Annotated in this window: 42 protein-coding genes and 3 tRNA genes (2 of these 45 cut by a window edge); 21 read left to right on the top strand and 24 right to left on the bottom strand. The window is 33.8% G+C overall.

Features of this window, described 5'->3' with window-relative positions; translation table 11 throughout:
• Positions 1-3076, bottom strand: the 5' end (the start) of a protein-coding gene (locus tag C8C83_RS15050; protein ID WP_121329255.1) for a T9SS type B sorting domain-containing protein. 4181 nt of this gene lie to the left of the window's left edge; 3076 of the gene's 7257 nt are visible here — the first part of the coding sequence; its start codon is at positions 3074-3076; its stop codon lies off the left edge, out of view.
• 164 nt (positions 3077-3240) lie between these two features.
• On the opposite strand from C8C83_RS15050, the gene C8C83_RS15055 reads away from it, so the two are divergent.
• Positions 3241-5475: a B12-binding domain-containing radical SAM protein gene (locus tag C8C83_RS15055; RefSeq protein ID WP_132011800.1), complete on the top strand. Its 2235-nt coding sequence runs from the start codon at positions 3241-3243 to the stop codon at positions 5473-5475.
• Between the two features lie 15 nt (positions 5476-5490).
• On the opposite strand, the gene C8C83_RS15060 is transcribed toward C8C83_RS15055, so the two are convergent.
• From C8C83_RS15060 to C8C83_RS15075, 4 genes are all read right to left on the bottom strand, one after another.
• A complete protein-coding gene (locus C8C83_RS15060) occupies positions 5491-6018 on the bottom strand; it encodes a hypothetical protein (protein WP_121329256.1) in 528 nt (175 codons plus the stop codon).
• An 82-nt stretch (positions 6019-6100) separates the two neighbouring features.
• On the bottom strand, positions 6101-6865 hold the full coding sequence (locus C8C83_RS15065) for an MBL fold metallo-hydrolase (RefSeq protein ID WP_121329257.1): 765 nt from the start codon (positions 6863-6865) through the stop codon (positions 6101-6103).
• 56 nt (positions 6866-6921) lie between these two features.
• Positions 6922-7605: a response regulator transcription factor gene (locus C8C83_RS15070; protein WP_121329258.1), complete on the bottom strand. Its 684-nt coding sequence runs from the start codon at positions 7603-7605 to the stop codon at positions 6922-6924.
• Positions 7602-8864, bottom strand: a complete 1263-nt coding sequence (locus C8C83_RS15075) for a HAMP domain-containing sensor histidine kinase (RefSeq protein WP_121329259.1) — start codon at positions 8862-8864, stop codon at positions 7602-7604. The genes C8C83_RS15070 and C8C83_RS15075 overlap by 4 nt, the downstream gene beginning before the upstream one ends.
• A 165-nt stretch (positions 8865-9029) precedes the next feature.
• Between C8C83_RS15075 and C8C83_RS15080 the strand changes: the two genes are divergently transcribed.
• Together C8C83_RS15080 and C8C83_RS15085 are read left to right on the top strand one after the other, a co-directional pair.
• Positions 9030-9446 (top strand): DUF1573 domain-containing protein, encoded by a 417-nt coding sequence (locus C8C83_RS15080; RefSeq protein WP_121329260.1) that lies wholly within the window; start codon positions 9030-9032, stop codon positions 9444-9446.
• Positions 9447-9633: 187 nt separating this feature from the next.
• Positions 9634-11214, top strand: coding sequence for a L,D-transpeptidase family protein (locus C8C83_RS15085; RefSeq protein WP_121329261.1), 1581 nt, complete (start codon positions 9634-9636; stop codon positions 11212-11214).
• Between the two features lie 99 nt (positions 11215-11313).
• On the opposite strand, the gene C8C83_RS15090 is transcribed toward C8C83_RS15085, so the two are convergent.
• Positions 11314-11823 carry a C40 family peptidase gene (locus C8C83_RS15090; protein ID WP_121329262.1) on the bottom strand — a complete coding sequence of 170 codons (510 nt, stop codon included), beginning with the start codon at positions 11821-11823 and terminating at the stop codon, positions 11314-11316.
• 218 nt (positions 11824-12041) lie between these two features.
• Between C8C83_RS15090 and C8C83_RS15095 the strand changes: the two genes are divergently transcribed.
• From C8C83_RS15095 to bglX, 3 genes are all read left to right on the top strand, one after another.
• Positions 12042-13130: an SGNH/GDSL hydrolase family protein gene (locus C8C83_RS15095; RefSeq protein ID WP_121329263.1), complete on the top strand. Its 1089-nt coding sequence runs from the start codon at positions 12042-12044 to the stop codon at positions 13128-13130.
• Entirely contained in the window at positions 13120-14499 is a 1380-nt protein-coding gene (locus tag C8C83_RS15100) for a sialate O-acetylesterase (RefSeq protein WP_121329264.1), read from the top strand. The genes C8C83_RS15095 and C8C83_RS15100 overlap by 11 nt, the downstream gene beginning before the upstream one ends.
• A gap of 469 nt (positions 14500-14968) precedes the next feature.
• Positions 14969-17266 (top strand): beta-glucosidase BglX, encoded by a 2298-nt coding sequence (gene bglX, locus C8C83_RS15105; RefSeq protein WP_121329265.1) that lies wholly within the window; start codon positions 14969-14971, stop codon positions 17264-17266.
• Positions 17267-17557: 291 nt separating this feature from the next.
• Here the strand turns inward: bglX and C8C83_RS15110 are convergent, their stop codons facing one another.
• Complete coding sequence (locus tag C8C83_RS15110) at positions 17558-17896, bottom strand: DUF5615 family PIN-like protein (protein WP_121329266.1); 339 nt, start codon at positions 17894-17896, stop codon at positions 17558-17560.
• Positions 17896-18126, bottom strand: coding sequence for a DUF433 domain-containing protein (locus C8C83_RS15115; protein ID WP_121329267.1), 231 nt, complete (start codon positions 18124-18126; stop codon positions 17896-17898). The genes C8C83_RS15110 and C8C83_RS15115 overlap by 1 nt, the downstream gene beginning before the upstream one ends.
• Before the next feature lie 113 nt (positions 18127-18239).
• On the opposite strand from C8C83_RS15115, the gene mgrA reads away from it, so the two are divergent.
• Positions 18240-19196 (top strand): L-glyceraldehyde 3-phosphate reductase, encoded by a 957-nt coding sequence (gene mgrA, locus C8C83_RS15120; protein ID WP_121329268.1) that lies wholly within the window; start codon positions 18240-18242, stop codon positions 19194-19196.
• A 176-nt stretch (positions 19197-19372) separates the two neighbouring features.
• Here the strand turns inward: mgrA and C8C83_RS15125 are convergent, their stop codons facing one another.
• The 7 genes from C8C83_RS15125 to C8C83_RS15155 all read right to left on the bottom strand — a co-directional run bounded on the left by C8C83_RS15125 (position 19373) and on the right by C8C83_RS15155 (position 28439).
• Positions 19373-20656: a cellulase family glycosylhydrolase gene (locus C8C83_RS15125; protein ID WP_121330063.1), complete on the bottom strand. Its 1284-nt coding sequence runs from the start codon at positions 20654-20656 to the stop codon at positions 19373-19375.
• Between the two features lie 298 nt (positions 20657-20954).
• Positions 20955-22202 (bottom strand): glycosyl hydrolase, encoded by a 1248-nt coding sequence (locus tag C8C83_RS15130; protein ID WP_132011801.1) that lies wholly within the window; start codon positions 22200-22202, stop codon positions 20955-20957.
• Positions 22203-22210: 8 nt separating this feature from the next.
• Entirely contained in the window at positions 22211-23236 is a 1026-nt protein-coding gene (locus C8C83_RS15135) for a carbohydrate binding domain-containing protein (protein ID WP_158598157.1), read from the bottom strand.
• 50 nt (positions 23237-23286) lie between these two features.
• On the bottom strand, positions 23287-24477 hold the full coding sequence (locus tag C8C83_RS15140) for an AGE family epimerase/isomerase (RefSeq protein WP_121329270.1): 1191 nt from the start codon (positions 24475-24477) through the stop codon (positions 23287-23289).
• 6 nt (positions 24478-24483) lie between these two features.
• Positions 24484-25674, bottom strand: a complete 1191-nt coding sequence (locus C8C83_RS15145) for a glycosidase (protein WP_121329271.1) — start codon at positions 25672-25674, stop codon at positions 24484-24486.
• A gap of 28 nt (positions 25675-25702) precedes the next feature.
• The gene (locus C8C83_RS15150) at positions 25703-27094 is read right to left on the bottom strand and encodes an MFS transporter (protein ID WP_121329272.1); all 1392 of its coding nucleotides are present in this window, start codon (positions 27092-27094) and stop codon (positions 25703-25705) included.
• Positions 27095-27302: 208 nt separating this feature from the next.
• Positions 27303-28439 (bottom strand): glycosyl hydrolase, encoded by a 1137-nt coding sequence (locus tag C8C83_RS15155; protein ID WP_121329273.1) that lies wholly within the window; start codon positions 28437-28439, stop codon positions 27303-27305.
• Positions 28440-28743: 304 nt separating this feature from the next.
• Between C8C83_RS15155 and C8C83_RS15160 the strand changes: the two genes are divergently transcribed.
• The 8 genes from C8C83_RS15160 to C8C83_RS15195 all read left to right on the top strand — a co-directional run bounded on the left by C8C83_RS15160 (position 28744) and on the right by C8C83_RS15195 (position 41095).
• A complete protein-coding gene (locus tag C8C83_RS15160) occupies positions 28744-29622 on the top strand; it encodes an AraC family transcriptional regulator (RefSeq protein WP_121329274.1) in 879 nt (292 codons plus the stop codon).
• Positions 29623-29937: 315 nt separating this feature from the next.
• The gene (locus tag C8C83_RS15165; RefSeq protein WP_121329275.1) at positions 29938-33135 is read left to right on the top strand and encodes a TonB-dependent receptor; all 3198 of its coding nucleotides are present in this window, start codon (positions 29938-29940) and stop codon (positions 33133-33135) included.
• An 11-nt stretch (positions 33136-33146) separates the two neighbouring features.
• Positions 33147-34745, top strand: coding sequence for a RagB/SusD family nutrient uptake outer membrane protein (locus tag C8C83_RS15170; RefSeq protein WP_132011802.1), 1599 nt, complete (start codon positions 33147-33149; stop codon positions 34743-34745).
• A gap of 18 nt (positions 34746-34763) precedes the next feature.
• A complete protein-coding gene (locus C8C83_RS15175; protein ID WP_121329278.1) occupies positions 34764-35852 on the top strand; it encodes a hypothetical protein in 1089 nt (362 codons plus the stop codon).
• A gap of 205 nt (positions 35853-36057) precedes the next feature.
• The gene (locus tag C8C83_RS15180) at positions 36058-37032 is read left to right on the top strand and encodes a T9SS type A sorting domain-containing protein (RefSeq protein ID WP_121329279.1); all 975 of its coding nucleotides are present in this window, start codon (positions 36058-36060) and stop codon (positions 37030-37032) included.
• 139 nt (positions 37033-37171) lie between these two features.
• Complete coding sequence (locus tag C8C83_RS15185; RefSeq protein WP_121329280.1) at positions 37172-38410, top strand: glycoside hydrolase family 27 protein; 1239 nt, start codon at positions 37172-37174, stop codon at positions 38408-38410.
• Positions 38411-38421: 11 nt separating this feature from the next.
• On the top strand, positions 38422-39387 hold the full coding sequence (locus tag C8C83_RS15190; RefSeq protein WP_121329281.1) for a glycoside hydrolase family 5 protein: 966 nt from the start codon (positions 38422-38424) through the stop codon (positions 39385-39387).
• A 613-nt stretch (positions 39388-40000) separates the two neighbouring features.
• The gene (locus tag C8C83_RS15195) at positions 40001-41095 is read left to right on the top strand and encodes an outer membrane beta-barrel protein (protein WP_121329282.1); all 1095 of its coding nucleotides are present in this window, start codon (positions 40001-40003) and stop codon (positions 41093-41095) included.
• A gap of 578 nt (positions 41096-41673) precedes the next feature.
• Here the strand turns inward: C8C83_RS15195 and C8C83_RS15200 are convergent.
• The 5 genes from C8C83_RS15200 to C8C83_RS15220 all read right to left on the bottom strand — a co-directional run bounded on the left by C8C83_RS15200 (position 41674) and on the right by C8C83_RS15220 (position 47369).
• Complete coding sequence (locus C8C83_RS15200) at positions 41674-42579, bottom strand: N-acetylmuramoyl-L-alanine amidase (RefSeq protein WP_121329283.1); 906 nt, start codon at positions 42577-42579, stop codon at positions 41674-41676.
• Between the two features lie 36 nt (positions 42580-42615).
• A complete protein-coding gene (locus tag C8C83_RS15205; RefSeq protein WP_121329284.1) occupies positions 42616-43179 on the bottom strand; it encodes a hypothetical protein in 564 nt (187 codons plus the stop codon).
• A gap of 42 nt (positions 43180-43221) precedes the next feature.
• Positions 43222-44535, bottom strand: a complete 1314-nt coding sequence (gene rimO, locus C8C83_RS15210; protein WP_099709094.1) for a 30S ribosomal protein S12 methylthiotransferase RimO — start codon at positions 44533-44535, stop codon at positions 43222-43224.
• A gap of 213 nt (positions 44536-44748) precedes the next feature.
• Positions 44749-46311, bottom strand: coding sequence for an outer membrane protein transport protein (locus C8C83_RS15215; protein WP_121329285.1), 1563 nt, complete (start codon positions 46309-46311; stop codon positions 44749-44751).
• 53 nt (positions 46312-46364) lie between these two features.
• Positions 46365-47369, bottom strand: coding sequence for a hypothetical protein (locus tag C8C83_RS15220; RefSeq protein WP_121329286.1), 1005 nt, complete (start codon positions 47367-47369; stop codon positions 46365-46367).
• A 101-nt stretch (positions 47370-47470) separates the two neighbouring features.
• Here C8C83_RS15220 and proS point away from each other — a divergent pair, with 101 nt between their 5' ends.
• The 5 genes from proS (at position 47471) to rpsT (ending at position 49735) form a co-directional block, all read left to right on the top strand.
• The gene (gene proS / locus C8C83_RS15225) at positions 47471-48949 is read left to right on the top strand and encodes a proline--tRNA ligase (protein WP_121329287.1); all 1479 of its coding nucleotides are present in this window, start codon (positions 47471-47473) and stop codon (positions 48947-48949) included.
• Positions 48950-49026: 77 nt separating this feature from the next.
• Positions 49027-49098, top strand: a tRNA-Glu gene (locus C8C83_RS15230).
• A gap of 43 nt (positions 49099-49141) precedes the next feature.
• Positions 49142-49213, top strand: a tRNA-Glu gene (locus tag C8C83_RS15235).
• 44 nt (positions 49214-49257) lie between these two features.
• Positions 49258-49329: transfer RNA gene (locus C8C83_RS15240), tRNA-Glu, on the top strand.
• 154 nt (positions 49330-49483) lie between these two features.
• Complete coding sequence (gene rpsT, locus C8C83_RS15245) at positions 49484-49735, top strand: 30S ribosomal protein S20 (protein WP_017495211.1); 252 nt, start codon at positions 49484-49486, stop codon at positions 49733-49735.
• Positions 49736-49943: 208 nt separating this feature from the next.
• On the opposite strand, the gene C8C83_RS15250 is transcribed toward rpsT, so the two are convergent.
• The 3 genes from C8C83_RS15250 to C8C83_RS15260 form a co-directional block, all read right to left on the bottom strand.
• Positions 49944-50792 carry an FkbM family methyltransferase gene (locus C8C83_RS15250; protein WP_121329288.1) on the bottom strand — a complete coding sequence of 283 codons (849 nt, stop codon included), beginning with the start codon at positions 50790-50792 and terminating at the stop codon, positions 49944-49946.
• 588 nt (positions 50793-51380) lie between these two features.
• Complete coding sequence (locus tag C8C83_RS15255; RefSeq protein WP_099709090.1) at positions 51381-51797, bottom strand: response regulator; 417 nt, start codon at positions 51795-51797, stop codon at positions 51381-51383.
• A gap of 4 nt (positions 51798-51801) precedes the next feature.
• Positions 51802-53511 (bottom strand): PAS domain-containing sensor histidine kinase, encoded by a 1710-nt coding sequence (locus C8C83_RS15260; RefSeq protein ID WP_121329289.1) that lies wholly within the window; start codon positions 53509-53511, stop codon positions 51802-51804.
• A 168-nt stretch (positions 53512-53679) separates the two neighbouring features.
• On the opposite strand from C8C83_RS15260, the gene typA reads away from it, so the two are divergent.
• Positions 53680-55476 carry a translational GTPase TypA gene (gene typA / locus C8C83_RS15265; RefSeq protein WP_121329290.1) on the top strand — a complete coding sequence of 599 codons (1797 nt, stop codon included), beginning with the start codon at positions 53680-53682 and terminating at the stop codon, positions 55474-55476.
• A gap of 111 nt (positions 55477-55587) precedes the next feature.
• Here typA and C8C83_RS15270 read toward each other — a convergent pair whose 3' ends face one another.
• Positions 55588-57671, bottom strand: the 3' portion of a protein-coding gene (locus C8C83_RS15270) for a choice-of-anchor L domain-containing protein (RefSeq protein WP_121329291.1). Its footprint extends 250 nt past the window's final position; only the last 2084 of its 2334 coding nucleotides appear in the window; its start codon lies off the right edge, out of view; it ends in the stop codon at positions 55588-55590.

Consider the following 57671-nt stretch of genomic DNA (forward strand, 5'->3'; position numbering starts at 1 on the left):
CTGCAATGTTGTAATATGCATAAGAATTAAGATTTGATAAGGAAGGAGAGGTTCCCCAAGTATAGCCTCCATCAAAAGTATAGAAGCTGGCAATTGTATTTATTGTAATACTGCCCGAGGATGTACAAGTGGGTTGAACAACAGTATAATCGGGTAGATCTATATTTGGATTATTTAAATAAACACTATTTGGATAAGAGGTACAGCCAAGATTATTTTTTATAAGTATGTTATAATAACCAGGAGGTAATGATTTAGAATTAAGAGTGGTCCAGGTTGCACCATTGTCAAAACTATAAAAATCGGATAATGAGTTAATAGTGATTTTTCCGTTTACACCACAAGTCGGTTGTTCCTGGGTGATAATTGGCGTATTCAAGTAAGGCTGATATAAAGAAGCATAATTACCACCACTGATACATCCCGCCTTATTTTTTATTTTTATTTGATAAGTTCCGAAAGGTAAGATTTTAACATTATTACTTGTCCATGTTGCTCCATTGTCAAAACTATACGAATCTCCTACTGTAGTAATAGTAATACTGCCATCTGTTCCGCAAACAGGTTGTTCAGTTGTATATTCAGGATAAGAATTTTCAAAATCATTTAAATAGGCATAAGTGTAATTAGAAGTACAGCCTAAAGCATTTTTAATTCCTAAAACATAACTTCCTGCATTTAAATTACTCATTATGTTGTTTGTAACCCATGTAGTTCCTCCATCGAAAGTGTAAAAATCCGAAAGAGTATTGATCGTAATACTTCCTTTTACAGTACAAGCAGGTGATTCGATTGTATAAGTAGGAGTTTCAAGCGTATTACTGCTGATGAGTACATTGTTTGCCGACGAAAGACAACCTTGTAAATCTTTGGTACGGATTTTATAATTTGCAGGTGAAAGATTGTTAGCAGTAGGATTATTTACCCAAGTTACACCATCATCAAAGCTATAGTATGCAGCTGGAGTTGTAATCGTAATACTGCCTTTATCTCCGCAAAATAAAGGATTGGTATAACTGTAATTTGGATACAAAGTAGAAGCAGCTGTAATAGTTACACTTTGAGAATAGGAGGTACAGCCATTTACGGTCTTTATTTTTACTAGATAAGTTCCGGGATATAAATTACTCTTTGTGTCGCTTGTTTGCCAAGTTGCGCCATCATCAAAACTATATTGTGATGCCGCAGAAGTTACTTTTATCGTTCCTGTGTCAACAAAACAAGAGGGTTGCGTAATCTGCAAGGTCGGAGAAACGGCAGTTTGGCTTGGTTCGATAGTAACACTTGCATTGCTGGTGCATCCAAAAGAATCTGTGACAGTAACAGAATAATTTCCTAACGAAGTGACCTTAATGCTTTGTGTAGTAGCTCCATTATTCCATAAATAAGAAGACCCTGGCGAAGAAGTTAATACAGTGCTTCCAGAGCAAACATTTAGGACACCTGTAATATTTGCTGTGGGATTTCTTACCTCTAAATTGGCAGAAATTATTTTGAAGCAAGTTGCATCCTTGCTCACTCTAACAAAAATAGAAGCACTTGAACTTGGATAACTTTTAAAATTGGTGATCGCATTCAGGTTGGATTGTGCCTCGTTGTAATTTTTGAAATAACTAAAATTTAAACCCGCGATAGAAGGAACAACTAAAGGATTTAAGGTAGATAAATCAAAATTTTCACTTCCGTCATGGTTTGCATCACATTCGGATATTTTCGCAGTAGTTACATTAATAGTACAACTTGAAGAGCAATTCAAAAAAGAAATATCCCAACCTGGATTTGCGTCAGAATCTGTGGCAGAATTAAATGTGGTTCCCGCGCAAGAAGTTCCGGAAATGTCATAATCTATTTGTACGCCCACATTATAATTTGCACTTGTAATATTTGGAAAATCACCGGTTTTTAATGTAAAACAAAATTTTTTATTTGTTGTGTCTAAGCTTGAGGTAGTTGATGTACTATAAACTGACACATTATTGCTGTTGTAAACATTTAAAGTAATTTTGTTTACTGACGCAGAAATTCCTCCAGAATTAGGAATAGTATAACTACCGCAAACTGAAACAGGTAAAGTTGGACAAACTTTATTCAAAGGATCAAGTTCTATAGAACCTTGCAAGTTTTCGGTGGAGTGTAACATACAAACATCATCAATGTACATATACCCGAAATGCCCACCCAATCCACATCTTGAAGCCATAAATTCAACGGTAAATTCTTCATTATTGGGGATTGATGAAATGTCCAATATTCCGGATTGCCAATTGGTAGTATATAAAGTAACAAAATCAGAAGACTGACTAGGAACCTTGCTGAAAATGCAATTTTTTTCATCTCCAACTAAACAAAATTCACTGACAACGGTCTTGTTTTTATCTAAAATCCGTGCTTTTACAAAAGCTTGATTATCAGTGTGACTATTGTCGTACACACTTTGTAATACCGCTTTGTAGTTAAATTTTAGATAATTTTCATTATTTGTTTTAAATCTTTTTCCCTGAACAATAGAACCATAAGTAGAGGAGTTCTCATAATTAATTTTAAGAGCATATTGATCAAATGCTTTAATGTCTCCTATATATGGGTCAATCAAATTGGAAGAAACACCAGTTGCCATAATGTCCATATTATTAGGATTATAGCGATTGATATATGAATCGGCAGTATTGGTAATCGATCGGCATTGCGTTGGTCCGGGAGGGTCACCTATTGTGCAAAGAAAGTTTTTTAGATAACTGTTCCCGTTTATAGTTTCATATTGCTCAAAACCTCCGTTAGTACACATTTCTACTGCTTGAAGAGTAGCTGTTGTTTTTGAAGTCAAATTTCCATCTTTTGAATTTAAAATTACTTTTTTTAAATTCAGGACTTCTGCTTTCATCTTTTCTTCCCTAATTTTCAAAAATTGTTTTTGTTGTTCCAAATTTTGAATGAGATGACCGTTTTTATCTTCGACTAAGATGTTTTTATTTAAAGTATATTTGGATATACTGTCTTTATTTACTTCTTGTTTTGTTTGTTGGGCGAATAATGGAGTAATAAATATTACAAAAAATATAAGTAAAGTATGTTTCATAGATAAAATTAATGGCAGCCAAAAGTAATTAAAATTCTGTTAAATTGGCTGAAAATAAAACCTGATGGAAAGTATTTAATATAGATTTAAAATTGAGAATGAGCAATCCAAATCTTTTCATAAAAAGTCCCTAAATATGCCTTATTTTTGCAAAAACATTTCTTTTGAAAACCAAACTCTTCGTCGTTACGCCTCCTTTTACGCAATTGAATACACCTTATCCAGCGACAGCGTATATAAAAGGATTTCTAAACACTAAAAATATCGAATCGGTTCAGGCTGATTTAGGTATCGATGTGATATTGGAATTGTTTTCGAAGAAAGGATTGATTGATTTGTTTCTTTATTCTGAGAAACTTTTTGATAATTTGTCATCCAGAGCGGAGTCGAAGGATGACGTTTCAGATAACTCCAAACGTATTTTTGCTTTACAAGACGAATACATCAAAACTATTGACGCTGTAATTCAGTTTTTGCAAGGAAAAAATCCAACGTTGGCATTACAAATTTGTCAGGAAGATTTTCTGCCCGAAGCTTCACGATTTGCACAATTAGAAGAACTGGATTGGGCTTTTGGAACAATGGGAACGCAAGACAAAGCCAAACACTTGGCGACTTTGTATCTCGAAGATATTTCGGATTTTATTGTAGAATGTGTAGATGAAAATTTTGGCTTTAGCCGATATGCCGAACGTTTAGGACGAAGCGCCAATTCGTTTGATGAATTATACGAAGCTTTACAACAAAAACCGACTTATATCGATTCGATTTTAATTTCGATTTTAAAAGCAAAAATTGAAGCCGTAAAACCGACGTTTTTTTTAATTTCAGTTCCCTTTCCGGGGAATTTATATAGCGCTTTTCGTTGCGCACAATGGATAAAACAAAACCATCCTGAAATTAAAATTTCAATGGGTGGAGGTTTTCCAAATACCGAATTACGCTCGCTTTCTGATGCACGTGTTTTCGAATTTTTCGATTTCATCACTTTGGATGACGGAGAAGTTCCGATAGAAGAACTTGTTGAAAATTTGTCATCCCGAGCGGAGTCGAGGGACGAGAAGCGTTACAAAAGAACTTTTCTTTTAGAAGACGGAAAAGTTGTTTACAAAAACAATTCCTTAAAGCACGATTATAAACAAGCTTACGTAGGAACGCCGGATTACTCCGATTTGCCTTTGGATAAATATATTTCGGTAATCGAAATTGTCAATCCAATGCACAGAATGTGGAGTGACGGTCGATGGAATAAGCTCACAATGGCGCACGGTTGTTATTGGGGAAAATGTACTTTTTGTGATATTTCATTAGATTATATAAAAGTTTACGAACCTGTTGCTGCCAATTTATTGTGTGATCGAATGGAAGACATGATGCAGCAAACCGGTCAAAATGGTTTTCATTTTGTAGACGAAGCTGCGCCACCTGCTTTAATGCGAGCTTTGGCTTTGGAAATTTTACGCCGAAAACTTGCTGTAACGTGGTGGACAAACATTCGATTTGAAAAAAGTTTCTCCAAAGATTTATGTCTTTTATTGAAAGCTTCTGGTTGTATTGCCGTTTCCGGAGGTTTAGAAGTAGCTTCTGATCGTTTATTAAAATTAATAGACAAAGGCGTAACCGTTGAACAAGTAGCAAAAGTTACCCGAAATTTCACCGAAGCAGGAATCATGGTTCATGCGTATTTGATGTACGGATATCCAACACAAACGATTCAGGAAACCGTTGATAGTCTCGAAATGGTGCGTCAATTGTTTGAAGCCGGAATTTTGCAATCAGGTTTCTGGCATCAATTTGCGATGACCGCGCATAGTCCGGTTGGTTTATATCCGGAGAAATTTGGAGTGACGAAAAAAACCGAAGCAATTGGAACTTTTGCAAACAATGATATTGATTATACAGATTCTACAGGAATCAATCACGATAAATTCAGCTTTGGATTAAAGAAATCACTCTTCAATTTCATGCACGGAATTTGTTTTGATTATGAATTGCAAGATTGGTTCGACTTTAAAATTCCAAAAACAAAAATTGATCCCGATTTTATTTTTAATGCACTTGATGAAGGAAATGATTTTAATACAAAACCAAACGCAAAAGTCGTTTGGTTAGGCGGAAAACCTTCTGTAGAACATTTTACAAAATCTAAAAAAGGAAGAACATGGGAAATGATGACTTTTACTTTTCATGATAAAAAGGAAAGTTTTAACATTCAAACCAACAAAGAAGAAGGCGAATGGCTTGTAGATATTTTGGCTAAAATCACAATTTCGAATGCTAAAAACTATACTTTTCAAGAAGTAAAAACTGATTTTGAAACCAGCTTAGAGGATTTTGAATTGTTCTGGTATTCAAAACCTATTAATACATTGCGAGAATTTGGATTGTTGGTTTTGTAAAGTTTTAAAAATAAATTAATTTTTTGTTACCCAATAATGAAAATCTCTTTCTAAATCATAAGCCATTTTATTTACAATTCTTCTTATTATAAAATAAGGAGCTCCTATCATTAGTGACATATGAACTAAAAGAAATGGAGCGATAAAGAATGGAATTGTATTTTCACTATTAAAAACCATGCTTATAAAAAAAAGCGAATAAAAAAGTAGTATGCCAACTAGAAATAGAATCATTCTTTTTCTAAAACAAGAAATTTCAGCATTTATGATTAATTGATCATTTTCCTGAGTTAATTCTCCGGTTACTTTCGCAAAAGGGTAATTCATGTCAAATAATTTTCTTCTCTTTTTTAATTCAAAATAATTGTTTTCAATATAGCCTTTATATTCATTTGTACTAGATTGAAAAACTTCGAATGGTTCATAACTTAAATTAGATTCATCTACATTAATTCTGAATTTTTCAATAAAATCTATTTTAGAAACGGGTAATTGTATGACAATGTCTTTGATGAAATTTATTTTTCTTAGAAAATCATTCATGTATTTTGGTTTGAATTGAAAACCAAATTTAATATTAAAATAGAAATTGAATAATAATTTTATTCTTTAGCATAAAATAAAATCAATACTCTACATAAGTTCCATCATTAGGAATAGCAGTTTTAGACAAAAGATCATTTTCAGCCAAAGCCGCTTTTAGTTGTTCTCGGGTTGTTGGACAATGATTTAAAGCTTCCAGATGATTCGCAAAAACTTTCCCCGGAGCAAGAGCCGCAAATTTCAAAATATCATTCATTCTCATTAATAAAGGCTGACCAATATCTAATCTCGCAGTTCCGCAGGCAACTGTTGCAATATCTGGTTTAAATTCGACTAAAACTTTTTCGACGTGTTCTGTAAAAATAGTATCAGAGCTTATATAAATTGATTTTTCATTTGGAAGTTCAAGATGAAAACCCATTACATTTCCCATCAATTTTGCAACAAAACCATATCCATGGATCGCAGGAATTCCGGTAATTTTTCCGTCCAGAAAAGGTTGAGGTTCCCAATAATCTAAAGTTTGAGTAATGTTTAAACCTCTTTTAGCCAGAACTTTTTCATCCTTTGCATTACAAATAACAGAAATGCTTTTACGTCTCAGGAAAACTTCTCCGGCTTTGTCAATATGATCAGGATGCAAATGTGTGATCAAACAATGTGTAACCCGACTCAAAATATCCCGACTGTTTTTTGGTAAAGAAACTAATGGATTTCTCTTTGGTTTATAACGAAAAAAGGTAAATGGCGGAATCGTTTTTCTCTTTCCTAACATAGGATCAACTAAAATTACATGTTGATCAGTTTCAATAACTAAAGTCGCGTTACGTAAATGATGTAATTTCATATCGGGGGTTTTAGATATTAAAAATACAAAAATTTAAATACTAAAGGTCAAAAAAACTACATCGTAAATCTAAAACCAATTCCGTGTAGGTTTTCTATAGAAATTCCTTTTTCATTAGATAAAATTTTACGCAGACGCGAAATAAAAACATCCAGACTTCTTCCCATAAAATAATCATCCGTTCCCCAAAGTGAAGTCAGAATTTGTTCTCTTTTTAAAACCGAATTTTTATTATCAAGAAATAATTTCAGTAACTCAGCTTCACGTTGCGTAAGGCTGATTTTTTCACTTTCATTAAAAAGAATGAAATTATTGGTGTCAAACTGATATTTCCCAATTTCGTATACATTCTTTTCTGTTGGAACATTTTTCTGCGAACGTTTTAAGAAAATCTCAATTTTCAATAGTAATTCTTCGATACTAAAAGGCTTCACCAAATAATCATCGGCGCCAAGACGTAATCCTTTTATACGATCTTCTTTTAAAGTTTTTGCCGAAAGAAAAATAATCGGAATGTCAGTATTGGCTTTTCTAACTTCGGTTGCCAATTCAAAACCATCTTTTTTGGGCATCATTATATCAAAGATACAAATGTCAAAATTTTCTTTTTTAAAGGCTTCCAAACCTAAATTACCATCAGAACAATGTGTAACATGATAGTTGTTTTGTTCTAAATTATCTTTGGTTAAGAACGCCAGAGTTTCGTCGTCTTCGGTATAAAGTATTTTGAATTGTTTCATTTTTTATAAGGAATTGACAAGGTTATTGTTGTGCCATTTTCTAAATTATTTTCGGCTTTGATTTTCCAATTATGCAAGTTGCAAATTTCTTTAACATAATACAAACCAAGTCCAAAACCATTTACTTCATTGCTTTTTTCGTTTTGAGCGCGGTAAAACTTATCAAAGATAAACGAAATGTTTTTAGAAGCAATCCCAATTCCGTTATCAATAAATTGTAGTTTCAAAGTCGAATTTTCTACTGCTATTTTAATGGTGATTTCGGGTTTTTGACTGCAATATTTTACAGCATTATCCAATAAATTATAAACCAGATTGGAGAAATGAAAAACATCTGTTTCTATTGCATATTCATCCGATTGTTTTTCAATTTTAATTGAAGCTTCAGGATATTTTAACTGAATATTTTCAATCACTTCTTCAATAATAGGAACAATTAAAACAGTTTCTTTTTTTAGTTCTAATGGAGTATAATCAGACTTGGCAATGTTTAGAATCTTTTCAATATGATGATTCAGTTTGTTGCTTTGATTGATAATAATGTCAGTATAAGTATAAAGTTTCTTATCATCTTTAATAGGATTCTGTTCAATTAAATATTTCGAAGCAATTAAAATCGAAGACAAAGGAGTTTTAAACTCGTGCGTCATATTATTGATAAAATCGCGTTGCAATTCAGAATATTTCTTTTGCTGTAAAAGCGTAAAAATCGAATAAACATAAATCAATAAAATAAAAATAAGCGCAATAGAAAGCACAAACCAAAAACGCATCGAACTGAATAAATAAGTGGTTTCATTAGGAAAACGAACCGCAAAATAGTAGACTAAATTTTTATGTTTTGGGAACGAAACAGTTCTTTTTGCTTTCTCTTTATCTGTAAAAGAAATATATTTTCCATACACCATTTCGTCACTTTGGCAATTGTACATCGCAAATTCAAAATCAGTTGTAATGTTCATTTTTTTGAATTCGGCTCTCAAATAAAACTCTAAAATATCCGGTTCAAAAGCATTATTGACATTGACAATATAATAATCATTCGAAATTTTCTGAACAGGATTTTGGCAAGAAGATTCATGATCTTTTCCCTCGTATAATTTTCTGGCGACTTCAAGTAAAGCAATATTTGCCTTCTGACTTAGTTTTTTTTGTTCTAAAGTAAAAGCCTCTTTAGTCCATAGCAATTGCGCCACCAATATGCTAATAATGGCGACAAGTCCCAGAAGGATAATACTATTAAGTTTGTTGATTTTCAAGAAAATGGTGTTTTATAAAGTGTAATATTAATCAAAATTATAGTTAAAAATAGCGATTAACAACTCGTTAACAAAGATTTGAAAGCGGTTAACAGCGATTTGATTTTGTCTGAAGTACTTTTGAAATATAAAATTTGAACTATAAACCATTTAAAATAAAGAACTATGAGAATTATTAAAATTTCGATGTTAGCACTAGCTTTAGGACTAATGTCTTTTTCAGCAATTGCACCGGTAAAAGCATTAGTTTGCGAAACTAAAACAACAACTTTTGATGCTTCAACTATTGTTTGGAAAACAGAAACTATTGACGTTGGACAAATTCCACAAGGAACTCCAAAAGCGATTGTTTACGAATTCAAAAACACAGGAAAAACTGCTGTTGTAATTACAAATGTTCAGGGATCTTGTGGTTGTACTGCAACAGATTATACAAAAGAGCCAATTTTACCTGGTAAAACGGCTAAAGTAACAGCAACTTATAATGCTGCAAATAAAGGTGGTTTTACAAAAACAGTTACTGTAACAACAAGTGCTGAAACAGCACCAAAAATCCTTACTTTAAAAGGAACGGTTATTTAAATAATTAAAGGTTGGTTATAAAGCGAAAAACTCCAAATGTGCCATGTTTGGAGTTTTTTTGTACCTTTTAGTTAAAGAAAATCAAAACTGAAATTTGATTATTTTGAATGTTGTAAAGCCAATATTATTTTTTTAGGATATGATTTGTTTTCATTAAAACTTTTCTATTTTTATTAAAAATATTATTATGAAAATTTTGTATTCGCTTGCTGCTGTGACGCTTATTTTTGTTGCTGTTTCTTGTAATTCTAAAGGAGAAAAAAAGGAGGAAGAACTAAAAAAAACGGTAGAAAAAGTAATACCAGAACTAAAAATCTCAATCGATAGTTCCAAAATTGCTGCTTTTTATCAAGCCTATCCTAAATTGGATAAATTTCAGAATGATGTTTTTGCTTTATACAAGAAAAATAAATCTACTCAATTGTGGCTGGACAATAAAGGTATTGTTGAGTTTGCAAGTACTTTATTTAATAAATACAAAGGATTAGACCGAGAAGGATTAAAGGCAAATTTTCCGTATAACGAAAAAATCAATCCTATTTTTGATCATATCGCAGATAATAAATTATCTAAAGCTGATACTGATTTGATGATTACCAATTTGTATTTCTACTATGTTCAGAAAGTATCCGGTGTAGATGAGAAAACCACAAAATCATTAGAATGGCTTTTACCTCGAAAAAAAGTCAATTATCAGGTTTTTTCAGATTCCATTTATAATAAAGCGACTATAAGTGATGACAAAAAGAGCAAAATGTTCAGCCAATATTACAAACTTCGTGATGCACTTCACGAATATAGAGAAATTGAAAAAAAAGGAGGCTGGAAAACAATTGAAGTTGGCGAAGATTTTAAAAGCTTAAAAATCGGAGATTCTGTTCCTGCAATCGGGCAAATTAGAGAAAGGCTTTATATTTCCGGAGATCTTAAAGAAAATACCAAAAGCAATATTTGCGATTCGACTTTAATAGGATCTATTAAAAATTTTGAATCGCATCACGGATTAACTCCAAAAAATATAATCTTACCCGAACATATTGCCGAATTAAATATTCCGGTTTCAGATAGAATCAAAACGATTATTGCCAATATGGAGCGTTGCAGATGGATTGATCCTGCGCTCGAAAAAGGTCAGGAATATATAGAAGTTAATATTCCGGAGTTTAGATTGTATTTAATTCGCGATCATCAAATTGCTTTTGTATCACCGGTTGTAGTTGGAAAAGCAATGACGCAAACCGTTATTTTTAGCGGAATGATGAACAATATTGTTTTTAGTCCGTATTGGAATGTTCCAACGAGCATTATCAATAAAGAGATAAAACCCGGAATGGCAAAAAACAAAAATTATTTGGCTCAGAAAAATCTGGAGTGGAATAATGGTGCCGTTCGCCAGTTGCCTGGAAAAAATAATTCGCTTGGTTTGGTGAAATTTCTGTTCCCGAATTCCAATAATATTTATTTACACGATACACCCGCAAAAAGTTTGTTCGAGAGAGAAAGCAGAGCTTTTAGCCACGGATGTGTACGCGTAGGAAAACCAAGAGATTTAGCGATCGAACTTTTAAAACAAGATCCTTCGTGGACTCCCGCCCGAATTGACAAAGCAATGCACGCCGGAAAAGAAAGCTGGTACACCTTAAAAAAGAAAGTTCCTGTTTATATCGGATATTTTACGGCTTGGGTCGACAGAAAAGGAAATCTGAATTTTTATAAAGACGTTTATCAAAGAGACGAAAGTTTGATAAAACTACTTACAGAAGAATAAAAAGGTTTGCCACGAATTACACGAATTTTCACTAATTTTTTAATGCAGAAAAGCTAAAATATTAATTCGTGAAAATTCGTGCAATTCGTGGCAAAAAATCTATTTAGAAATAACATCAATACATTTATAATAACGTTTGCTATAATGATCAGAATCTAAATCGCTGATCGTTACGCTTCCGGCTTTTCCGGAAGAAGCGTGAATAAATTTTGAATGCATGCCATTTGCTTCACAAATAATCCCAACATGACCAACAATTGTTTTGTTCTTGTAGCCATAAAAAACTAAAATATCTCCCACTTTAAAATCTTCGGGAGATAATTTTGTGCCTAAATTTTTAAAACCACTTGAACTTCTTGGTAAAGTAATATCGTAATTTTTAAAAACATAATTTACAAAACCCGAACAATCGAATCCTTTTTTCGGGTCATTTCCTGCATACAAATAAGGCGTTCCCAGATATTGTTTTGCATAAAGAATAATAGAATCTCTGTCTATTTTATTTTGTGTTACCTTAATAGAACTAGATTCAAACGTAGTTTTTGTCTTTACAGTAAAGGACGAGAATACAAAAATTGCTGCAAATGCAACATATAAGGTTGACTTCATTTTTAAGAGGTAATGTGAAATTTAATTGATGAAGATTATCGCTGCTTTTGAGTGATAAAAGATATCGTTTGCAATGTAGTTTATTAACTAACGATAAAAAGGATAAAATAGTCTTATAAATTGGTGTTTTTTTATTGCTTTTTGATGTTTTAGTATCTTTCTATATACTGCATTTCAAATATATTTGTGAATCGTATTTATATTTTAACAAATAAATTATGTTTCTCAAAAAAATATCCCTTTTAATTTTGTTTTTGCTGATTTCGGCAACTAGTATTTCACAAACTAAAAACAATAATTTTCTTTACGCCGGTCGGGTTGAAAAACTCCAAAATAATACCGTTGTTTTAATTGGAACAGCTTCTTCTGTTTCTTTTAATTTTACAGGAAATGAATGTTCTATTTCACTTCAAAGCGTAGATTCTTATGAACATCATAATTATGCTTCAATAGTTTTAGACGGAAAATTTATTGGAAAATTAAGAATCGAAAAAGGTGCAGCACAATCTTTTCCGATAAAAGTTACCGCAAAGAAAAAAGTACATCTTTTAGAAGTTTATAAAAATACCGAAGCACAAAGCGGGAATATTTTATTTGCAGGAACTACAGCAAAACTGACTACAATTTCGGCAAAAAAGAAAAAGAAAATCGAATTTATTGGAGATTCGATTACTTGTGCAGCAGCGAGTGATTCAGTTGATTGTGATAAAGGCGAATATATGGATCATCATAATGGTTATTATGCTTATGGACCAAGAATTTCAAGAGAAATTGGCGTTGATTATTTAGTAAGTTCTGTTTCCGGAATTGGAATGTACCGCAACTGGAATGACGAAAACAAAGACGAAGCTATAATGCCGGATGTTTACGAGAATTTATATTTGACAAAAGATCCTTCAAAACCTAAATATGATTTTGCTTTTCAGCCAAATATTATCAGTATTGCGTTAGGAACCAATGATTTTTCGGGCGGAGATGGAAAAAAAGAACGTTTGTCTTTTAATCAAGAGAAATACGTTTCGAATTATATCAACTTTATCAAAATGTTATACAAGCACAATCCGAATGCGCAGATTGTAATCACAAATAGTCCAATGGTTGGCGGAGACAGAGCGATTGTTTTTGAAGATTGTCTGAACAAAGTAAAAGCTGCTTTCGCGAATGATAAATCACATAAAGAAATTCTGATTTTCAAGTTTAAATCTATGACGCCAAAAGGTTGTTTAGGACATCCTGATGTTGCAGATCATAAAGTTCTGGCAGATGAATATGCTCCATTTTTAAAAAAGTTACTAAATGAAAAATAATATATTTAAGTTTGTTTTCATTCTGATGATTTCCAGTACTATGATGGCAAACGTTACGCTTCCGAATATTTTTAGCGACAATATGGTTTTGCAACGCAACTCCGAAGTGAAGATTTGGGGTTGGGGAAATCCAAAGGAAGAAATCAAATTGGTTTCGAGTTGGAACAATCAGGAATATAAAGTAGTTGCAAACAATCAGGCGCAATGGGAACTTCATATCAAAACTCCCGAAGCCGGCGGTCCTTATACGATTTCTATAAAAGGATATAATGAAGTCGTTCTAAAAAATATTATGATTGGCGAAGTTTGGGTTTGTTCCGGACAATCTAATATGGAAATGTCTGCAAGCTGGGGAATCGATAATGGCGAAGAAGAAATGAAAAATGCGACGAATCCTAATATTCGGTTTTTCTTAGTTCCGAAATTAACCGCTACAAGTCCACAAAATAATTTACTTGGAAACTGGACAGAATCGACTCCGGAAACGATGAAATACTTTAGCGCAATTGGTTATTTCTTTGCTAAACGCTTACGCGAAGATTTAAAAAATGTACCAATTGGATTAATTTCTTCAAATTGGGGCGGAACTCCGGCTGAAATCTGGATTCCGGAAGAAGTGGTTCAGAATGATGCTGTTTTATTAGAAAATGCCAAAAAACTCAACGAACAAGAATATGGACCTCGCCAACCCGGACGTGCTTATAATGCTATGATTTATCCGTTTGTAGGTTTCAAGATTGCTGGAACGCTTTGGTATCAAGGCGAGTCTAATGTTGGTTCACTGGTTTATGACAAAACATTATCAGCTTTGATTACTTCGTGGAGAAAAGCCTGGCAAGACGAATTTCCTTTTTATTTCGTTCAGATTGCGCCTTATAAAACCGGAAGTAATAATTTTTCTAATGTAACGGTTAGAAACTCTCAAAGAAAAGTCCTGAAAGAAGTTCCAAAAACAGGAATGGTTCTGACAAGTGATATCTCGGATACTATAGATATTCATCCTAAAAATAAAAAGTCGGTTGGAATTCGTTTGGCAAATTTGGCTTTAGCCGATATTTACAAAACGAATAACAATGTGGTAAATGGACCACTTTTTAAAGATCTAAAAATAGAGAAAAACAAAGTAATAGTTTCGTTTGATTATTCAGAAGGGTTGTATTTTAAGAACAAAGTTTCAAATCAATTTGAAGTGGCTGGAACCGATGGAGTTTTCTATCCAACAGAAGCTTCAATAAAAAATAATCAGGTTGTTTTGACGAGTAAAAAAGTTTCAAATCCTGTAAAAGTGAGATTTGCGTGGGGGAATACAACGCAATCAGATTTGTTTAATAAAGTGAATTTGCCAGCTTCTTGTTTTATTTCTGAATAAAATAATTGCCCACGGATTTTACTGGTTTAACGGATTGATGCTGATTTTTTGTTGTTTTTGTCTCATTTTTTGTCAGACTGAGCGAAGTCGAAGTCCCGCAATCAAACTCGACAAAGATTGGAAATTGAGTTCATTTTTGTCATTTCGACCGAAGGGAGAAATCACACTAGAAACTCCGCAATCAAAGTTGCCATTCTTTGTCGAGTTACGTGTGTGATTTCTCCTCCGTCGAAATGACAAGATTATGGAAATTGAAGTTTTTCTTTTGAAAACAAAACCATCTCGCTAACCGTTCGCGTGAGGGATAGAAGAGGAAAGCCCACAGCCTGACGAAGGAAGTGCGAGGACTTGAAATGGATAGCCCGACCCGCTTTTTTCGGCGGGACACGCCCAAAATATTAATCTTAGTAGCTTAGCAACTTAGTACCTCAGAACCTTAAAAAAAAACTATCTGACCATTAAACCATATATGAAAAATAAAAAAATACTAATTATTGGGGTTTTTGCCCTGTTTATTGTTGGAAATATGAATGCACAGAAAAAGCCTTATTTGGATAAAAATAAAACTGTTGAAGAACGTATTGATCTTCTTTTGCCATTGATGACGCTGGAGGAAAAAGTGGGGCAAATGAACCAATATAACGGATTTTGGGATGTTACGGGACCAGCTCCAAAAGGCGGAACGGCTGAGTTGAAATACGAACATTTACGTAAAGGCTGGGTTGGATCGATGCTGACCGTTCGTGGAGTGAAAGAAGTTCGCGCAGTTCAGAAAATTGCGGTTGAAGAAACTCGTTTGGGGATTCCGTTGATTATAGGTTTTGACGTTATTCATGGTTATAAAACGTTGAGTCCAATTCCGCTGGCAGAAGCTGCGAGTTGGGATTTGGAAGCGATTAAAAAATCGGCGGCTATAGCGGCTGATGAAGCTTCGGCATCTGGAATTAACTGGACTTTTGGTCCAAATGTCGATGTTGCAAATGATGCTCGTTGGGGACGCGTGATGGAAGGTGCGGGTGAAGATCCGTATTTGGGAAGTAAAATTGCGATCGCTAGAGTGAAAGGTTTTCAGGGAGAAACAATCGCTGATTTGGCTAAAGTAAATACGATTGCAGCTTGTGCAAAACACTTCGCGGCGTACGGTTATGTTGAGGCCGGATTGGAATATAATATTGTAGATATTAGTAATTCTAAATTGTATAATTCGGTTTTGCCACCTTTTAAAGCGACGGTTGACGCTGGAGTTCGTACGTTTATGAATTCGTTTAATACTTTAAATGGCGTTCCGGCAACGGGAAATGTTTTTTTGCAAAGGGATATTCTAAAAGGAAAATGGAAGTTTGACGGTTTTGTGATTTCAGATTATGCTTCGATTCGCGAAATGATTGCGCACGGTTATGCAAAAGATGAAGACGATGCAACGGCAAAAGCGGTAATTGCAGGTTCTGATATGGATATGGAATCGTATTTGTATGTGGCGAAATTAGCTGCTTTAGTAAGAGAAGGAAAGGTAAAAGAAGCTTTGGTTGATGATGCAGTTCGCAGAATTTTGCGTGTAAAATTTGAATTGGGATTATTTGACAACCCTTATAAAAATTGTGACGAAAAACGTGAAAAAGCGGTTGTTGGAAGTAAAGCCAATAATGATGGAGTTCTGGACATGGCGAAGAAGTCTATTGTATTGTTGAAGAATGACAAAGGTTTACTTCCGCTAAAGAAATCCGGACAAAAGATTGCTTTGATTGGCGCTTTGGCAAACGATAAAAATAGTCCGTTAGGAAGTTGGAGAATTGCTTCGGATAATAATACTGCAGTTTCGGTTTTGGAAGGAATGCAGCAATACAAAGACAATCAATTGACGTTTGAAAAAGGTGCTGATTTGGTTGTTGGAAAAACAAGTTTCTTAGATGAGGTTATTTTTAATACAACTGATAAAAGCGGTTTTGAAGCGGCAAAAACAGTTGCAAAAAATGCCGATGTTGTCGTGATGGTTTTAGGTGAACATGGTTTTCAAAGTGGTGAGGGAAGAAGTAGAACGGATCTTAATTTGCCTGGAGTTCAGCAAGAATTACTGGAAGAAATTTATAAAGTGAATCCAAATGTTGTTTTGGTTTTAAATAATGGTCGTCCGTTGAGTATTCCGTGGGCTGCAGAGCATGTTCCTGCGATTGTTGAAGCTTGGCATTTAGGAACTCAAACAGGAAATGCTGTTGCGCAGGTTTTATACGGAGATTATAATCCAAGTGGAAAATTGCCTATGTCATTCCCTAGAAATGTAGGGCAGGTTCCGATTTATTACAATAAATACAGTACGGGAAGACCAATAGATGTTGACAAAAATGTTTTCTGGTCGCATTATATGGATGTAGAAAAAACACCTCAGTTTCCGTTTGGTTTTGGTTTGAGTTATACCAAATTTGATTATAAAGATCTGAAATTAAATAAAACTGCTTTTGCAAAAGGCGAAAATGTACAAGTAAGCGTTACGGTTACAAACTCTGGAAATTATGACGGAAAAGAAGTCGTACAATTGTATATTCATGATCAATATGCAAGCATTATTCGACCAATAAAAGAGTTAAAAGGGTTTGAATTAGTTGACTTGAAAAAGGGAGAAACTAAAACAGTAACTTTTACTTTGACAGATAAAGAACTTGGTTTTTATGATAATGATGGGAATTATTTAGTAGAACCAGGAACTTTTAAAATCATGGTTGGAGGAAGTTCTGAAAATGGTTTAGAAAGTGGTTTTGAAATAAAAGAGTAAAGTTTTTTAATCTCGCAAAGCCGCGAAGCCGCAAAGTTTTTTTTCGCCACGAATTCACGAATAAATTGTTTTAAATTCGTGAATTCGTGGCGATTTTTTTTGCATAGCCCCTAGTTTTAACTAGGGGAAGATGAATTGGTTTTAATTTTTTTAAGGCTTTAGCCAAATTATTAATGTTTTGGCTAAAGCCCTTTTCTGTACAAATCCTATCCCCTAGTTGAAACTAGGGGCTATGTATGAAAAACTTTGCGTCTCTGCGTCTTTGCGCGATTAAAAAAAAACACAACTTTATTAATAAATTTCTAAAATCATTAGATCTTTATTAGAAATAAAAGATTCAATAATTTCCTTTTTTGAAATTAGAATTTGAGCAATTTCTTTTGTGTTTTTATTAAAAGTTTTTAAAATAATGACTTTTGGAGGAGTTCCTTTTAAAAGTAATAATTTTTCAAAATCGTCATCATGTGTAAGTATGGTAAAGTTGTTTTTTCTTGCAAACTCCCAGATTTCTATATCTTTCGCAGGCTGTTTTATATTAATTATGTCTTTAGCATGTAAGCAGCCTACAAAGGCATTTTCAACAAGCTTTATTGTTCTCCACGAAATATTAGCGTCCAAAAGTAATTTCATTATGCTGCTACTATTTTTGTAATGTTTTCTCTATTAGCAGCAAAAGCCAAAGCAGCAAGAATATGCTCTTTTTTTAATTCAGGAAAATCTTCAATGATTTCGTCAAAAGACATTCCCGTAGAAAGCCAGGAAAGAATATCAGAAACACAAATTCTAGTTCCATTAATGACAGGTTTACCAAATCTAATGTCTGGATTTATCGAAATTAAATTTTGCCAATTATTTTCCATAATTTTATTATTTAAACAAATTTACAAAATTAAAGACTAATTAGATTTTTAAAAATTGAAGTTTGTTTTCTACCTTTAAAATCTATAAAACTACCAACCATTAAAGTAAAACAATGAAATATAACAGATGTGGAAAAAGCGGGTTATTATTGCCGGAAATTTCTTTAGGATTATGGCACAATTTCGGATCCGTTGATAATTTTGATAATGCAGAATCTATTGCTGTAGAAGCTTTTGATAAAGGAATTACTCATTTTGATCTTGCGAATAATTACGGACCAATTCCAGGTTCGGCGGAGACTAATTTTGGAAAAATCCTGTGGCATAATTTTCAGGGAAATTTGCGTGATGAAATTATTATTTCGACCAAAGCAGGTTATACAATGTGGAACGGACCTTATGGAGATTGGGGTTCCCGCAAATATTTACTGTCAAGTTTAGATCAGAGTTTAAAGCGAATGAAAGTCGATTATGTAGATATTTTCTATTCGCATCGTCCTGATCCCGAGACGCCAATTGAAGAAACCATGATGGCGCTCGATTATGCCGTTAGATCCGGAAAAGCGTTGTATGTTGGAATCAGTAATTATTCGGCAGAGCAGACTCGTGTTGCGGTTGATGTTTTGAAACAGTTGGGAACGCCATGTTTGATTCATCAGGCAAAATATTCGATGTTGGAACGTTGGGTAGAAAATGGTTTGCTGGATGTTCTCGAAGAAAAAGGAGTTGGTTGTATAGCATTTTCGCCTTTGGCACAAGGACTTTTAACAGATAAATATCTAAACGGAATTCCGGAAAATTCAAGAGCACATAATCCAAACGGACATTTAAAAGAAAACGAGGTGACGCAGGAACGCATTCAGAAATTAGTTCAACTGAATGAAATTGCTCAAAACCGTAATCAATCTTTGGCACAAATGGCTTTGGCCTGGTTGCAAAAAGACAAAAGAATTACGTCCGTTTTAATTGGCGCAAGTTCCGTGAGACAATTAAATAATAATATTGATTGTTTGCAAAGTCTGGAATTTTCATCAGATGAATTGAATGCGATTGAAAAGATTTTAGCGTAAGATGTGAAATGTGTTTTGTAAAATGTATTCTGTAAAATGTGAATTGTATACGTGTTGATTGTAGAGGCGCAAAATCGTAGAGGCGCACAGCAGTGCGTCTCCGTTATGAATAAATAAACCCGACAGGTTTTAAAATCTGTCGGGTTTGAAATATAAAAGATTCGTTACGATTTAAATTATTTCAATTTTTGATTGTATTTCTTCACAATATCCAAAGTCGATTTATCCGAAGAAAAAACAGAGTTTAATCCTTGAGGTTCTTGTGGCGGATCTGTTGTTAAAGGATCGCCGGGATTCCATTTTCCGGTTGCGTTAACCGCTTTTCCTTCGCCGCCAAATCCCCAGAAATTTGCCGCTTGCAACGGACCATTGTTTTTACGGCTTTCGGCAACTCGGTTAAAAATGTAATTGTAGAAAATATCTCTGCTCGCAACAGTTGAGGTTCCAAGTAAACTTTCGTTTTCTCTTCCCAAACCAAATTCTTCGATAATAATTGGTCGTTTCAAATTATTGGCTACAGCAATATGTTCGTCAATATATTTTCCCGCATTTTCGAGTGTTGTTGGCAAAGTTTTTTCTGCATTATCAGCCTTAAACCAATTCCAGTTTTTGGGCCAAATATGCATTGTCAAATAATCAATATTTGTGTTTTGATGCGTTCGTTCGAAAATTCCCATACTGTCGTTCGAACTATTTTTCCCTTCAGAACCTGTAGAAATCAGATGATTTTTGTCTAAACTGTCAATTAAATCTACAATATTATTCAGCCAAGTTGTGAATTTTGCTTCATTTTCTACCGTAAAAAGTCTTGGTTCGTTCCCAACTTGCCACGCCATAATCGTATTATCTTCCGTATATTTTTTATGCGAATAAGCGTTAGTTCTTCCAATAATAAATTTCACATGATCTTCTAAACCTTTCATACAAGGTTCACAACTATAAAATTGTTGTGTATAAGCCATAAATTGTGGCCACGTATTTGGAGCAATATTCGGAACCGGAATTGGACCTTTTCCATTCCATTCTAAATATTGCGACATTCCGCCGGACCATTCCCAGTTGTTGGTCAAATACAAAACCGCATACATTTTTCGTTTGCTCATTTCGTTAATCAAAAAATCTAAACCATCCAGCAAATCTTCATCATATTTTCCCTGCTCATATTGCAAAGCCGGGCGAACGGTAAAATCATATTTTCCGCCATCGCCGCCAACTAAAATCCTTAAATTGTCGATTCCGTATTTCTGCATTAAATCCAGTTCCCGAAGCAATCTTTTTCGGTCACCCACTTTTTTCGAAGCTAACAAACTTCCGTACCAATAATTCGTGCCAATATAACTGTACGGCTTATCGCCTTTGTAAAATTGCGTTCCCTTCACCGTAATTCTTTCCTGCGACTGACAAGCGATCGTAGAAAAAATTAAAGCTAATCCGAGAGTTTTTAGAAATCTATTTTTCATTTTTTCATTTTTTTTGGAGCTATTTCCTGCTATCCATTTCAATCTTTTTATTTTTAAAGAAAAAATAAAAAGGATTTCCACTTCTATCAGGGCTAGGGCTTTAGGTGTTTATTAGTGACTTTTTTTTCCACAATCTTGTCATTTCGAGGAACGAGAAATCTCACAAGAAACTCCGTTGCTAAAATCTTCAATCTTTGTCGATTCACGAGTGTGATTTCTCCTTGCGTCGAAATGACAAAAAAACCGCGTAAACCTGTTTAAATCTGTTCAAATCCGTGTGCCATTTTAACGATAACCGTTACTTTGGTAATTCATACATCTTAGGCAAAGTATTCAATAATGCCGATTTTGGTTTTGTAGCAAATGTTTTAAAATCTGTCGCATTCGATACAGAACCATTCGGAACAAAATATCCGTCTTTAACATTGTTCCAGAACATTACATAACTAATCGATATCGTCGAATCATATCCTTGAGTATTGCTTATTGCGCCATATAAATAATTCGAAAACCAATCTGTAACGGGAGATTTTGTTGCCGTAACCTGATATCCCGTTTCTGTCAATGCTGCGATTTTTACTTTACTGGCTGCCAGACTTCCAATCATTATTAGTTTTGCATTTGCTTTAGTAGCGCCAGTTTGACCTTGATTATCAAAATCACCATAATTATCCATTCCAAGAACGTCGACATATTTATCTCCGGGATATCTGCTTAAATAATTATCTGCGGTTGTATAAGAGTTGTCAGGCGAAAAAGCATACAAAACGTTATGAACACCTTTTGTGTTTTTTAAATAATCAACCGTAAATTGATACACTTTTTTATAATCATCGGCAGAACAAAAATTAGCGCCCCACCAAAACCAGCTTCCGTCAAACTCATGAAACGGTCTGAAAATTACTGGAATCAATTCGCCATTTGCACCTTTTAAACTTAAGAATACACTTGCAACTTTGTCCAGTTTTTTCTTGTACCATTCGTTGTTTGCTCCACCAGGTAGAATACTTTTAAAAGCTGTTGCTTTTTGGCTGTCAGTCATATCTGATGCATAAAAAGAATCTTCCTTATTAGGTTCTCTTAAATGCCACGAAAAAGTATTGATTATACCTTTCGCGTAAGCACTTTTTACATTACTAATTGTATTTAATTCTTGTTGATAAAACCAATTATCTGCTTGATTATTGTTGTTTTTGTCAGTAATAAATATAAAGTCAGAACCTAAAAGAGCAGGATCAGAACCTGTATTTTTTTTTATATCCGAGTCTCCGCCATTATCCTGATAAAAACCACTAAAAGCATCTTGTTGTCCGATTGCGATTTTAGTTTTTGCCAGTTTTTTTAAGTTATAAAATAAAGCTACAGTTTCTTTGGTAGCACTTGGATCGACCATGTATGTGGTAGCGTTTTGTGTCGTCAACGGATCTGTTTCTGCAGGCGGATTACTGATTACTTCATCTTGTGATCCATTATTATCACTAGAACAACTTGTCAGGGCTAAAACCGAGAGACTTATAAATGCTATTTTGAGAAATGTAGTTTTCATTTTAAATTTTATTTAGAGAGTTTTACCTCAATGTTATCAGCTAATAATGTTCCCGTACAGTTGCTTAATGCAATCATGATTCGGTATTGTAAAGCTCCTTGCGGAATTGTAAATGATTTTTGAAATGATGTCCAGTCTGTAGTTCCTGTTACAGCCGCAATTACTTGGTCTTCTGATGCTTTTTGATTATTATCTTTTTTGAATTCAATAATTAGCATACCGTTATTCCAGCTGTCTTTGCCTTGTTGAATGTCTTTTGCTTTTAGCCAGCCTGAAATTTCAATTGTTTTGTCGTTTGCGTTAATATCAGCAATTTGATCAATAGATTTCCATTCGGCTGTTTTTGATGTTATTTCTGATGCTGCATTTCCTTCTTTTTTATCTGTAGTTGAAATTAACCCGGATCCATTCCATGAAGAAAGGTTATTTTCAAAATTTCCGTTTGAAAATGTTTTTAAACCTGAATCGCTTTTTGGACTTTCAGTACTTACAGCAATTGGATTTTGTTTTAGATATTCTTCTTCAGAAATTGTAATTGCTTTTACATCATCAAAATAAATAGAACCATTTGTTTGTGCTAATGCCAGCATGATTCTGATCTTTTTTGCATCGGCAGGAACTTTAATTGTTTTTTTATAATTTGTCCAGGCTGTAGTTCCTTTAACTTGTGCGATATTTTCGGAGGTAATTTTCTTTTCAGATCCGTCTGTAAATTCGGCAATCATAGCGCCGGCTTTATAAGCTTCTTTTTGATCTTCAATACTTTCTGTTTTTATCCAAACACTAAATTCTACAGCATAGGTATTTTTAGGAAGCGAAACAATTTGATCAAGAGCTTTCCATTCGGCTCCAACGAATTGATTGATTAAGGCACTTTTTTGTCCAAATTTTTTATCATATGGAGAAATTGACGCAATTTCTTCTCCGCGCCAATTTATGAGCTCACTTTCGAATCCGCCATTTTTGATCAGGTTGGTCTGAGCGTTTGTTATTGTAGTTAGAAAAAGTAAACTAAAAAAAAGGAATTGTTTCATAATCATTATTTTTTAATACAATAAATTTACTTTTGAAAACGCGGGAATATTTAGTTTTCTATTCTATGAATGAGCTCTAAACAAGCGCGGCCATTATGATACGGGCATTTCCAGAAACCTGCTTTGTCTTTCTCAAGTCGGGAATTATCAAGATTAATTCCCCAAAACCATTCTCCGTTTTGTTTGTCTAAAATGTGTTTTTGTATGAATTCCCAGTTTTTGTACACAATGTTCAGATACTTTTGATCTCCGGTTAATTGATACGCATTATAAAAACCAATTAAAGCTTCGGCTTGAACCCACCAATGTTTTTCGGCAATTAATTCGTTCTTTTCAGGATCAAGTTCATACCATAATCCGCCATCAGAATCTAAACCTTCCTGTGTAACATTGGCCATTTGAATGGCGTGTTTTTTATAAGTGGCAATTAAATTTCCATCTTCAGATATTTCGGCACATTGTAACAAAAGCCAAGCTGCTTCGATATCATGACCATAAGAGATTACGTCTGGTTTTTCGATCCAGTTTTCATCAAAAAACAATCGTAAATGTCCTGTTTCTGTATTGATGAAATGGTTTTCTATTGTCTCTAATAACTCGATTATATCGCTTTGTAATTTTTTATCTTTCCAGACTTTAAACAAATTTGCATATGCTTCAACAATGTGCAAATGTGTGTTCATTGTCTTTTTTTCGTTGGCATCTTTATCGCTCAAACGTAAATCTTCAATAGGTTGCCAATCGCGGGTTAAAGCTTCAAAATAACCTTTATTTACAGGATCGTAGCTGTGTTTTTGTATTTGTGAATATAAATTTATGGCTATTTCTAAAGCTTTATTGTCTTTAGAAATAGCATAATATTCAGATAAACCATAAATCGCAAAAGCTAAAGCATAGATTTGATTTTTAGTATCTTTTGGTGTTTTATCAGCGTTGATACTCCAAAATAAACCTCCAAATTCAGGATCATAAAAATTATCCGAAAGAAAATCAAAAGCACGTTTGGCGATTGTTTTATGACTTTCATTTTTTGTGACTTTATAACTTGAAGAAAAAGTCCATAAAATTCTGGCATTCAAAACAGAACCTTTTTCAGTATTGGCAATTATATGATCGTTGAAATCAATCTGACCAATAAAACCTCCATTTTGATTGTCTAAAGTATGTTGTGACCAATAGTTCAAAATTGAATCAAGTTCAGTCGATAATTCTGCTTTAAGCTGTTTTAATTTTTGTGACACGATGTATTAAATTGTGTTGTTTTTTTCGATTTGGCTAATGATTGTTTTTACTGATCCTGCAGAAATAAAAGTATCCGAAGGCGCATTTGTAACATAATCAACTAGTTTTTCTACAGATGAAACTGCAACGTGCATTCTGGTGTCAGATGAAGCATAATATACATAAACGGTTCCGTCATTGTCTTCGATCCATCCGTTTGAGAATAAAACATTCGATACATCGCCAACTCTTTCAATTCCTTCAGGACCCATAAAATGTCCTGCCGGAACGTGCGTAACTTTCGAAATATCATTCAAATCTGTCATGAACATATAAAGTGTGTAGCGTAATCCTGCGGCAGTATTTCGAACTCCGTGTGCAAGATGCAACCAGCCTTTTTCGGTTTTAATTGGAGCTGGACCAAGACCATTTTTTAATTCATAAATGGTATGATATTGTTTCCCGAAGATAATTTTTTCGTCTTTTACAACTGGATTTGTCATGTCATCTACATATCCTAAACCAATTCCACCACCGGCTCCAACATCAATAAATCCATCTTGTGGACGCGTGTATAAGGCATATTTTCCGTCTACAAATTCCGGATGCAAAACTACATTGCGTTGTTGTCCTGTATTTGAAATTAAATCCGGTAATCTTTCCCAGTGAATTAAATCTTTAGAACGAACGATTCCGGCATTGGCTACAGCCGAACTTGTATCGCCTTTTGGAGCTTTTGGATCTTTTCTTTCGGTACAAAAAATTCCGTAAACCCAGCCGTCTTCATGGTTGATTAAACGCATGTCATAAACGTTTGTGTCAGGTTCTGAGGTTTGTGGAATCACGCATGGTTTCTCCCAAAACTTGAAATTATCAACACCGTTTGGACTTTCCGCTATAGCGAAAAAAGATTTTCTGTCAATTCCTTCTACACGAACGGCAAGGATATATTTTCCGTTCCATTTCATTGCGCCAGCGTTAAATGCTGCGTTCATTCCGATTCTTTCCTGCAAAAACGGATTTGTTCTTTCGTTGAGATCAAAACGCCAGTTCAAAGGCACGTGAGCTGCTGTAACAACCGGGTTTTTGTAGCGTTCGTAAATGCCGTTTCCAGCTTGATCTTGTGGAGCATTTTTTTGCTCAACCAATGTTCTATGTTCTTTTTCTAATGCTACTTTTCTATCTTGAAATATAGCCGAAGAGGTTATTGTTGTCATATGATTTGATTTCAGTATCTGTATGGGTTTAATTGTTCTGGTCTCGTTTTTCGTCTAAATCTTGTTCGATTATTTGAAGTTTTTCTTCAGATAATGGATAGAATAAGATAAAAACGACTGATATAATTGCTGCAATGGCAGGAAGAATACTTAACATTAATTGAATTCCGTTTTGAGTTACGGCAGTTTGCTCGACATTTGCCTGAAAACCATAATAGCCTAAAAGCCATCCGGTTCCTGCGCCACCAATTGTCCATCCAAATTTTTGTGACATTGACGAAGCTGAGAAAACTAATCCTGTTGCTCTTCGTCCTTGTTTCCATTCTGAATAATCGGCGCTATCTGCATACATTGACCAGATTAATGGGAAAATGCAACCGGCACAAATACTGATTAAAACCTGGAAAATCAGGATTAACATAATATCTTCTTTCCCGAAGAAATAGAAAACCAAACTCAATATTGCGGCTAATGCCATTGCACCAAAAAAGGTTTTCTTTTTTCCGATTCTGTTTGCGATTGGTGTCGCGGCGATAACTCCAATAATATTTGCAGCTTGTCCCAAAACCAAATAAATAGAAGTTGGCGTCATGTGAAAATCTGTTCCAAAAAGCGAAAAATCAAAATTTACGCTACTGCTTACGTAATATTTAAAGTAATAAACGGCTGCACCATCGCGGATTGAATTAAATACTAAAGCGCCAATTCCGGCACCTAATAAAATCCACCATGGTTTATTTTTTAATAAATCTTTTAGATCTTCTTTTAGATTGTTTTTTTCGTCAGAAATTGGTTTTACTCTTTCTTTTGTAAAGAAAAAACAACCCCAGAAAAAAGCTGTTGTAATTACTCCAAAAACGGAAATTGTTGCCAACCAACCTGTTTTAGAATTCAGGCTTCCGCCGAAGTAATTTACTAATGGTTCAATTAACCAAAGTGCCAAAAGACTTCCGCCAAAAGCAAAAACCATTCTATAAGAGGATAATGTGGTTCTTTCTTTTCGGTCAGAAGACATAACGCCTAAAAGTGATGCATACGGTACATTGATTAACGAATAGATCATCATCATCGCAGAATAGGTTACGTAGGCGTATATTATTTTTCCTTTTTCGTCAAAATCTGGTGTGTAAAAAGTCAAAACTCCAATAACGGCAAAAGGTATAGCAACCCATAATAAATAGGGTCTGAATTTTCCCCATTTACTTTTTGTTCGGTCAGCGATGATTCCTACGATTGGGTCAAAACAAGAATCCCAGATTCTGGTAATCAAAAACATGGTTCCAACTATGGCTGGCGCCAAACCGAAAACATCGGTGTAGAAAAATAGAAGATACATGCTGAAAATTTTCCAGAACATAGACGATGCGGCGTCTCCAAGGCCGTAACCTATTTTTTCTTTTAAACTAATTTTGTCGTGCATTAGGTTTTTGTGGTTTTGTTTGGTTAAATATTTTAATGTTTCTGTGTGTTGTTTTTGACGCGGATAAAACGGATTTACTTCGTAAAAACGCGGATAAAAACAGATTTTATTTTTTAATTCTTTTTTAGGCTTAAAATCGATCTCTCTATGTGTTGAATTTTTAGCACGCAGATGACGCGGATTTAAACGGATTTTTAATTTTTAATTCTCAATTTTTAATTTTTTTGATGTCTTTTTCAAATAGCGTTTTATCAAGTTTATAAAAATCAACAAAATCTTTCTCGCTTACCTGACCGGAATATGGAGCATAATAATGCATCTTTTTTTCTTTTTCCTGCCAGCCGTGATTTCTCCATAATAAAACATAAGAAATTTTATAATCTCCAATAGCTTTGTCAAGAGTTCCTGTCCACCATTTTGGGTCTGGAATTGCTTCATAACCTGCTTCGGCTATCGCTATTAATTTATGTTGTTTTGCGCCAAGTTCATTTATGATTTTAAGCTGACTTTGAACTTCTTCGATAAACTTTTTGCCTTCTTTATCATCATTATTCTGATAAGAATCAAAACTTAAAACGTCGGCATAATTATCACCGGGATAATTGGATAAAAAATCTTCTTCTGTTTTGAAACTTCCTGTATTGTATATGTATATTAGGTTGTGAACGCCTTTTTTCTGTAAATAATCAAAGGTGAATTTCCATAATGTTTTAAATTCGTCGGGAGTACAATTTCCTTTTCCCCACCAAAACCAACCTCCGGTAAGTTCGTGATAAGGTCTGAAAAGAACGGGAATATTTTTTCCTTTTTTATCTTTTAAAGACAATAGATAATTGGCCGCTTTGTCTAACCAAACAGTGAATTTTTGATGATTTTCTCCTCCTGGTAAAACCGTTTTCAGCGAATTTGGAACATTATCCCAAGCACTTTTTCCAGTTGCAGGATTATCAAAATGCCAGCTTATAGTTGTGATTCCGCCTCGCTCGTGGCTTTCTTCGATATATTGTTTCATTTTCGAAAAAGGAATTCCATCTATATTATTCGGACTGTCTTTTTCTAAACCTGCCAAATCCCAGCCATAAACGGCAGGATAATCTCCAACGACATCTTTTACGTCGCTGCGACCGTCTTCGTATTTCCAGTTTACACCATATGCAAGATCGTCCTGATGTCCAAACATATATCCTTTTTGGCTCAATTTGACTAGTTTTTTATATAACGAAACAGTCTCAGGTGTTGCTTTTTTATCTGAAAGTGACAAATTAGTATTACTACTAATAGGTTTTGCAGAACAAGAAGTTCCTATAAATACTGCTGTGATTAGTGTTATTATGTTTTTTCTCATTATGAATGTGCTCGTTTTCAGTGCGATAATTATGGTTTTGCGAATTGTTGAAACGGTTTTGAAATGTCGGATTTTTCAATCGAGAATTCAATACTGTTTTTCGACTAAAATTATTAAAACTATAAAAACATATTACATTAAAAATGATTAATGTTTAATATCAATGTTGTTTTTGTAAAATTGATAATTCTATTTTTCAAAGATAATCGGATGTTTATCGCATAATTAATATTATTTTATCAATTATATATCATATTATTGCAAATGAAAAAAATCAAATATCACTTTCTAAATCGTTTTAAAGATGAGTAGTTCTAAAAATTTTTATAGAGAAATCGCTCCGCTATCAAGTGGAGATAGTTTTTTAGTGTTTGATAGAGTAAAAGACAGTTTTGATTTTCCGGTGCATTATCACCCGGAATTTGAGATTAATTTTATTTTAAATGGAAAAGGAGTTAAGCGGGTCGTGGGAGATAATATAGAAGAAATCGACAATGTCGAATTGGTTTTGATTGGGCCAAATTTATACCACGGTTGGGAATTAAATAAATGTACAAGTAAAAAAATCCATGAAATAACAATTCAGTTTCATAATGATTTATTTCATGAATCTTTATTGTCAAGACGAATTATGAATCCGATCAGAGATATGTTTAATCGTTCGATTCACGGTATTTTATTTTCGAAAAAAGTAGCCGATGAATTAACGCCAAGACTTGTAAGGCTCTCTAAACTTGATGGTATGGATTATTTTTTGGAAATCACATCTTTATTATATGATTTAGCAAATTCCAGAAACCAACGTTTGCTTTCGACTTATACAGTAGATTATGATACGTTTGATGATTATGATAAAATGAAGCTGGTTTATGAATACGTGCAGAAACATTTTGCTGAAAAAATCACTTTAGAAGATGTAGCAAATGTTGCGAGTATGTCTATTATTTCTTTTAACCGATTTATTAAAAAGCGTACCGGGAAAACTTTTGTCAATTATATTAATGATATCCGAATTGGATATGCCGCGCGGTGGCTTGTTGAGAAGGATATGAGTGTTTCTGAGGTGGCTTTTAAATCTGGCTTTAATAATATTGCAAACTTTAATCGTAGCTTTAAGGCTATAAAAAATTGTACTCCTAGTCAATATAGAGAAGATTTTTCTGGATTAAAACGTATTTTGTAGTGATACTTTTTTTGCATAAACAAATATTATTTTTAACGAAATCGTTTGATTTTTAAGGAATCGTTAATTTTAATTTATAATTCATAGTAGTTTATAGTATGGTGATTGCGAATAATGTAATTTTTTACTGCTTTTATTTTTATATATGTTTTTTTAAAGCGCTATAGTAAAAATATTATCATTAAATGATATAATACTATCGATTTGATGTTTTCTTGTGTTATAGATTTGTTAAATAATTTGAGAGAATAATTAAATCCTTTTTTATGACTTGAATTATGAATAAAACAAATTTAAACTAACCAAACATTTATTATGAAAAAACTACTGACTAACTTTATTCATTGGAATGCGAACCACAGCGCAGTTCCTTTGATTTTATTTTTGTTGCTGATCAGCAATTCCATTACGGCACAGGTTAAAGTAACTGGAACTGTAGCTGATGATAAAGGATTGTCTATTCCTGGAGCAAATATTACAGTTGTTGGACTAAAAACAACTACTTCTACAGATTTTGACGGAAAGTATACAATTGATGTTCCTGCAAATGCAACTTTAGTATTTACATTTATAGGTTTTAATCCTCAAAAAATAGCTGTCGATGGAAAAAGGATTATTAATGTCGTTTTAAAATCGAATGTTGAGGACTTAAAAGATGTTGTAGTAATTGGATACGGAACTCAAAAAAGGAAAGATGTAAACAGTGCTATTTCTAGTATTGGTGCAAAAGATATCGAGAACTTAAAGGTTGCTTCGTTTGACCAAATGATGCAAGGTAAAGCTGCCGGAGTTGTGGTAAACAGCAATTCTGGTGAGCCAGGAAGTAACGTTTCTGTTAGAATTAGAGGTGTTTCGTCTTTAACAGGTACAAACGAACCTTTGTATGTAATTGATGGTGTGCCAATTTCAGGAGATGCTCGTAACTCGTCTACTTCGGGAAGAAATGCACAGGGAAATAGTAACTTTTCGAATAATGGAAACATTACACAAAGTCCTTTAGCGCTTATTAATCCTAGTGATATTGAGTCTATTGATATTTTAAAAGATGCTTCTGCTACTGCTATTTATGGTTCTCGTGGAGCAAATGGAGTTGTGATTGTTACTACAAAATCAGGTAAAAAAGGAACTGGAAAATTAACTTTCGAAAATTCATATTCGATAAGCAATTTGCCTAAAAAGCTACATTCTATGAATTTGCAGCAATATGCGATTCATCAAAATGCTTTGGCTGATGTTTATGATCCTACATCAAAACGTCCTGAATTTGCTCATCCTGAACTTTTAGGAAAAGGGACAGATTGGCAGGATGCGATTTACCAAACTGGAATTATGAAATCAAACCAGTTATCGTTTTCAGGCGGTAAAGAAGGAATCAATTATTACCTTTCAGGAGGGGTTTTAGACCAGGATGGTATTGTAATTGAATCTGGATTTAAAAGATATAATGTTAGAGCTAACATCGATGCAAGAGTAAATAAATTTATTAAAGTTGGTGTTAATATTAGTGGTGCTCTTACAGATGAAAAATTGACATTAAACGGTCAGTTTAACGGAGTTGTTGCGACTTCTTTATTAGCAACTCCTGACGTTGCGGTAAGAGAATTATCAGGTGCTTTTTCAGGACCGCCATCTGGAGGTAATACTTCATTTGTGAATCCGGTTGCGACTTCTTTATTAGGTTCTAATACTTTGGTAAGAAAAAATTACTCTGGAAATTTCTATACTCAAATAGATTTATTCAAAGGTTTAGAATATCGTTTTGAAGCGGGTGGATATATGTATGACAATTTAGGGCAACGTTTTGATCCTATGTATTCTTTAGGAAATGCGGTTAAAAGTTTTGCTAACTTGTATTACAATCCATCTTCAGGAAATTCATGGAACTTAAAAAACATGCTTACTTACAGAAATACTATTGGTAAACATAATTTTACAATCCTGGCTGTGCAAGAAGCAAACAGAGCACACTGGGAAGGGTATTCGATAACTGCAGAAGGATATAAAGATAATAACGATAAATCTCTTGCAGCATCAGATTTGCCAAAAGCGGTAACAAGTGGTGTATATTCCGGAACTCAAACGCTTGCTTCTTATTTAGGAAGGGTGGTTTATGATTATGGCGATAAGTATAGTGTTTCTGCTGCAGTTAGAACTGATGGATCTTCAAAGTTTTTCTACGGAAATAAATGGGGAGTTTTTAGCTCTGCAAGTGGTTCTTGGAAACTTTCTAACGAGTCTTTCATGGAAGGGACTAAAAAATATGTTGACAATATTAAATTAAGAGTAGGTTGGGGACAAACAGGAAACAATCAAATTGGAAACAATTTATATGATTCAAACCTGCATTTGGTAAACAGTACTATGGGAACGTCTTATTTGCCATCAAATACGCCGAATCAAAAGTTGAAATGGGAAACTCAGGATCAGACGAACTTAGGTCTTGACTTTACAATGTTTAAATCTAAACTTACGGCTTCTGTAGATGTGTATAAAAAAGTTTCTAAAAACTTCTTGTATCAGGTTCCTTTGCCAAACTACCTTTCTGGTGGTGGTGATTATGAAGGTGGAGTGAATCCTCCATACTTTAATCTTGGAAGTATGCATAATAAAGGTATTGAGGTTACGCTTGGTTACACAGAGAAATTCTCAGATAATTTTTCTTGGAACAGTAGTTTGAACCTTACTAAATATGTAAATGAGGTTACTAATATGGCTGGATTAAATATTGTGAAAACAATGGGAACTCTTGCTTATAATACTGTAACGGTATCCAGAACTCAGGAAGGTTTGCCAATTGGTGAATTTATTGGATACGAAGCTGTAGGTATTTACAGAACAGACGATGATTTGACTAAATATGGTCATACTGATGCTTCCGGTAATAAAGTGGTTTTGAAAAACGGAACGAACTCGTTAATGCCAAATTTCGCAAAAGGTGACGTGATTTATAAAGATCAAAATAATGATGGTGTTATTGACCAAAATGACTTGAAAGCGATTGGAAATCCAAATCCAAAATTTACTTATGGATTCACAAACAGCTTCAAATACAAAAATGTTGATTTGTCTATTTTCGTTCAGGGAACAGCAGGAAACAAATTAATGAACTTAACTCGTATGTCAGGAACATTAAATAGTAATTTGGGAACTAATTATTTGACAGAAGCGGCAGATTTTTACTCAGCATCAAATATTAATGGTTCTTTACCAAGACCATCAACTTATGATAATGTCAATAATGCAGTATCAACACGTTTTATAGAAGATGGATCTTATTTAAGAATTCAAAACGTAACTTTAGGGTATTCTTTACCATCTGATTTGATTTCGCAATTAAAATTGTCAAGATTGAGAATTTATGCTTCGGGACAAAACTTATTCACTTTTACAAAATACACAGGTTATGATCCTGAGGTAGGTTCTTATAACCAGGACGCTTTGTTATCAGGAGTTGATAATGGTCGTTATCCGGTGCCTAGACAAATTACTTTTGGTTTTAACGTTGAATTTTAATACGAATTAATATGAAAAATATAATAAAAAGAAGCGGTGCTATTGCCATGACACTTGTATTACTAATGTCATCGTCTTGCTCTCAGGATTTCTTAGATGTGCCTGCAGAAGGAACGCCTACTATTGGTAACTATTACGACTCAGATGTTAAACTTGACAATGCTTCAAACGGATTATATAGTCTGGTTTGGTTTAACATGAATAAATCAGCATTTTATGGTATTACAGATGTAATTTCCGGAAATATGTATGCGGATATCTACAATGACTTTGGGAAATTTACAGATTTGAGTTTTACAAATTCTCAATCTTTTATTTCTGATGCGTGGAGATCTTGTTATGGAGCTATTGCAAATTCTAATGCTTACATTAATAGTTTGCCTAAGAGTGTTGGTCCAAATGTTACAAAAGAAGCATTAAACAATGCTTTGGGGGAATCTCATTTTATTAGAGCTTTCTCTTATTTCTTCTTGGTAAGATTATGGGGAAATGTGCCTATTATTGAAAACAATGCTGATTATTCTCTAAATTATGTGATTCCAAGTAATCCTTCTGAAGATGTATATAAATTCATTGAAAACGATCTGAAATTTGCAATTGCTAATTTAAGAACTAAAAACAGAGGTTCTAATTATGCTGCAAATGCACACGTATCAAGTGGTTCTGCAAAAGCGCTTTTGGCTAAAGTATATTTATATGAGAAAAAATATGAATTGGCAAGAGCATTAGCTCAGGAAGTAATTAATAGTGGAGAATTTAAATTATTAGGTGGTGATGAATTGCCATTGAAATCTTTTGCTGATTTATGGTTGCAAAAAAATAACAATAACGAAGAATCTATTTTTGCATGGCAATGGAATGGAGCGGGAGGTTATTTTGATGGAAACTTTTCGAATACATTATTTGCTCCTGAAAACAGATTGGTTGAAACTACTTATTCCGGACAAATTGCACCATCACAAGATTTGATTAAAAATGTTTATGAAGACGGTGATAAAAGAAGAAAAGAAACTTTTATGTTGCCTGGAGATTTTTATCCAAATTTAACTTATGCACAGACACTTGATGTAGATTCTCCATTGGTTTTGGGATATACATTTTCTCTTCAATATGAAGCTCAAAAATCTGGAGCAGGTTTGAAGAAGTATGTTATTGGAAAAGAGAATTTACCAATAACAGGACCATTTAATCCTCAGTTTAACGGAGAAAGCAGTATGAATAGTTATATGATGCGTTATGCAGAGTTATTGTTAATACATGCCGAAGCAATTTTAGGTTCACAATCAGGTAGTACTTCAGATCCAAATGCTTTAAAATCATTTAATGCAGTTCGCAGAAGAGCTGGTGTTCCTGAAAAAACGACAATTAGTTTTGATGATATCTTTAAAGAAAGACGTGCAGAACTAGCTTGCGAAGGTGATTATTATTTTGACTTAGGACGTTTGCCTTTTAGTCAGGCTAAAGCAATACTTGAAGCTCAAAACAGAGGAAACAGAGACGCTGAAAAACATATTTCAATTTCTGCATCAAGCCTTTTATTGCCTTATCCATCTGATGATTTGATTAAAAATCCAAAATTGAAAGAAGTAGTACCATATACTTTTAAATAATTTTTAAAAATAAAAAACATGAAAAATATAAAAATTGCTTCGTTAGCGGCATGTATGACATGGATGTTGTCACTAATATTTTTTAGTGCATGCTCAAATGATGATACTGCTTCGGCTTCTGGTAGTGGTAGTGCACCATCTATTGAATATGTAGCGCCATCAGGCTATAATACAGATGGGAGTTTAAAACCATTAACTCCTACAAGAGTTGGAGATCCAAAGAATTACTATGTCATTCATGGTAAAGGGTTACTTACTACAACAAAGGTTTATTTTAATGACTTTGATACTTATTTCAGACCAACTTTTGTAACAGATACGGATATCATTATATTATTAGATGAAAATACGCCTTATGCAGCTGCATCAAACAAGTTAAAAGTAGTAACCCAAAAAGGTACGGTTCTTTTTGATTTTGTGGTTAAACCTCCGGTTCCAAGCTTTTCGCAATTTTATCCAATTAATGCAACGGCTGGACAGGAAGTAACGATAACGGGAAAATACTTTTTGAATCCTGTAGTTACTCTTGCTAAAACAAAAACGTTACCAGAGGTTCCTGTAACTGTAGTTTCTTCTACGCTGGAAAAAGTGGTTATCAAATTACCTGAAAATGCTGATTTGAGATATCTTTCAATTGCCAATATTTCAGGAGCGACAACTTCTACTTATGCTGTTGGAACTGCAATATTTGATGATGTTTCTTACTATGGATTAGATTTTCCTGCATGGAATAATTTTAAATATCTAACTGATGGTAAAGCAGAACAAGGAACAACTTATATTGAAAAAGAGATGGATGCTTGGGGAAGTTTACAAGGAAACTGGGGTTGGTTTGATAAACTTGCGCCTTATTCAGGAATACGTGTAGCGATTAAAGCAAAAGCCGACGGAAAAGTGAGATTAGTATTTAACGGAGATTGGAGTAATTCGCCTGTAGTGAGTGTGACTACCGAGTGGAAAACATTCTATCTTCCGTGGTCAATGTTCAGTAGTTCAGATCGCGTTCAAAATATTACATTCCAAAACCAAACAGCGACAGCAAAAGGGGATGGTTTACCAAATACCTTTTACATTGATAACATTGGTTTCATGTTAAAAGCCGAGTAGTGAATTTTAATTATTAAGAATAGTGAATTTTAATTAGTAATGAAAACTCCATTTCGGTATTTCGAAATGGGGTTTTTTATTAAAGAAAATTCTTTCATGAATTGACGATATAGTATTGTGTTTTAATAAAATAGTATCGAATGTGTATAAAATGGATGTTTAAATTTACAGATATCATTTATTTTAACATAAAAAAAGAATAATTATGAAAAACAATTACATTTCGAATTTTGGTTCAGTAAAAAGAAAATTCTTTTTATTATCGGTTTTTTTTCTCTTAATAATTTCGATTGGACGAGCTCAAACAATTGACGGACTTAATCCTTATTGTATTTCGAGTAGTCCTTATTATCGTATTCTTAATGCGCCGGATATAAATAGTTATGACTCGGTTGTTTGGACTGCGAGTGATAATTCCGGAATCACTTTTTCTGGCGATCCTTCTGCTAAATCACTTAATAAAGTTGTAGTAAAACCGGGAAATTTAATAACTGCTCCATATTATATTTATGCAACATTTTATTCTGGAGTAAATTTTGTTGCGGAAACAGCAAAATTTTATTTTATTACTCCAACGCCACCAACTACGCCAAGTTATAACGTTACAAAAACAAATGATTACTGTACGCCACAATACCATATTATAACGCTTAATGTAACGCCAAATCCAAATCCAAGTCCAAATACAAATTATAGTATTGCGCCTAGAATTGCAGATGCAAGTATCGTAATTACGCAAACGTCTAAAAACATATTCGAATTAAAATTACCATTAAACGGAGATCCTTATTTTTTATACGACGTTACAAGCTCAACATCTTCATCAGGTTGTTTGTCTAATTCAGTTACGACTACAGCTTATGGAAATTCGGTTTCTTTAAATTTAACAGGCTGTGCAAACAATGCACCGGGAACAAACTATGAGTTTACAGCTTCGCCAAATCCGTATAGCAACGGATATTTAACAATAGTTGCACCGGCAGTTACGCCAGCTTTTACAGGAACATGTAAAGTATTTAATAGTTCAGGTGTTTTGATGACAAGTTTTCCATTGTTGAATTCAAGTACCGCAATTCAACTTAAATCTACAGTTGGATCTTCGTTGATATCTGGACTTTATGTGGTTCAGGTAACGTATCAAAACGGAAATGTGAGAACAAAAAATCTGGTTGTGAATTAAAAAATGTTCTTTAATAACAAAAAAAGAACTCCATTTCGAGCAATCGATTTGGAGTTTTTTATAATTTAAAACAAAATTTTGCTCTGTTTCAGCATAATAAAAAAATAGCAATACAACAAAATATCAAAATATAATAAAAATGAAAAAAACAGTACTACTATTGTTTGCATTAAGTATTTCAGGTTTCGGCTTTAGCCAAGGAAATACGCACACACAAAAAGCAGGTAAATTTGAAGGCCTTGCTATGACGCCGCCAATGGGTTGGAATTCATGGAATACTTTTGAAACCAATATTGATGAAAAATTGGTAAAAGAAACCGCAGATATTATGGTTTCATCCGGAATGGCAGCAGCGGGTTATAATTATATTGTATTGGATGATGGCTGGATGACAAGAGAACGTGATGCAAATGGTGATTTAGTTCCGGATCCGGTTAAATTTCCTAACGGAATGAAAGCTGTTATCGATTATGTGCACAGTAAAGGTCTTAAATTTGGATTATACAATTGTGCCGGAACCCAAACTTGTGCCGGTTATCCGGGAACACGTGGTTATGAATATCAGGATGCAAGATTTTATGCTAAATTAGGTATAGATTTCTTAAAATATGATTGGTGTAATACACAAGGAATTACAGCCAAAGAAGCGTATACAACAATGAGCAATGCGCTTAAAACTGCTGGAAAACCAATTGTTTTCAGTCTTTGTGAGTGGGGCGATAATCAGCCATGGGAATGGGGAAAACCAATTGGGAATTTATGGAGAATTTCAGGAGATATTTATCCTTGTTTTGATTGTGAGTTTAAACACGAAGAAGGAAATTGGTCGTCTTGGGGATTTATGAAAATTATCGAAATGCGCAAAGACATCCGCAAATATTCAGGTCCGGATCATTGGAATGATTTTGATATGATGGAAGTTGGCGACGGAATGACAAATACCGAAGATAAAGCACATTTTACAATGTGGTCAATGATGGCATCTCCATTAATTGCAGGAAATGATTTTAGAAAAATGTCAAAAGAAACTCTAGCAATTTTAACGAATAAAGAATTAATTGCGGTAAATCAGGATAAATTAGGAGTTCAGGGATTTAAATATTCTGCTGAAGATGGATTAGAAGTTTGGGTAAAACCATTATCAGATGGAAATTGGGCAATAACTTTTTTAAACAGAAGTGATGTTGCTAAGAAAGTCAATTTTGATTGGAAAAAATATACTATTAAAGATGCAGATTTTGGCTATGAAGCCGATTTTAATAAAACTACCTTTAAATTAAAAGACCTTTGGAAAAATAAAGAAATAGGTAATACCAAGAAAAATTTTGTTTCAGATATTGCATCACATGACGTTATTACATTAAGATTAATTCCTTAAAACAGTTTGTTATGAAATCAAATATCAAAATTTTTACAATTGTTTTGCTGCTGGTTTTTTGTGTCGCAAAAGCGCAATTTGTAAAACATCATGGACAACTTAGTGTATTAGGAACTCAGTTAGTCGATAAAGATAATAATCCGATTGTGTTAAGAGGAATGAGTTTTGGCTGGCATAGTATGTGGCCAAGATTTTATAATGAGAAAGCAGTTAATTGGTTAAAGAAAGATTTTAATTGTAATGTTGTGCGTGCCGCAATGGGTGTAGAATTAGGAGAATGGGCTTATCAAAAAGAACCACAATTCTCAAAAGAAAAAATTGAAGCTGTTGTAAATGGAGCCATAAAATCTGATATCTATGTAATTATAGATTGGCACAGTCATAATATTAATCTCGAAGAAGCAAAAGTTTTTTTTGCTGAAATGTCTAAGAAATATAGCAAATATCCCAATATAATCTACGAAGTTTTTAATGAGCCTGATTATGAATCGTGGTCAGAGGTTAAGGCTTACGCCGAAGAAGTAATTAAAGTAATTAGACAAAACGATCCTAAAAACATTATTTTGGTTGGTTCTCCACATTGGGATCAGGATGTAAATCTTGCTGCCGAAGATCCAATTCGCGGATATGATAATATAATGTATACGATGCATTTTTATGCAGCAACACACGGAAAAGAATTAAGGAACAAGACAGACGATGCTATAAAAAGCGGTTTACCAATTTTTGTTTCTGAATCTGCAGGAATGGAAGCATCCGGCGACGGACCATTAAATATGAAAGCTTGGCAGGAATATATCGATTGGATGGAATCTAAAAAGCTAAGTTGGATAACCTGGTCGGTTTCTGATAAAGATGAAACGTGTTCTATCCTAAAAAAATCAGCAAAATCAGAAGGGAAGTGGAAGACTGAGGATTTGAAAGAATCAGGAATAAAAGTTCGTGAGTTTTTAAGAAAGTATAATTCGCAAGAATAAAATTGTTGGATTATTTTAGAGGTAAACCTGTTCAGATTCTGAACAGGTTTTTTTGTTTTAATTATAAAGTGATGATTTGAAATGGAAAAAAAGAGGTATTGATGTACTAGCATTTTGATAAAATAAGTGTTTTATTTTTGTAAGAATTTTTACGGTCTGTTTTTTGTTTTTTTGGAGTCTTGTTTATAAGGCTTGTTTTGTGTGTTTTGTTTTTATTTTTACATACACCCCTATTTTTTATAGGGGTGTGTATTTTTAAAATGTTTTTTATGTGTGTTTTTTGATTGTTTGTGTGATATTTTTTGATGTATGTTGATTTTTTTTAGAGGTTTTGTGTAAAAGCGTGTTGTTGAATTTTCAAAAATAAATCTGTTATAATGTCAAATCACGATTATTGTTAAAATAATTTTTGTAATCCATAATTCTCGCTGTAAAACGGCAAAAAAATAGATTTGAATTGTTCTACTCATACAAAAGTTAATAAATTCGCTGATGAAGATGAAGAGGTTTTAAGAAGAGAATGTGAAGGTTTTAGAAATGACATATACTGTTAAATAGATATATAAAAGATTAACTAACCAAAATCAATTAATAACTAAAAACCAATTAAACCATGAAAAAAGTATTACACATTTTTGCCGCGATGTTAACGAGTTCTTTTGCCTTTGCCCAAGATGATACTGAAACACCAGTTTCGCCAGCAACAACTTGGAGCGGATCAGCAGATGCTTATTATAAATATGATTTTTCAAAACAAATGAACGGATTAACGAGCTTTACCAACTCTCAGGATTCATTTGAACTAGGAATGGCATCAGTTCAGGCAGGACATACTTTCGGAAAAGCTTCTGTATTTGTCGATTTAGGATTCGGAAAAAGAGCAGGAGAGTTCTCTTATAATGAAACAACAGATAAAGATATTTATTCTAAATTTTTAATAAAACAATTGTTCTTTACATATCAAATTACAGATAAATTCAAAGTAGTAGCAGGTAGTTTCGGAACACACATTGGCTATGAAGTATTAGACGCTGTAGGAAATAAAAACTACAGTATGTCATATGCATTTTCATACGGACCGTTCTTTAATACAGGGGTAAAAGCGCAGTATACATCAGGAAAATTTACCGCTATGTTTGGTATCACAAATCCTACTGATTTTAAATCAGCGATGGACGCGGGTTCTACTCAAAAAACATATATAGGTCAATTAGGATATGTGGGTGAGACAGGAAGTGCTTACTTGAATTTTACTTCAGGAAGTACAAATCCTACTCCGGGAACTGTGGTGGTGCCATCTAATGAGAATAAATCGCAAATCGATTTTGTGGCATCAAAAACAATAACAGATGCTTTTGCTTTAGGATTTAATGCAACTTATGCTAAAACTAAAAATGATTTCGACAGCGATTTAGATGGAGAGTGGTTTTCATTAGTAGGATATGCTAATTACGCCTTCAAACCATCTTTGAGTTTAGCATACAGAATGGAATATTTTGATGCCAAAGATGCAGCAGCAAGTTTAGGTACAGTTGCCGGAACAAGCGTTTTTGCAAATACAATTTCATTGAATTATAAAGTTGGAAAACTAACTATAATTCCAGAGTTTAGATACGACGCAGCATCAGAAGATGTTTTTTTAGACAAAGATGCTAATCCAACAGGAGGATCATTCTTCGGATTAATTGCTACAACATACTCTTTCTAGAGATAAAGATTGATATTTTTTTTTTTTTTTTTGGAGCTGTCGAAACATACTAATGTTTTGGCAGCTTTTTTATTGGAACAAGATTTTCTTTTGCCACTGATTTTAGGATTGAATAGATTTTCTTTTGCCACGAATTTCACAAATTACTGTGTGTGAATGGTTAATTACAAACTGGATAAAATAAAGAATAGAATAAGTATAGAATAAGTATAGAATAAGTATAGAATAAGTATAGAATAAGTATAGAATAAGTATAGAATAAGTATAGAATAAGTATAGAATAAGTATAGAATAAGTATAGAATAAGTATAGAATAAGTATAGAATAAGTATAGAATAAGTATAGAATAAGTATAGAATATGCACAAAAACAATTCGTGAAAATTCGTGTAATTTGTGGCAACCTTTCATAAACTATGGAATGTTCTAATTCTGTGCAAATTAAATGCAAATATACACCTCGTTCTATATTCATAGACTATTGTTTACATAGTAATAAAAACAAGAATGCCATATAAAAGAAAAACGCATTTCCAGATTTCCGGAAATGCGTTTTTTATATCTTTTTGTAAATACTTTTTACTGAACTTGTTTCTTGTAGATCGAGTAAATAGTATCTATTGTTTTTCTATCCAGAGTAGGCGTTACATCAGTTTGAATATAGTGCAATTTAAACGCCATAATTGCAGCCGAGAGATTCTTAGTATTAAAACCAATAATTCTCAAAGCCTGTTCAATTTTAAAGTCAAAAGGAGCTTCTTCAAGAACCTGATCCGGCCAGATTCCGAAACCTTTTTCAGCAAGAGTTTTCCAAGGAAATAAAGCACTTGGATCTTGTTTTCTACCAGGAGCAATATCCGAATGACCTAAGATGTTTTGCGTTGGAATATTGTATTCTTTTTTCAATTTTGTCAAAAGAGCAACCAAACTGCTAATTTGTGCTTCCGTAAAAGGTTTAAAACCATTATTGTCAAGCTCAATTCCAATAGAAGAAGAATTCAAATCAGTGTTTTTACCCCAAGTTGATGCGCCTGCATGCCAGGCTCTTAAATAGTCATTAAGCATCTGAACCACCTTTCCGTTTTCAGAAATAATATAATGAGCACTTACTTGTGTTCTTGTTAGGGTAAAAGTCTTAATGGTTTGCTGGATAGAATCTTGCGCCGTATGGTGTAAAATAATAAAACTAGGTTTTCTTAAATTAAAATTTACAGTACCAACCCATTCTGTATTTACTCCATTTTGCAAATAAGTAGATCCTGTTTTTGATAAAGTATCTTTTACGATCCCTAATTGAGATGCATAAGAAGTGTCAATAACAACAGGAGGAATAGGAGGAATTGCTTGTGGATCTTTACTTGTAATTTGGTTTTCTAAAGTTTTAAGCTGCTGATCGTAAGCTTTTTCAGTGTTTTTATAAGGATTTGTAGAGCAAGAAGTAATAATAATTGCTAAAATCAGATAACAAAAATGTTTTTTTGACATGGTTACTTAGATTTTTTAAGATGTGGTTCTGAACAATTATTCTTGAATTTTTGCTGCTTCTGGATCTTCTTTTATTTCTTTAGTTTCTTCTTTAGAGTCTTTTTTCTTTTTTGATTTAGCTTTTTTAACTTCTTTAAAGTTATTCATGAAAGTAGTGTATTTTTCTACTTGATCAGGATTTAAAAAGGCTGTTATTTTTTTAGTGGTGCTTTCTCTTAAAGCTTTAATTTGCTCGATTTTTTGATCCTGACTGCTGCTTTCATTTTTCAAAAGAATTCCTTGTTCTCTTAAGCTGTCTGCAAACACGTTTGTAATTGCAATTGCTTGAAGTTCATCAAGATTTACCTCAGGTTTCATTTGTTCAACAATTTTAGCTGCTGTTTCTTCTACGGGAATTTCTTTAGGTTTACTTGGCGTGTTTTGTTGCGGACCACCCGTCATGTTTCGGTTCATTCCCATTCCGCCACCTCTTCCATAGCCATTATTGCCATAACCGCCACCGCCGTAACCATTATTATATCCATTTCCGTATTGAGCCGAAACAGAATTGAAACAGAATACAGTAAAAACCAAAAGAAAGAATGATAGTGTAGGTTTCATAAGATTGTTTTTTATCTAAAATTGATATTGTATAGCGTAAATTTAAGCAGGTTCTCCGTATAAATCAAATTCTGTCGCCTCTATTATTCTTATATTAACAAATTCGCCAGTTTTTACGTAATGTTTAGACGCATCGATCAAAACTTCATTGTCAACATCCGGGCTATCGAACTCAGTTCTACCCACAAAATGAGCACCTTCTTTTCTGTCAATAATACATCTAAATACTTGTCCTACTTTCTCCTGATTTAAATCCCATGAGATCTGAGATTGTAATTCCATGATTTCGTTTGCTCTCGCTTGTTTTACATCATCCGGAACATTATCTTCCAATAAATAAGCATGAGTATTTTCTTCGTGAGAATAAGCAAAACAACCCATTCTGTCAAATTTCATTTCCTGAACAAAATCTTTCAAAATTTCAAAGTCTTCCTGAGTTTCACCAGGATAACCAACGATCAAAGTAGTTCTGATTGCCATTCCAGGAACCGCAGCTCTAAAATCCTTCAATAATTGAGTCGTTTTAGCTTGAGTAGTACCACGACGCATAGATTTCAAGATAGAATCAGAAATATGCTGCAACGGAATATCTATATAGTTACAGATTTTAGGTTCACGTTTCATTAATTCCAAAACATCCATTGGGAAACCAGTAGGGTAAGCATAATGCAAACGAATCCATTCAATACCTTCTACTTTTGCTAATTCTTCAAGAAGTTCAGCAAGATTTCTCTTTTTATAAATATCAAGACCATAATAAGTTAAGTCTTGTGCGATTAAAATTAATTCTTTAACCCCGTTTTTAGCTAAACCTTGCGCTTCTTTAACCAGTTTTTCAATTGGTTGCGAAACGTGAGAACCTCTCATTAATGGAATTGCGCAAAAACTACAAGGTCTGTCGCAACCTTCGGCAATTTTCAGGTAAGCATAATTTTTAGGAGTTGTAGTCAAACGTTCTCCTAATAATTCATGTTTATAATCGGCACCTAAAGCTTTCAGTAATTGAGGTAATTCAGTTGTACCAAAATACTGATCTACATTTGGAATTTCTTTTTCTAAGTCTGGTCTGTAACGTTCAGACAAACATCCGGTAACAAAAACCTTATCAACTAATCCTTTGTCTTTTTTATCAGCATATTCCAAAATCATGTTTACTGATTCCGCTTTAGCATTGTCAATAAAACCACAAGTGTTGATTACGATAATGTTTCCTTCTCTTTCTGCAGGCGCCTCATGTTCAACTTCTTTTCCGTTTGCACGAAGCTGACCCATAAGCACTTCACTGTCATATACATTTTTCGAACACCCAAGAGTGATAACGTTAATTTTGTTCTTTTTTAAAGACTTGGTTCTCATACTTTTATAAATTGGAGTGCAAAATTACACTTTTTTATTCAAACACCGCTTGTTTCCGTTTCTTTTACGTGTTTTTTATGAAGCTAATCCTGCTGTCCGCTATATCTTTTCCTCGCTAAAGGAGCGAGAAAAAGGTTGTCGCTTCCATCAGGGCTAAAAAAAATCCGTTAAGCAAGACCTAACGGAAATTTCAATTCATCTATTTATTCTTAATTACAATTCAAATAATAAAGTCAAAGAAACATTATTTAGTTTCGATGTAATGTTTGGCGCGCCAGAGAATCCTGTTTCAAAAAATGGTTGATTTGATTTTCTTTCTAGGTATGAATAGGCTAAATCTAATTTAGTAGCTCCAAAATTATAGCCTAAACCTCCAGAATAACTGTTTAAATCTCCAATTGTTGTTCCGTCTTTATAAGGACTTCCTTCAAAACGGTAACCTCCGCGAAGGCTTAATTGTTTTATTTTGTATTCGGCACCAATTCTTAGTTCTCCATTGCTGGTTAATTGATTGCTCATTTGGTCGTTGATTCCTCTAAAACCTCCAGTTGGTTTGTATTTTGTATTTCCGTAATCTTTAATAGAATAGTCAACACTAATTAAGCCTGATTTTCCAAATACATATGCCGCGCTAAAAGTTGTTTTTCCCGGAGTTTGTAATGTGTAAGATTCGTAAACATTTACAACATCAGGAGTTATGGCTAGATTTTTCTCAGGTCCATTAAGGGCTTGTCTTGTTGTGAATAAACTTTGGGAAGTTTCATCATAAAGATCATACCAAGTATTCGATTCATAAGCTAAACCAAGACGGAAAGCTTCTGTAACTTTAGCAATAGCTCCAAGTTGGAAAGAAAATCCATTTCCGTAAGTGTATAAGTCGTTGTTGAAAGTTAAATTAGATATCGTTTCTGTTCCAGTCAATGCATTAATATTGGATTCGTAAAAACTGCTTGATCTTCTGTAATCCAGAACATGAACATTTAAATTAGCTCCAAAATAAATTCTGTCTTTATATGATGTTGCTATATTGAAACTTACTTTACTGTTGTAGCCACTTTCATTTAATATATTATCCTGATAATAATTTCCGCCGGCAGGAATGTTTGTTTTATACGAACCAGGATTGTTTGTGTCAGGATCTATGATAAATCCTTGATAGCCTAAGTAGGCTTGTTGTGCAGTATATCCTGAAAGGTTTGGGTATTGTCCGCTAGGGTATTCAGATCCTATATTTCTATAGTCATTGGTGAAGCTGTTGTTGCGGTTAATAACTTGAAAAGGCACCGGCGCTCCTCCGTTACCGTAATTTGCAAATTCTAAAAAATAATCGCCTACAGAATGTGTAGGATTTGTACCTGCTGAAAAAGTGCTATTGTCAAAGTTTTTTGTGTTTTCGTAAGTAGCTCCAATAGTAATTTTTTTCCAATTGTTGTTTGGGTTATGATCATGAAAAACGAAAACAGCACCAGCTTGGTTTAGGATAAAAGAGTTTTCATTTTCACTGGTTTTGGTGCCAAAATAGTCAGAATTGTTCTTTGTAGATTGATTGCTAAAAGTTACTCCAACCTGATTATTAGAAAATATGGCAGAACCTGCAGGATTGACAGTTATAGAAGATAAATCACCTCCAACGGCTCCAAATGCACCGCTCATAGCTCTAAATCTTGCTGTTCCGGTTATGTTGTCTTGTGCGTAGCGAATAGCATCAGAGACTTCTTGAGAATGTGAGACGCTAACAGTTAGTCCTGTAATAAGTAGGAATAATATTTTTTTCATTTTGGGTAAGTTTTAGTTTGATTTTTCGATTTCTGAAACGGGAGAAGAAGAGATTATCTTCTTCCTCCGCCGCCTCCACCGTAAGATCTTCCGCCACCGCCACCGCCGCCAGATGATCTCATGCTTCCGCCGCCACCGCTATTCATAGAACGTGATGGGCTAGGAGAGTAGCTTCTGCTTGGGCTGCTGTTACCATTATTGTAGTTGTAGCTTCTGTTTGAGTTAGTAGTGCTACTAGATCTTCTGTTGTTGTAATCGCCAGGATTATATTGAGTGGTTGAACCTCTTCTGTCTGTGTAATTTGAATTTGAGTTGTATGATCTTCCGTTTACAGAAGAACTTCTTCTAAAGTCAGTATAACCGTTTGATCTGTTTGTTGTATAGTCTCTTCTGTTTGTAGTGTAATTTCTATTTGTGTTGAAGTTTCTATTTGTTGTGTAGTTTCTGTTGTAATTCCCTCTACCTGTATAGTTTCTGTCATAACCGTAGTTTCTTCCGCCATAATAAGCAGCAGATCCTCTTCTTCCATAGTTGTAAGAGTAGTTATTGTATCCGTAGTAAGGTCTGTAATAACCAGGGTAGCCCCATCCGCCGCCCCAATATCCCGGGTATCCCCAAGCATATCCAGGGTAGCCCCAGTAACCCCCGTAACCCCATCCATAATAAGGATATCCAAATCCATAACCAAATCCTAATGACCAGGTTGGATCAGAATAAACATTAACGGATACATCAGAATTACTGCTTCCCCATGCCGGATAAGCTGTTGCGGTAGTTTGAGTACTATCGTTTTCAGCATAATTGCCATAACTGTCAACATCTGTAAAAATTTCAGTTGGTTGATTATCGTCCTGCAATGATCTAAAATAATCCTTATATTGATTGTTTGTACCGTTTGTAGTATTTTGAGCATACGTTCTTTGGGAACCACCGTATACACCGTCATTATCTTGGTAAGATGTATTTTGGTAAGAACCACACGATGCTAGCAGAAAACTCAATAATCCAATTAAGTAAAAATGACTTGAGTTTTGGCGGAGAGTAATAGAAGTTTTCATATCTGTCGTGTTTTTTATTGTTGCACATTACAAAAATAGTTAGTTTTGTCAAACTATTTAGTTAAAATTATTAAAACAAAATTTGTGCCAAACTATTCAATATGAGCAAGAACCTCACAACAAGATCAGAAGATTATTCAAAGTGGTATAATGAACTGGTTGTAAAAGCAGATCTGGCTGAAAACTCAGGAGTTAGAGGATGTATGGTTATTAAACCTTACGGATATGCTATTTGGGAAAAAATGCAGGCGGAGTTAGATAGAATGTTTAAAGAAACAGGACATCAAAATGCATACTTTCCACTATTCGTGCCTAAAAGCATGTTTGAGGCGGAAGAGAAAAATGCAGAAGGATTTGCAAAAGAATGTGCTATTGTAACGCATTATAGATTAAAAAATGATCCGGATAAACCCGGAAAACTTATGGTGGATCCAAACGCTAAATTAGAGGAAGAGCTTATTGTTCGTCCTACTAGTGAAGCAATTATCTGGTCTACTTATAAAGGATGGGTGCAGTCTTATAGAGATTTACCTTTGTTAATCAATCAATGGGCAAATGTAGTGCGTTGGGAAATGCGTACGCGTTTATTTTTACGTACTGCTGAGTTTTTATGGCAGGAAGGGCATACCGCTCACGCTACAAAAGCAGAAGCGCTTGAAGAATCTGTAAAAATGATGAATGTTTATGCTGATTTTGTTCAGGACTTTATGGCAATTCCGGTTGTAAAAGGTATTAAAACAGAGACAGAACGTTTTGCGGGAGCTGATGAAACGTATTGTATTGAAGCTTTAATGCAAGACGGAAAAGCTTTGCAAGCAGGAACATCTCACTTTTTAGGACAAAACTTTGCGAAAGCATTTGATGTAAAGTTTGCAAATGCAGAAGGAAAACAAGAACACGTTTGGGGAACTTCTTGGGGAGTTTCTACTCGTTTGATGGGAGCGTTAGTTATGACACACTCTGATGATCAGGGATTGGTGTTGCCTCCTAATTTGGCTCCAATTCAAGTTGTGATTGTTCCTATTTATAAAACAGATGAGCAATTGACAGAGATTACAACTGCAGTTAATGATTTGACGGCAAAACTTAGAAAGCTGAAAATTTCAGTTAAATATGATGACAGAACAACTCAAAAACCAGGATTTAAATTTGCAGAATGGGAATTAAAAGGAGTTCCTGTTAGAATTGCTGTCGGGCCAAAAGATTTAGAAAACGGAACTTTTGAAGTTGCAAGACGTGATACTCTGACAAAAGAGACGGTTTCTGGTGAAGGAATTGTTACTTATATAAATGATTTGCTGGAACAAATTCAGGCGGATTTATTTAACAAAGCATTAGACTATCGTAATACACATATTACAGAAGTAAATAGTTTTGAGGAATTTAAAGGAATTTTAGACGGTAAAGGAGGTTTTGTATCTGCACATTGGGATGGAACAGCTGCTACCGAAGAGAAGATAAAAGATTTAACAAAAGCTACGATTCGTTGTATTCCTTTGGATGCTGTTGAGGAGGCTGGAACCTGCGTGTTTACTGGTAATCCGTCTTCGAAAAGAGTGTTATTTGCGAAGGCATATTAATTTTTTTTAATTTTTTTTGCATCAGGTATTGTACATCTTAAAAATAGTTGTATTTTTGCATCCGCATTAGAGAAGCAGGCCCGTTCGTCTATCGGTTAGGACGCATGGTTTTCATCCATGTAAGAGCGGTTCGATTCCGCTACGGGCTACTACTTTTTTTGCGAATTTTCTTGAAATACTGAGAATTAAAATGGCCCGTTCGTCTATCGGTTAGGACGCATGGTTTTCATCCATGTAAGAGCGGTTCGATTCCGCTACGGGCTACAATAATACCTCTATATTAAATATAGAAAAACTTAGACAATATTGGTCTGTTCGTCTAGGGGTTAGGACTCCAGGCTTTCGTCCTGGTAACAGGGGTTCGATTCCCTTACAGACTACAAAATTAGTTGTGAATAAGTTTTGTAAAATAAAAATTGGTGTCTCGATTTTTGTTTTATTAGTTAAAACCAAAGTGATTGCTTTGCAATTGTGGGAGGTTTTTCTTTTTTAACTAGTATCTATAATAATTATTACATCTAAAATTAAAACAAAATGGCAAATCATAAGTCAGCATTAAAAAGAATCAGAAGTAACGAAAAAAGAAGAGTTCTTAATAGATACCAGCATAAAACTACTCGTAATGCTATTAAAGCGTTAAGATTAGCTACTGATAAAGCTGATGCATCTTCTAAATTATCAACTGTAATTTCTATGATTGATAAATTAGCTAAAAAGAACATCATTCATGATAATAAAGCTTCTAACTTGAAGTCTAAATTAACTAAACATGTTGCTAAATTGTAATTAATTACAATTTCCTAAAGATATAAAAAGTCCTCTTTTAGAGGACTTTTTTTTGTTTATAGTCTAATGGGAAAATTAAGTGAAATTCTAATAAAAAAAAACAAATCCCAATACGATCGCTTAAGTTAGTTAAGTGTTACTATTGGGATTTGGATTTTTTTTATTTTAGAAAAGTTCTCTTAGGGGAATAGTTTGTTATGTGCTTGTTTTAGTGTTGGTACTGATTAATGTATTGGTATGTGCCTTTTTTGATTATGGAGCGTTTTTCCAGTTCTTTAATTGCCCAAGCTGCAAGGTCAAAAGATTTGTAGATGTGATGAGCGATCATAGCCATGTGCATTAATTGACTGTTGGTAAAGTTCTCCGGGTAAGCTATGTCTTTGATGTAAACAATATCAGCTTCTAATAACTGATTAAATTGCTTGCCTTGATGTTTATTCCATGAGGTTTTAACAGGCCAGTTTTTAATAGATACAAATGTGTGAGGAATGAAGCCTTGTAAGCGCATTTCTAAATCGATGTCGCCAAGTGAAGCTTGATTTTTATATAAGTTCACAAATGAAACTTCAGTTTGTATGAACACTGCTTCTTTTAGTTTTTGTCGACCGTTTTGAAATACCATTAATTCAGCTCCCTGAATGTCAATTTTAAGTAAATCTATATGGCTAATAGCTTCAAGATCGTCAAGCCTTTTTGTTTGTATAGTTTCTTCCTTAGTGATTCTTCCCCATTCTGAAAATCCCTCAAATAAATCAAGTTGTCGCTGATCGGGCTTTAGCAGGCTAACCATTCCTGTTGCGCTGGTGATATGTAGTGTGTGTGGGTTTCCGTCTCCTATCGCATCAGGAAGATAAGTTTCGTTTTTGCTTTTTACGCTTAATAGTTGAGCTAGTGCATGTGGTTGTGGTTCAAATCCATAAACGTGGCAAAGTCCAGATTGCAACATGGATTTATAAGGCGGGTCGCCGTCAATTGGGTTTGCTCCAATGTCTACGATGTTTGTTTGTCTTGCGAGAGTAAAGATTTCTTCAGGATTAGTATATAGATGTGTTTTCATTAGATTATTGTAATTGATTTATAATAAGTGTGTTTTGAAGTCATTGATATTAAAGTTGATTTAACAGATGGAATTTGTATCTGTTTTTAAATTGTGTTTGAAGCTGTTGTTTTGGATAATGTAGTAAAAGTGAAATAATTTGCTTTAGATAATAAGGCGTGTAAAATTACTCCGAGATCGAAACGTGTTATGGCTCAATTGGGTAAAAAAACAAGAGATTAGGTTCTTTTTTCTTCTAAGGAATTATTAAATAGATAAAGAAGTAATGAGAGGTAAAATTTAATTTCTAAAAAAAAACTTTGCGGTATCTTCTGAAGTTAAAATTTCAAGCAAAAGTAAATTTTGATATTGTTTAATATCTGGGTTTTTAGTGGGATTTAGAATTTGAAATTTCTTATCATGAAATCAAATTGGATCTCATAAAAGATTAGATTATTGCTGGTTTGAATTAGGGATAGAGGTTGTTTTCTTTTGTGATAAAAGTGAATTCAGGTGTGCGTTGAAAAGATTTTAAGTAAAAAAAATAACGGAAAGCCTGATCCGGAAGGAGAAGTAATTAGTGTTTTGGGTGTAGTAAATGATTTGTTTTTAAAGATCAATTTTCTTCTTTAGATATTCTAGCATTGGCTGTGTAATAGGTTTTGAAAGAAAATCAATTATAATAGGATATTTTTTTGCTTTAGCTAAGTCGTCAGGATCTATAGTAGAAGAGAGAACAATAACATTAGCGGTCTTATTAAATTCGGCGTAATCTTGAGATGTGAAATGGTCTAAAAATTCCCATCCGCCCATAACCGGCATGTTTAAGTCTAAAAAAATCAATTCAGGTTTTTTATTGACCTTGTTTTTATTGTTGGTGTATTTTAAGGTATTGAAATGATGAAGTGCTTCTTCTCCATTTTGAGCCGTGATAATTTCATTCGAAAACTCGGATTTTGCAATTACTTTTTTGCATAACATCAACGTGATAGGGTCATCGTCAATGCACAGAATTTGCTCGAGCATGATTTTAATTTTTAAATGTTATTGTAAACGTGGTGCCTTTATTGACCTCACTGTCGATACTAATTGTTCCTCCCATGGTTTCAACCTGTGACTTTACAAGATACAAGCCGAGTCCTTTACTGTCTGGGTAATTATGAAATCTTTGATATAGTCCGAAAACTTTATCGCCGTTTCTTTCTAAATCAATTCCAATTCCGTTGTCCTTAAAAGTTAATATTGCTTTGTGATCTATTTGTTCTGCAGTAATAGAGATTTTTAATTTTCTATTCTCTGACTTGTATTTTATCGAGTTTGTGAGTAGATTAAGTAAAATGCTTTCGATGTAAGCTTTGTTGGTGTTTAGTAATGGAACCCGATCAAATTTTAGTTTGATGATTGGTTTGTGCAATTCAATTTGAAATGACAATTGACTAAATACATTTTCGAAGACTTCTTTTAAAGAAACTTCTTCTTTTTGCATAGAAGGATTGTCTTTGATGATAATTACTTTTACCAGATCATTTATGGTTTCGTTTAATAAATGGGTTGATTTGGTAAAGCCTCCCAGAATTTCTTCAAGTTCTTCGTTTTCTATTGGAATATCTTCAATTAGATTCAAAAGCCCAATTAAATTAGACAGTGGAGCTCTTAAGTTGTGAGATGTGATGTAAGAAAACTGCTTTAAATCTTTATTGTTTTGAGTTAATTCGCGGATTAAATGTTCTTTTTCTGTTTCAAGTTTCTTTTCGTCTGTGATGTCTCTTTGTATCGAAATCCAGTGCGAAATAACACTTTCATTGTTGAAAATTGGAATCATGGAGAATCGTACCCAGTATTCTTCCTTTTTCTTGGTATAACTAATAGTTTCTATTAGACATTCTTCTTCGTTTTTTATAGCTCTTAATAGTTTCTTTAATTCCTCAGAGTCAGATTTTGGCCCTTTGAATATATTTGGAGATTTTCCGATGATTTCATTAGATTGATATCCTGACATTTGCGAAAACGCTGGATTTACATATACGATTCGCGGTATTTTACGATCTGCTGAATTTGCTTCTGTGATTAAAATTGAATCTCTGGATTGTGTAATTACGGTTTCTAAAAGTTTTAATCGCTGTTCTTCTTCTTTTTGTTTTGTAATATCCTGAATGGCTCCAATCATTCTGATGGCTCTTCCGCTTTCATCTTTTAATAGAAAACCTCTATCCAAAACATATTTATAAGTTCCATCTGCGCATCTGAAACGGTATTGATCTTGCCATTTCTCTGTTTTTTGCTCAATAAAAGAGTATAATTTGATGGACATTCTAATGCTGTCTTCTGGATGAATTTTGTCAAACCACCATTTTGATGTCTTTCCAACTTCGGCTGGATTGTAGCCAAAAATCCCTTCTATTCCTTTGTTCCAATTTATGCTGTCTTCTTGGATTTTCCAGTCCCAAATTGTATCACTTGTTGCTTTTGCTACAATGTCATATTTTTCATTTGATTCTTTAATTTCTTCGTTTGTTTCTTTTAATTTCTTGAAAACTGCAATATTTTTTTTCTCGTTTTTGGATAGTATGTAATTGAAGAATAGTGCGGTACTTATTATGAAAAAAATATCTTTAAAGAAAAAAACTAAATAATATTCGGTCTTAGAAAAGTAAGTAGTAAGTATTTTATGACAGACAATCGCCATAAATAACGATATGATAATATAGACTAGAGTAATTTGGATAGTTTTACTTTTCATTACTCAAATATAGTTAAATTAAGTATAATTAAACAATAACAAAAGTTCAAATTACACTTAAATTAATGCTGTTTGTGATGAACTAATTACTTGTCTATACGCAAACTATCGTCGAAACGTTTTTTATATCAAAATAAAGTGTACCTTTGCACCCATTAAAAATCACAGATGGAATCTATTAGAAACATTGCAATTATTGCCCACGTCGATCACGGTAAAACCACTTTGGTTGATAAAATTATGTATCACTGTCAATTATTTCGTGACAACGAAAACACAGGTGATTTAATTCTTGATAATAACGATTTAGAGCGTGAGAGAGGTATTACTATTACTTCTAAAAACGTTTCTGTTCAATATAAAGGAACAAAAATCAACATTATCGATACTCCTGGCCACGCGGATTTTGGAGGTGAAGTAGAACGTGTTTTGAACATGGCCGATGGTGTATGTTTGCTAGTGGATGCTTTTGAGGGTCCAATGCCACAAACTCGTTTTGTATTACAAAAAGCTATTGACTTAGGTCTTAAGCCATGTGTAGTTATCAATAAAGTTGATAAAGAAAACTGTACTCCTGAAGAAGTTCACGAAAAAGTTTTTGACTTAATGTTTGAATTAGGTGCTGAAGAATGGCAGTTGGATTTTCCAACAGTTTATGGTTCTGCTAAAAACAACTGGATGTCTGATCATTGGGAAAACGTAACTGATAATGTTGAAGCATTATTGGATATGGTTGTTGAAAATGTACCGGCTCCTAAAGTTTCTGAAGGAACACCACAAATGTTAATTACTTCTTTAGATTTCTCTGCATTTACAGGTCGTATCGCTATTGGTCGTCTTGAAAGAGGAGTTCTTAAAGAAGGTATGCCAATCTCATTAGTAAAAAGAGATGGTAGTATATCTAAATCTCGTATCAAAGAACTTCATACATTTGAAGGACTTGGTCGTAAAAAAGTACAAGAAGTTATTGCTGGAGATATTTGTGCAATCATTGGAGTTGAAGGTTTTGAAATTGGTGATACTATTGCTGATCATGAAAATCCTGAAGGTTTAAAAACGATTGATATCGATGAGCCTACAATGAGTATGTTGTTTACAATCAATGACTCTCCTTTCTTTGGTAAAGAGGGTAAATTTGTAACTTCTCGTCATATTAGAGAAAGATTGACAAAAGAATTAGAGAAAAACTTAGCAATGAAGTTAGGTGAAACTGATTCTGCTGATAAATTCATGGTTTTTGGTCGTGGAGTACTTCACTTATCTGTTCTTATTGAAACAATGAGAAGAGAAGGGTATGAGTTACAAATTGGTCAGCCTCAAGTTATCATCAAAGAAATTGATGGTAAAAAATGTGAGCCAATTGAGGAATTAACAATCGATTTACCAGAATCACTTTCAGGAAGAGCAGTTGAATTCGTTACAATTCGTAAAGGAGAAATGCTTTCTATGGAAACTAAAGGTGACCGTATGATTGTGAAATTTAATATTCCATCTCGTGGAATTATTGGATTACGTAACCAATTACTTACTGCAACAGCTGGTGAGGCTATTATGGCACACCGTTTTATTGGGTATGAGCCTTACAAAGGAGAGATTGCCGGACGTAACAAAGGTTCATTGATTTCTATGGAAAAAGGAAAAGCTATTCCTTATTCTATCGATAAATTGCAAGATCGTGGTAAGTTTTTCGTTGAACCAAATACTGAAATTTACGAAGGTCAGGTAATTGGAGAAAACTCTCGTGCTGATGATATGTGTGTAAACGTAACGAAAGAGAAAAAACAATCTAACGTTCGTTCTTCTGGAAACGATGAAAAAGCAAGAATCATCCCTCCAATCATTTTCTCATTAGAGGAAGCTTTAGAGTACATTCAAAAAGATGAATATGTAGAGGTTACACCAAAATCTATTCGTTTGAGAAAAATCTATTTGACGGAAACTGATAGAAAAAGATTTAAAATCTAATTTTATCTTGATATAAAAGTAAAAGCCATTCGATATCGAATGGCTTTTTTTATGCATTGTTAGTTTGTAAAATTGGTTAGCTGAATTTCTTCTTTAATTGAAGTTGGGTAATTATCTTTTTAAGCTAAAATGACCTTTAATAGATTTTCCGTTTACAAGAACTAAGGTAAACCAATAATCATCTGATGGAAGTTGTTGTCCGTTAAAAGTTCCATTCCAACCTGTACTGTTTTGATCCATTTGTTTTAAGAACTTTCCATAGCGATCAAAAATAGATATTTTATAAGCAGGAAGCTGATCGAAATCTTTTACAAGCCATAAATCATTAAATCCGTCTCCATTAGGTGTGAAAAACCTAGGATAATCCAGAACATAAAACAAATAGGTATTAGAGATACCACATCCGTTTTTATCTCTTGCAACGGCATTATATATTCCTGGATTTACGTTTGTAAATGAAGGACTGTCCTGATAGGATATCCTGTCTATTGAGAATTCATAATTTCCGGTTCCTGTATATACTATTGAAACAGAGTTATCACTTCCTGAAAAATCTTTTACAACAACTTCTGTTATTAATGCAGGTTCAGACTCAATTATTTTGAATTTTTTAGTTTTTTCGCAGCCATTTGCATCTTGTACAGTTACAGAATAATCTCCGGGTGTACTCACATCTATTTGATTTGCCATGCTGCCGGTACTCCATAAATAACTGCTAAAAGTAGTTGCAACAGCTAATATTATGTCATCTCCTTTGCATAGAATTTCAGATTCATCCTGAAAGTTAGGCGGATCGAAAGTGTTTACAACAAGTGGGACAGATGTAATGCCATAACAATCTGGTCCGTTGACAATACGAACATAAATTGTCTGATTAAAAGCAGTTGTGTTTTTATAGATATTTGGCAATCTATTGGTATCAGCTAAAGCATTATTTTGAGATGAATAGTAATAGGGAACTAAACCACTTGGTAAACCTGTAAGGACTTGCGGAGTGACCTGAGTGGCAAGATCAAATTGGTAGAATCCATCTAGTTTATTATCATCATCATCGCAAGTTGTAATTGGACTTTGATTTGGAATTGTGGCATTCGAAATTTGTAATGTTACTTCAGCGGTTTCATAACAACCATATTTATTCTCGATTCTGGCAAAAACAATCTGATTGTTTGCTTTATTAGTATAATTTGCAGGAGTTGCTATAGGTTTTGTTTTGTTCTGAGCATCTGCTAATGTTTCGTAATAACCATTGTTTGTAATTTCAACAACATTGTTTTTTACAATATTATCAACTTTTGTTAAGTCAAAAACATTGATTCCGTCCGTATTATCGTCGCATTGAATTAAAGAAGTATTTGTCGATAAAATTTCTGCAGCAAATTCGAGTTTAACTTCTCCGCTTAGTTTACAGAGTGAAGGGGTCAGTGTACATTCAACGCTATAAGTTCCAGATTCTGTTGGATTATACTTTGGGCCGTTTGCGCCATTAATCAACAGTCCGTCTTTGTACCATTTGTAATTATAAGTAGGGGCTAATTTTGTATCTAAAGTTATACTTTGTCCAAAACAAACAGGATCATTGTTTAAGGTTGTCTGATCTGGTCCAAAGTCAATTTTAGACGCAAAACTACCGGCTTGTAAAAAAACTGCTGAATCATAATATTGTTCTTTATCATCGGCAATAACAAGTTTTATATGGTATTTTTTTCCTGCAACTACTTTGGTTTGAGCATTCATTACAACGGTTTGCCCTGCATAATTCACCGGACTCGACGCTGTATTGAATCCATTAAAATAGTGTTCGTTTTCAGCAGGACAACCAGGATATGGATCACCATTACTTGCTGTTCCGGGTTTAATTAGTGGGCGAACATTTGTTGAAGACAGAGGGGTAGTAGTATTAGGTAATACAGCTAAATTTTGATACGGATCGCTTGTTCCTGCTTCTTTAATTAAGAAAGCAAATCCATCGGAATATTGACATGGAAAAAAAGACTGATACTCATTAGAAGCAAAAATATAATTGAAACTTATAAAATCAGTTAAAGGAACAAAATCGAATTCTAAAGATGTAGCATTTATTGAATTAATTCCAAGAATTTGATTTAAATCAGCATCACCTTTCCATTCTGTGCTTCCTCCACCAATGCTGGTAATAAAAGGACCAATAGCATTCTCACTTGTAGAGGTAGTCA

This window comes from Flavobacterium sp. 90 (genome assembly GCF_004339525.1).
GTDB lineage: Bacteria > Bacteroidota > Bacteroidia > Flavobacteriales > Flavobacteriaceae > Flavobacterium.

What these genes read in the sequence shown, in the direction of transcription:
- C8C83_RS15060 (WP_121329256.1), bottom strand. Translation starts at nt 6,018, where the DNA reads ATGAATGATTTTCTAAGAAAAATAAATTTCATCAAAGACATTGTCATA.
- C8C83_RS15065 (WP_121329257.1), bottom strand. Translation starts at nt 6,865, where the DNA reads ATGAAATTACATCATTTACGTAACGCGACTTTAGTTATTGAAACTGAT.
- C8C83_RS15070 (WP_121329258.1), bottom strand. Translation starts at nt 7,605, where the DNA reads ATGAAACAATTCAAAATACTTTATACCGAAGACGACGAAACTCTGGCG.
- C8C83_RS15080 (WP_121329260.1), top strand. Translation starts at nt 9,030, where the DNA reads ATGAGAATTATTAAAATTTCGATGTTAGCACTAGCTTTAGGACTAATG.
- C8C83_RS15085 (WP_121329261.1), top strand. Translation starts at nt 9,634, where the DNA reads ATGAAAATTTTGTATTCGCTTGCTGCTGTGACGCTTATTTTTGTTGCT.
- C8C83_RS15090 (WP_121329262.1), bottom strand. Translation starts at nt 11,823, where the DNA reads ATGAAGTCAACCTTATATGTTGCATTTGCAGCAATTTTTGTATTCTCG.
- C8C83_RS15095 (WP_121329263.1), top strand. Translation starts at nt 12,042, where the DNA reads ATGTTTCTCAAAAAAATATCCCTTTTAATTTTGTTTTTGCTGATTTCG.
- C8C83_RS15100 (WP_121329264.1), top strand. Translation starts at nt 13,120, where the DNA reads ATGAAAAATAATATATTTAAGTTTGTTTTCATTCTGATGATTTCCAGT.
- bglX (WP_121329265.1), top strand. Translation starts at nt 14,969, where the DNA reads ATGAAAAATAAAAAAATACTAATTATTGGGGTTTTTGCCCTGTTTATT.
- C8C83_RS15110 (WP_121329266.1), bottom strand. Translation starts at nt 17,896, where the DNA reads ATGAAATTACTTTTGGACGCTAATATTTCGTGGAGAACAATAAAGCTT.
- C8C83_RS15115 (WP_121329267.1), bottom strand. Translation starts at nt 18,126, where the DNA reads ATGGAAAATAATTGGCAAAATTTAATTTCGATAAATCCAGACATTAGA.
- mgrA (WP_121329268.1), top strand. Translation starts at nt 18,240, where the DNA reads ATGAAATATAACAGATGTGGAAAAAGCGGGTTATTATTGCCGGAAATT.
- C8C83_RS15125 (WP_121330063.1), bottom strand. Translation starts at nt 20,656, where the DNA reads ATGAAAAATAGATTTCTAAAAACTCTCGGATTAGCTTTAATTTTTTCT.
- C8C83_RS15130 (WP_132011801.1), bottom strand. Translation starts at nt 22,202, where the DNA reads ATGAAAACTACATTTCTCAAAATAGCATTTATAAGTCTCTCGGTTTTA.
- C8C83_RS15135 (WP_158598157.1), bottom strand. Translation starts at nt 23,236, where the DNA reads ATGAAACAATTCCTTTTTTTTAGTTTACTTTTTCTAACTACAATAACA.
- C8C83_RS15145 (WP_121329271.1), bottom strand. Translation starts at nt 25,674, where the DNA reads ATGACAACAATAACCTCTTCGGCTATATTTCAAGATAGAAAAGTAGCA.
- C8C83_RS15150 (WP_121329272.1), bottom strand. Translation starts at nt 27,094, where the DNA reads ATGCACGACAAAATTAGTTTAAAAGAAAAAATAGGTTACGGCCTTGGA.
- C8C83_RS15155 (WP_121329273.1), bottom strand. Translation starts at nt 28,439, where the DNA reads ATGAGAAAAAACATAATAACACTAATCACAGCAGTATTTATAGGAACT.
- C8C83_RS15160 (WP_121329274.1), top strand. Translation starts at nt 28,744, where the DNA reads ATGAGTAGTTCTAAAAATTTTTATAGAGAAATCGCTCCGCTATCAAGT.
- C8C83_RS15165 (WP_121329275.1), top strand. Translation starts at nt 29,938, where the DNA reads ATGAAAAAACTACTGACTAACTTTATTCATTGGAATGCGAACCACAGC.
- C8C83_RS15170 (WP_132011802.1), top strand. Translation starts at nt 33,147, where the DNA reads ATGAAAAATATAATAAAAAGAAGCGGTGCTATTGCCATGACACTTGTA.
- C8C83_RS15175 (WP_121329278.1), top strand. Translation starts at nt 34,764, where the DNA reads ATGAAAAATATAAAAATTGCTTCGTTAGCGGCATGTATGACATGGATG.
- C8C83_RS15180 (WP_121329279.1), top strand. Translation starts at nt 36,058, where the DNA reads ATGAAAAACAATTACATTTCGAATTTTGGTTCAGTAAAAAGAAAATTC.
- C8C83_RS15185 (WP_121329280.1), top strand. Translation starts at nt 37,172, where the DNA reads ATGAAAAAAACAGTACTACTATTGTTTGCATTAAGTATTTCAGGTTTC.
- C8C83_RS15190 (WP_121329281.1), top strand. Translation starts at nt 38,422, where the DNA reads ATGAAATCAAATATCAAAATTTTTACAATTGTTTTGCTGCTGGTTTTT.
- C8C83_RS15195 (WP_121329282.1), top strand. Translation starts at nt 40,001, where the DNA reads ATGAAAAAAGTATTACACATTTTTGCCGCGATGTTAACGAGTTCTTTT.
- C8C83_RS15200 (WP_121329283.1), bottom strand. Translation starts at nt 42,579, where the DNA reads ATGTCAAAAAAACATTTTTGTTATCTGATTTTAGCAATTATTATTACT.
- C8C83_RS15205 (WP_121329284.1), bottom strand. Translation starts at nt 43,179, where the DNA reads ATGAAACCTACACTATCATTCTTTCTTTTGGTTTTTACTGTATTCTGT.
- rimO (WP_099709094.1), bottom strand. Translation starts at nt 44,535, where the DNA reads ATGAGAACCAAGTCTTTAAAAAAGAACAAAATTAACGTTATCACTCTT.
- C8C83_RS15215 (WP_121329285.1), bottom strand. Translation starts at nt 46,311, where the DNA reads ATGAAAAAAATATTATTCCTACTTATTACAGGACTAACTGTTAGCGTC.
- C8C83_RS15220 (WP_121329286.1), bottom strand. Translation starts at nt 47,369, where the DNA reads ATGAAAACTTCTATTACTCTCCGCCAAAACTCAAGTCATTTTTACTTA.
- proS (WP_121329287.1), top strand. Translation starts at nt 47,471, where the DNA reads ATGAGCAAGAACCTCACAACAAGATCAGAAGATTATTCAAAGTGGTAT.
- rpsT (WP_017495211.1), top strand. Translation starts at nt 49,484, where the DNA reads ATGGCAAATCATAAGTCAGCATTAAAAAGAATCAGAAGTAACGAAAAA.
- C8C83_RS15250 (WP_121329288.1), bottom strand. Translation starts at nt 50,792, where the DNA reads ATGAAAACACATCTATATACTAATCCTGAAGAAATCTTTACTCTCGCA.
- C8C83_RS15255 (WP_099709090.1), bottom strand. Translation starts at nt 51,797, where the DNA reads ATGCTCGAGCAAATTCTGTGCATTGACGATGACCCTATCACGTTGATG.
- C8C83_RS15260 (WP_121329289.1), bottom strand. Translation starts at nt 53,511, where the DNA reads ATGAAAAGTAAAACTATCCAAATTACTCTAGTCTATATTATCATATCG.
- typA (WP_121329290.1), top strand. Translation starts at nt 53,680, where the DNA reads ATGGAATCTATTAGAAACATTGCAATTATTGCCCACGTCGATCACGGT.